This window comes from Pseudarthrobacter sp. AL07 (assembly GCF_029960665.1).
Classification (GTDB): Bacteria; Actinomycetota; Actinomycetes; order Actinomycetales; family Micrococcaceae; genus Arthrobacter.
In genome coordinates, this window is sequence record NZ_JASBRB010000005.1 from 169,344 (window position 1) to 220,644 (window position 51,301).

34 protein-coding genes, 1 tRNA gene and 1 pseudogene are annotated in these 51,301 nt (G+C 63.3%); 20 read left to right on the forward strand and 16 right to left on the reverse strand.

What is annotated here, in order from left to right; genetic code table 11:
• Positions 1-114 precede the first annotated feature (114 nt).
• The 4 genes and pseudogenes from QK290_RS07305 to QK290_RS07320 all read left to right on the forward strand — a co-directional run.
• Positions 115-912 carry a hypothetical protein gene (locus QK290_RS07305; RefSeq protein WP_282330013.1) on the forward strand — a complete coding sequence of 266 codons (798 nt, stop codon included), beginning with the start codon at positions 115-117 and terminating at the stop codon, positions 910-912.
• Positions 913-1,451: 539 nt separating this feature from the next.
• Positions 1,452-3,617 carry an ATP-binding domain-containing protein gene (locus tag QK290_RS07310; protein ID WP_282330014.1) on the forward strand — a complete coding sequence of 722 codons (2,166 nt, stop codon included), beginning with the start codon at positions 1,452-1,454 and terminating at the stop codon, positions 3,615-3,617.
• The gene (locus QK290_RS07315) at positions 3,610-4,296 is read left to right on the forward strand and encodes a DUF2290 domain-containing protein (protein WP_282330015.1); all 687 of its coding nucleotides are present in this window, start codon (positions 3,610-3,612) and stop codon (positions 4,294-4,296) included. The genes QK290_RS07310 and QK290_RS07315 overlap by 8 nt, the downstream gene beginning before the upstream one ends.
• Positions 4,297-4,832: 536 nt before the next feature.
• Positions 4,833-5,813 (forward strand): annotated as a pseudogene (locus QK290_RS07320) (DUF4113 domain-containing protein); the annotation flags it as partial.
• 256 nt (positions 5,814-6,069) lie between these two features.
• Here QK290_RS07320 and QK290_RS07325 read toward each other — a convergent pair.
• The 12 genes from QK290_RS07325 to tmk all read right to left on the reverse strand — a co-directional run bounded on the left by QK290_RS07325 (position 6,070) and on the right by tmk (position 25,632).
• Positions 6,070-6,498: a hypothetical protein gene (locus QK290_RS07325; RefSeq protein ID WP_282330016.1), complete on the reverse strand. Its 429-nt coding sequence runs from the start codon at positions 6,496-6,498 to the stop codon at positions 6,070-6,072.
• On the reverse strand, positions 6,491-7,030 hold the full coding sequence (locus QK290_RS07330) for an ImmA/IrrE family metallo-endopeptidase (protein ID WP_282330017.1): 540 nt from the start codon (positions 7,028-7,030) through the stop codon (positions 6,491-6,493). The genes QK290_RS07325 and QK290_RS07330 overlap by 8 nt, the downstream gene beginning before the upstream one ends.
• Positions 7,031-7,106: 76 nt before the next feature.
• Positions 7,107-7,817 (reverse strand): DISARM system phospholipase D-like protein DrmC, encoded by a 711-nt coding sequence (drmC, locus tag QK290_RS07335; RefSeq protein WP_282330018.1) that lies wholly within the window; start codon positions 7,815-7,817, stop codon positions 7,107-7,109.
• The gene (locus QK290_RS07340) at positions 7,807-9,885 is read right to left on the reverse strand and encodes a DUF1998 domain-containing protein (protein ID WP_282330019.1); all 2,079 of its coding nucleotides are present in this window, start codon (positions 9,883-9,885) and stop codon (positions 7,807-7,809) included. The genes drmC and QK290_RS07340 overlap by 11 nt, the downstream gene beginning before the upstream one ends.
• Positions 9,885-13,601, reverse strand: coding sequence for a DISARM system helicase DrmA (gene drmA, locus QK290_RS07345; RefSeq protein ID WP_282330020.1), 3,717 nt, complete (start codon positions 13,599-13,601; stop codon positions 9,885-9,887). Before drmA ends, QK290_RS07340 begins: the two co-directional genes overlap by 1 nt.
• Entirely contained in the window at positions 13,598-17,692 is a 4,095-nt protein-coding gene (locus QK290_RS07350) for a DNA methyltransferase (protein WP_282330021.1), read from the reverse strand. The genes drmA and QK290_RS07350 overlap by 4 nt, the downstream gene beginning before the upstream one ends.
• Positions 17,680-20,826 (reverse strand): DISARM system SNF2-like helicase DrmD, encoded by a 3,147-nt coding sequence (drmD, locus tag QK290_RS07355; RefSeq protein ID WP_282330022.1) that lies wholly within the window; start codon positions 20,824-20,826, stop codon positions 17,680-17,682. The genes QK290_RS07350 and drmD overlap by 13 nt, the downstream gene beginning before the upstream one ends.
• Before the next feature lie 399 nt (positions 20,827-21,225).
• Positions 21,226-21,732 (reverse strand): hypothetical protein, encoded by a 507-nt coding sequence (locus tag QK290_RS07360; protein WP_282330023.1) that lies wholly within the window; start codon positions 21,730-21,732, stop codon positions 21,226-21,228.
• Positions 21,733-22,081: 349 nt separating this feature from the next.
• Positions 22,082-22,154: transfer RNA gene (locus tag QK290_RS07365), tRNA-Thr, on the reverse strand.
• A 95-nt stretch (positions 22,155-22,249) separates the two neighbouring features.
• On the reverse strand, positions 22,250-23,815 hold the full coding sequence (locus QK290_RS07370) for an alpha/beta hydrolase (protein ID WP_282330024.1): 1,566 nt from the start codon (positions 23,813-23,815) through the stop codon (positions 22,250-22,252).
• A 21-nt stretch (positions 23,816-23,836) separates the two neighbouring features.
• A complete protein-coding gene (locus QK290_RS07375; protein WP_282330025.1) occupies positions 23,837-24,979 on the reverse strand; it encodes a DNA polymerase III subunit delta' in 1,143 nt (380 codons plus the stop codon).
• Positions 24,976-25,632: a dTMP kinase gene (gene tmk, locus QK290_RS07380; protein ID WP_282330026.1), complete on the reverse strand. Its 657-nt coding sequence runs from the start codon at positions 25,630-25,632 to the stop codon at positions 24,976-24,978. The genes QK290_RS07375 and tmk overlap by 4 nt, the downstream gene beginning before the upstream one ends.
• Positions 25,633-25,685: 53 nt before the next feature.
• Here tmk and QK290_RS07385 point away from each other — a divergent pair, with 53 nt between their 5' ends.
• Positions 25,686-26,876: an aminotransferase class I/II-fold pyridoxal phosphate-dependent enzyme gene (locus QK290_RS07385; RefSeq protein ID WP_282330027.1), complete on the forward strand. Its 1,191-nt coding sequence runs from the start codon at positions 25,686-25,688 to the stop codon at positions 26,874-26,876.
• A gap of 9 nt (positions 26,877-26,885) precedes the next feature.
• Complete coding sequence (locus QK290_RS07390; RefSeq protein ID WP_282330028.1) at positions 26,886-27,236, forward strand: DUF2516 family protein; 351 nt, start codon at positions 26,886-26,888, stop codon at positions 27,234-27,236.
• A gap of 74 nt (positions 27,237-27,310) precedes the next feature.
• Here QK290_RS07390 and QK290_RS07395 read toward each other — a convergent pair whose 3' ends face one another.
• Positions 27,311-28,171 carry a class I SAM-dependent methyltransferase gene (locus QK290_RS07395; protein ID WP_282330029.1) on the reverse strand — a complete coding sequence of 287 codons (861 nt, stop codon included), beginning with the start codon at positions 28,169-28,171 and terminating at the stop codon, positions 27,311-27,313.
• A 130-nt stretch (positions 28,172-28,301) separates the two neighbouring features.
• Between QK290_RS07395 and QK290_RS07400 the strand changes: the two genes are divergently transcribed.
• Positions 28,302-29,048 (forward strand): phosphoglyceromutase, encoded by a 747-nt coding sequence (locus QK290_RS07400; protein ID WP_282330030.1) that lies wholly within the window; start codon positions 28,302-28,304, stop codon positions 29,046-29,048.
• Between the two features lie 78 nt (positions 29,049-29,126).
• On the opposite strand, the gene phoU is transcribed toward QK290_RS07400, so the two are convergent.
• Positions 29,127-29,780, reverse strand: coding sequence for a phosphate signaling complex protein PhoU (phoU, locus tag QK290_RS07405; RefSeq protein WP_282330031.1), 654 nt, complete (start codon positions 29,778-29,780; stop codon positions 29,127-29,129).
• Positions 29,781-29,981: 201 nt separating this feature from the next.
• Here phoU and QK290_RS07410 point away from each other — a divergent pair, with 201 nt between their 5' ends.
• Both QK290_RS07410 and QK290_RS07415 read left to right on the forward strand, forming a co-directional pair.
• The gene (locus QK290_RS07410; RefSeq protein ID WP_282330057.1) at positions 29,982-31,190 is read left to right on the forward strand and encodes an ATP-binding protein; all 1,209 of its coding nucleotides are present in this window, start codon (positions 29,982-29,984) and stop codon (positions 31,188-31,190) included.
• Entirely contained in the window at positions 31,187-31,867 is a 681-nt protein-coding gene (locus QK290_RS07415; protein WP_185262586.1) for a response regulator transcription factor, read from the forward strand. The genes QK290_RS07410 and QK290_RS07415 overlap by 4 nt, the downstream gene beginning before the upstream one ends.
• Positions 31,868-31,956: 89 nt before the next feature.
• On the opposite strand, the gene QK290_RS07420 is transcribed toward QK290_RS07415, so the two are convergent.
• Positions 31,957-32,502 (reverse strand): hypothetical protein, encoded by a 546-nt coding sequence (locus QK290_RS07420; RefSeq protein WP_282330058.1) that lies wholly within the window; start codon positions 32,500-32,502, stop codon positions 31,957-31,959.
• Between the two features lie 270 nt (positions 32,503-32,772).
• On the opposite strand from QK290_RS07420, the gene QK290_RS07425 reads away from it, so the two are divergent.
• The 8 genes from QK290_RS07425 to QK290_RS07460 all read left to right on the forward strand — a co-directional run bounded on the left by QK290_RS07425 (position 32,773) and on the right by QK290_RS07460 (position 40,578).
• Positions 32,773-33,255 (forward strand): CarD family transcriptional regulator, encoded by a 483-nt coding sequence (locus QK290_RS07425; RefSeq protein ID WP_026266570.1) that lies wholly within the window; start codon positions 32,773-32,775, stop codon positions 33,253-33,255.
• 145 nt (positions 33,256-33,400) lie between these two features.
• Positions 33,401-34,207, forward strand: coding sequence for a 2-C-methyl-D-erythritol 4-phosphate cytidylyltransferase (gene ispD, locus QK290_RS07430; RefSeq protein ID WP_282330033.1), 807 nt, complete (start codon positions 33,401-33,403; stop codon positions 34,205-34,207).
• Positions 34,208-34,224: 17 nt separating this feature from the next.
• Positions 34,225-34,707, forward strand: coding sequence for a 2-C-methyl-D-erythritol 2,4-cyclodiphosphate synthase (ispF, locus tag QK290_RS07435; RefSeq protein WP_282330059.1), 483 nt, complete (start codon positions 34,225-34,227; stop codon positions 34,705-34,707).
• Positions 34,708-34,778: 71 nt separating this feature from the next.
• Positions 34,779-36,236 (forward strand): cysteine--tRNA ligase, encoded by a 1,458-nt coding sequence (cysS, locus tag QK290_RS07440; RefSeq protein ID WP_282330034.1) that lies wholly within the window; start codon positions 34,779-34,781, stop codon positions 36,234-36,236.
• Positions 36,237-36,304: 68 nt separating this feature from the next.
• Positions 36,305-37,294 (forward strand): 23S rRNA (guanosine(2251)-2'-O)-methyltransferase RlmB, encoded by a 990-nt coding sequence (rlmB, locus tag QK290_RS07445; protein ID WP_282330035.1) that lies wholly within the window; start codon positions 36,305-36,307, stop codon positions 37,292-37,294.
• A 303-nt stretch (positions 37,295-37,597) separates the two neighbouring features.
• Complete coding sequence (glgX, locus tag QK290_RS07450) at positions 37,598-39,709, forward strand: glycogen debranching protein GlgX (RefSeq protein ID WP_282330036.1); 2,112 nt, start codon at positions 37,598-37,600, stop codon at positions 39,707-39,709.
• Between the two features lie 18 nt (positions 39,710-39,727).
• On the forward strand, positions 39,728-40,213 hold the full coding sequence (locus QK290_RS07455) for a ribonuclease domain-containing protein (protein WP_282330037.1): 486 nt from the start codon (positions 39,728-39,730) through the stop codon (positions 40,211-40,213).
• 8 nt (positions 40,214-40,221) lie between these two features.
• Positions 40,222-40,578: a barstar family protein gene (locus tag QK290_RS07460; protein ID WP_282330038.1), complete on the forward strand. Its 357-nt coding sequence runs from the start codon at positions 40,222-40,224 to the stop codon at positions 40,576-40,578.
• 31 nt (positions 40,579-40,609) lie between these two features.
• Here the strand turns inward: QK290_RS07460 and glgP are convergent, their stop codons facing one another.
• Positions 40,610-43,228, reverse strand: coding sequence for an alpha-glucan family phosphorylase (gene glgP, locus QK290_RS07465; protein WP_282330039.1), 2,619 nt, complete (start codon positions 43,226-43,228; stop codon positions 40,610-40,612).
• Between the two features lie 152 nt (positions 43,229-43,380).
• Between glgP and QK290_RS07470 the strand changes: the two genes are divergently transcribed.
• The 3 genes from QK290_RS07470 to QK290_RS07480 are packed head-to-tail and all read left to right on the forward strand — an operon-like array spanning position 43,381 to position 50,937.
• On the forward strand, positions 43,381-45,462 hold the full coding sequence (locus QK290_RS07470) for an alpha-1,4-glucan--maltose-1-phosphate maltosyltransferase (RefSeq protein ID WP_282330041.1): 2,082 nt from the start codon (positions 43,381-43,383) through the stop codon (positions 45,460-45,462).
• Positions 45,459-47,255 (forward strand): maltose alpha-D-glucosyltransferase, encoded by a 1,797-nt coding sequence (gene treS / locus QK290_RS07475; RefSeq protein WP_282330042.1) that lies wholly within the window; start codon positions 45,459-45,461, stop codon positions 47,253-47,255. The genes QK290_RS07470 and treS overlap by 4 nt, the downstream gene beginning before the upstream one ends.
• Before the next feature lies 1 nt (position 47,256).
• A complete protein-coding gene (locus tag QK290_RS07480; protein WP_282330043.1) occupies positions 47,257-50,937 on the forward strand; it encodes a 1,4-alpha-glucan branching enzyme in 3,681 nt (1,226 codons plus the stop codon).
• The last annotated feature ends 364 nt before the right edge of the window (positions 50,938-51,301 follow it).

A 51,301-nucleotide genomic window follows, 5' to 3' on the forward strand; every position in this document is an offset into this window, starting at 1 on the left:
ATAGTCAGATGGAGAACGTCAAAGGACAGCGCACGCATTCGGGGCACCGACCCGAATGCAGAGTGGACGCGGTCGACGTAACCGCCATACCCACGCTCAGGTTGGGAGCAATCAATGCCTAGAATTCCTGGATATTTTGAGTACGACGAGGGGCTGACTCCCGGGCGATCAAAGGATGGCGGAATCCATCACAATCTTTATGACCAAGGCCATCTCAAGGGTCACGCGAAGTTTTTCGCCAGCGACGAGGAAGATTCCTCGAGAGGCGCCCCGGCGTACGTCTACGTCAACAATGACGTACATTCCAAGGCGATGGGAAATGAACGCTCTGAGAGAGAGAAGGAGCTCATCGAGCTGGTTCAACTTCTCCTCAATGTGGCTGCGAAAAAAGCAGAGCCAATAGTCAAGGAGTGGTGGAGCGAACAGGGGCGGCCGGCCCTGAAGTCGACATGGAAAAAAATTGCAGGAAGCCGTGGAGCCAGCAAGCAAGCCCCGGCTTCCGAGTTGTCTACTGTAATCGAGCCTGATCTAGAAAGCCCGCCACAGGAAGCTGTGGCCCGGGACAAACCGTGGCGGGCCACACTGACCAGCGCCGAAGCCCGGGACCTCTTGGTTGGGGCTCTAAGGGCCAGACATTTCAGCGAAAAGACGCTGGAGTTCCTTCGCAATGCCCGCTTTACGGACGGCGATCGGAGTCTCGAACTAGTGAACGTGATGGAGCACCTCAGCCCTCAGCAAATCGAAGACGCCATCCATCTAGTGCTAGAAATGAGCCCTTCACCACTCCATGACGACACTATGGCTGGACTCCGGAGGATCCTTGAGCGCTCCCCGTCCTATGGCTGGCGTGCTCATTCTGATAACGAAGGGGTCAAAAAAAATACTTTGCACCTGACCGAGGGCGAAAACTAGACGAGGGCAGCAGGCATCGAAGTGGCCGACACGCCTAAGTTGGTTCCATTGGTAGTTAGCCCTTACGTGGCTTGCCAAAGGCGGACTGTCACCTAATCCTTCACAGTTCGGCCAGTCCAAGCTTGAGCCAGGCTCACACTACGTGGCGTCGAGGTCACGTGTATGAAGGTCCAGGCGCACCCTAGCCAGCAGCATTTACGACCAACCCCGACGGCGAGCAAGGTGTCCCGCTCGACTGCGCCCGTAGACTCCGGTGGCAAATTCTTTATGATTCTTAGAATAGGAGCAGCGGGAATCCTCAAGTGCCGAGATCACGACCCGGACGCAAAACCCGTACCGCCACGCCCGAGCTCGCGCCTGATGGCTTGGGCGGCACAGCGAGAGGTGAGCCTATTGTCGTCCTGCATGGTCAGGCTCAACCATAGCCCTGACCCAATGGCCTTGCCGTCACAAAGGGATAGCGGACAGTGAAGGTCATGCAGGCGTCGCTTCTGTATGGGCTGACAACCGGCCGGTCACCAGCAAGGTAATCTCAAACCATGTCTGTGGATTCCCTACCTAACGTCGTCAGTCGCGGCAGCAACAAGAAGCCCGTATCCAGCGAGGCACTGGCTACATTCTTTGAGTCGACCGCGGCTCCTCAAGGAGGCCACCTCACCATTGGGTACCCCGTAACTACTGTCTCCGAAGAGCGAGGCCCCCTTGATGCCGTCTATGTGTCTCCCGGCACAGGTGTAGTCGCCTTCGACATCGTCGAGGGAAACTCTCTGGGCGATTACCAGACTCGCCAGGACGACGTTTTCACCCGGCTCGAGGTTCGACTGAAGTCGCATTCGGCGCTTGTTGAGCGGCGAAATCTCAAAGTAGATCTCCATACCATCACGTTCGCGCCGGCAGTTGCCCACGTGCCTGAGGATAGCGCCTACCCTGTGGCCAATACGGCCACCATCAGCGAAGTGCTTTCCCGCATGGTCAAGGCCAGCCCTTTGCCTGAGGTACATGAACGCGCATTGTCAGCGCTCCAAAGTATGTCCAGCATCCGGCGCACGGGCACCGCCAGGCCTGTGCGACGGGATGATTCTCGAGGTGCCATACTCAAGAGACTTGAAGACTCGATCGCCACTTTGGACGCCGACCAAAGTCACGCAGTCATCGAAACGGCAGACGACGTTCAGCGAATTCGTGGGCTGGCAGGTTCGGGCAAGACCGTCGTGCTGGCGCTCAAAGCCGCCTACCTGCACGCTCAGCACCCGGACTGGCGAATCGCTGTGACCTTCAACACGAGATCCCTTCGAGACCAGTTTCGGAGGTTCATCAATAACTTTACGATCGACCAAACAGGCGATGAACCGGACTGGTCCATGGTGGACATCGTCCAGGCTTGGGGGGCGTCCGGAGGGGGCAACCGTGAGGGGATGTACCACAGGTACTGCGTAGAAAACGGGGCCACGTACTACGACTTCACCGCAGGCAAGGCCATGTTCGGTGCACACGACGCCCTGGGTGGCGTCTGCGAGCTCGCACTCGGCGAGGCTCAAGCGTCCAAGCCAATGTACGACGCCATCCTTGTGGACGAAGCCCAGGATCTCCCGCCCGCATTTCTTCGCATGTGTTACGACATGCTCCGTGACAAGAAGCGCTTGGTCTACGCCTACGACGAACTGCAAACACTCAATGGCAAGGGCCTCCCCCCAGCCGAAGAGATCTTTGGGGTGACGAGCGCAGGGCAACCCAGTGTCGATTTCAGCGGCAAGGAAGGCCGCCGCCGGGACATCATCCTTGAGAAGTGCTATCGCAATTCCCGGCCCGTCCTGGTCACTGCGCATGCCCTGGGGTTCGGTATCTATAAGAAGCCTTCGCCGCCTGCGTCCACGGGAATCGTTCAGATCTTTGAACAAAAAGATCTCTGGACAGACGTTGGCTACCGAGTTAGTCAGGGCGAGCTCTCGGACGGCCGGCATGTCCGACTTGAGCGTGACGCCGACTCGAGTCCAAAATTCTTGGAGGAACATTCCCCGACGAGTGATCTGCTGACATTTGAAGTCTTTGATTCGGTGGGCGAACAGAACGAATGGATTGCGAATGAGATTCAGCGCAACTTGATCGAAGACGAGCTGGTCGCCAATGACATTATCGTGATCAACCCGAACCCGTTTACAACCCGCACGAATCTCGGCCCTGTGCGAAAGGCATTGATGAGCCGTGATATTCAGAGCCATATCGCCGGGGTGGATGTTGGTGCCGATATCTTCTTCAAACCAGATGAACGAAGTGTGACCTTTACCGGAATATACCGGGCCAAGGGCAATGAGGCAGCGATGATCTATGTCGCAAATGCCCACGAGGATTTTACTTCCAAACAGAACCAAGCCCGAACCCGCAACCGCCTTTTCACCGCCATAACGCGAAGCAAGGGGTGGGTGCGAGTGACGGGCGTCGGCCCCGAAATGCGTGAACTTGTGGAGGAGTTCAACACAATCAAAGCGTCCGCCTTTGCGTTGGATTTCGTCTACCCAACAGCGGAGGAGCGAACCACAATGCAGATCCTCCATAGGGAAGTACCACCCGAGGTACAGAAGAAGGTTCGGGGCCACGACACTTCGCTTGATCGCCTCGTCAGGGACCTGGAATCCGGCTCCTTTTACAGGGAAGACCTCGATCCTGCCACGCTGGCTCGCCTTGAGGCACTCCTGCGTCATGAATAAGAGAAAGTCCGCCGTCGAGCTTCTCAAAAGGGAAATCGAAGACGTGACCGCGTTCTTGGTCGGCAAGGGGCTCGTTGACGACCAAAACGCAGTTGCGCGCCGTTCAGGAGTAAACGGATTCGTTCTTTTGGAAGCAGGCTACTGGGCTGATGCCCCTCGAATGCAAGAGAAGATCCCGTACGGTGAACTCTACGATCGGCTGAAGGGGTCACGTGCCTACGACATGAAATTCCTCGACGGTGCGCTCGTACAGTTTAGGTTCATGTTTAAAGACGCGGACACGCTTGCCAAGAGCGAACTGCGTTTCCTCCCCTCGCCGATACTCACAACATTCCAAGAGGATCCCGAACTTTACCTGCACGACGAACTCTACGGCGACGTAATCGACGCTCGCGCCGTGACTGTGCCTCTGAGATTCGACTACGACGACTCGGCTGACGTCGTCAAGGACGTACTGCACCCTGTCAGTCACCTGACGTTGGGCCAGTACCCTCATTGCCGCATTGCCGCTACATCTGCTGTCACACCGTACCAATTCGTTGAATTCTTGCTCCGCAGCTTTTACAGAGGGAAAGCAACACTGCCCACAGATGGCATGCCCAGCGCCAGGACCCTTATGCCTCAAACCATCACCGAAGGCGAGCGAGCCCTCCTCCACATCTCATTACCCTGCACCTAGGAGCTTATCGCCGGCAGGTTCCGCCAATGGCCGGGAGACTCGTTCCCATCACACTTGTCATATTGGTGCGACGCTACGTCCCCAGATACCTCGTGTTGCGACTCGACATGAAGCAAATGCGCGTCACTCCCACCGATTGAATTGCCTGAGCGCTTCGGTGAGCTGGGTCAACTTATCTTTGATACGGCAAGACTGATCCGAGGGCGAATACGGCGGGACCGTTAAGAAGTCACTACGATCAGAGTACTTGGCGACCGGACGCAGGTTACCGGGTACGTGAGCTCGGAACACACCAAATACGCCAGGGCTCAGTAATTCTCCGAGACGTAGGCGTATGCCCGGTCAAAGAGCTCAGGAAACACATGCTAATTCCCTGCTGGCGGAGGCTACCAGTTTACGATTACCAGTTGCCTAGGACGCTTTGGCCAGCCCTTCGCAACATGCGTCGGACCCAACGACCCTGGATTCTGGATGGCGTCGCGCAGGCCTCCGCATACGGCGCTCGATAGTGCACCATCGAATACTCATCCATACCAGTAGAACTGCTGGGCCGCTACTCGGCCTGGCTGGAGGTCTACAGCATCGACGAGGCCTTCCTCGGCGTCAAGGGCGCCCCGGACGAACTCCTGGCCCTCGGCCGGTCCATGAAAGCCGCTGTCCGTCGGAACGTCGGCGTCCCGGTCTGCGTCGGGATCGCAGCCACCAAGACCCTTGCGAAACTGGCCAACAAATGGGCGAAGAACAACCCCGGCTTCGGCGGGGTCTGCCACTGGGACTCCATCCCGGCCCAGGAACGCGAAGGGCTCCTGGGCCGGCTCTCGGTCATCGAGATCTGGGGCGTCGCCACACGGTTGACGAAACGGCTGAACGTGATGGGTATTTTTTCGATCCTTGACCTGTCCCGGGCGGATCCGGTGATGATTCGGGACCGGTTCTCCGTGGTCATGATGCGCACCGTCCTGGAACTGCAGGGCACCCCCTGCATCCCGATGGAAGAAGAACGGATCGGCCGGGACCAGCTGATCTTCTCCCGCTCCTTCGCCACCCCCATCACCACCACCGCCGGGATCCGCCAGGTCATGAGCGTGTACGGGCAGCAGGCCTCCGCCCGGCTGGCCAAAGTCCTCACCGCGTTCGCCGGCACCTCCCACTTCAAACCCAACGACACCTCCTACCCCTCCGTCTGCGTCCCCCTGCCGATGCCCACCGCGGACCCCGTGATCCTGACCAAGGCCGCCCACGCGCTCCTGCCCCGTGTCTACGCGCGGGCCGGGATCATGGTCACCGACCTGCGGCCCACAGGCAACCAAGCACCCCTGTCCATGTTCGAGAACCCGCACGAGGAACGCCGCGTCGGAACCCTCCTCGAAGGCGTCACCAAAAAGTACGGCCGCGGCTCCATCGGACTCGGACACGCCGGGATCCGCGGCGGGCCGGACTGGACCATGCAACGGGACATGCTCTCCCCCCGCTACACCACCCACTGGGACGAACTCCCCCTCGTCAAAGCCGCCTAACCGCACCCCGCACGACCGCACTCGCACGTGAGCACCACGAAAGAACGAAATCATGACCATCATCCACGAAGCCCCCACACAGACCAACGACGTCCAGGTCCGGCTCGGCCCGTCAGGTACTCCCTTGGTCATCCGTCACGACGGCCGGATCTGGCTGGTCGACCCCGACACGGACAAGATGTACAGGCAAAGGGCTCACCACCGCCAAAATCGCCGGCATGGCGAGCGAAGGATCGTAAGGCAAAGCAGAAGTCGCTCACAGTCCGAGCGTTGTCTTCACACCGTTATAAACGACCACTGCCGGCCCTACTAGGACAGCAACGATTAAGCACAGCTGGAGAACAAAGTCTAATAAACCAAAAAAGCCGAACAAGAAGCGGTGCTCCTCCGCATATTTTGCTAAACGCCGGGGCTCTGACTTCAAGGAGGGGTAAAGCACGTTGGCATAGGACTGTGCAAAGCCCAAGAACGGAGTGACATGGCGTACCCCATTCAAGGCACCGACGCCTGGCACGCTGCCAGCCAGCGCATGAAGTTGCTCCTCGCGGCCTCCACCCTCGGAATCAGAATCGACAGGCTGACGAGGAACGCGGCTTCGGAGTTGCTTTACTGCCTTGACATCGTCAACACCCTCCCCGCCCGCCTTATCACTGGGATCAACTGAATGCAATGGTGCGCTAGCCACGGCAGCGGATCCCCAAAGTAGCGAGTCGATTGCTCATCGCGTCCGTGGACACGCGAAACTTCTTGGCCAGCCCATACAAATCGAGCTCCTCAGCAAGCCACTCAATCTCATCACTTGGCATGAGCAGTGTTGCAGCAAAAGCATTAGCGAAAACTTCTCGTGGATCAGTGCCCGCGCTGGAAAGAGAGTCCCGATGATCCATAAACCCGTGCTCGGTGTTTTTATCGATTCGAGGGTCGAGGATGTGTCCGATCTCGTGCGCACACGTGAAGCGCCGACGATGTATGTGCTCTGAGGAGTTGATCGTTATCTCTGGTCGTTCCTTGCCTGGCGGGATGTAGACAAAGCCAGATAGTTCATCATGGCCCGAAAGGTCGGCGGCGAAGACTCGAGCACCGATGCGTTCCGCAATTACAGTTGCATCAACAGGAAGGTCGATTTCGCCGAATTCGTCAGCCCAGTGTTCGTTGAGGACCTGAGCAGCTGCCTGCGTGGCACGCTTCCGGATTGTCGCCAAAGATTCTGTCTGCATGCGACTCACCTCCATCTTGATCGCTTCGGAAGTATATGCGATCGAGCCGACACATCCCTCCGGCCGGGAATGCTGGTCACTCCTGCACCAGTTCGTAAAGACTGCCGTGCTTGCTTGTCATCGTGGATTCAACAGACTTAGCGAGGGCGGAGTCTTGCACGAGAAGCCCGAACTCGATATTGCGATTCTCGGCGCTGAATGAGAAGTTGGCGCTGGTCAGCAGAACCATCTGTTGGTCGATGATGACGAACTTCGCATGGCTGACCACGGGCTTGCCGGTCGGCAACACGGCCGATCGGTAGACTGTCGCACCCCGAAGGTGGGCTTTGATGTTCACAGCATCAGCCTTGTCCCCGTCAACGTAAACGGTAACGGCGACGCCAGGCTGTTCCGCACTTTCCCGGAGAACGGCCCACATTTTCGAGGTCTTCTCGAAGTTATATGTCGCGCAGGTCACGGACTGCCTGGCGGAGCTGACGAGTCTGTGAAACTCACCCGTAAGGTGCCCGATTTTGGCTTCGTTGCCGGGCATGGTCCAGACAGGCGTGAGATCCCGATGGACGGTCTTGGCCCCTGCGACAGCCCGCAAGACGGCAACTGACCGCTCAACCTCAGTGTGCCCCAGGCCGGCGGCAGCGAGGAGTCCACGGGCTCTTTCACGACGGGATGCACCCACCGCTCCGAGCGCCTTGGTAACGTGCTGACCGGTGGCGAGTTGTACGGCCAGGCCTTCGGCTTCGGAACCGGTGAGAAACTCTCCGAGTGCCCCAAAAGGGTCAGAAGGCATCAACGCTCCCGAAGAACCCGGGCACGGCAGGACCCATGATGGTCGGCAGATCCAGGAGAAAGCGCCTATCCAGGAACCGGTTCGACTTCTCGCACGAGGTCTCCGAGGCGAACGTACAGCAGTGGCAGGCCGCACCATGGAGGAAGTCCTCCGGGTCGCTGGGGGTGCGCACCGCACAAACGGGGTCCGAGGAACACCGCGACGCCCTGCGCAAAGCCGAGATAACAAGGCCCTCCAGGCGCGCGGGCTCGGACAGTGCGACGAGCCCGCCCAGAGTTCCCTCGCTGTCGGAGGCGGTAGTGCAGATGAGCAGTCCGGCTGCCGCCTCGCGCTGCGGCCCCGAAGGCCATCCGTAGATGCGTTCGGTGAGGCTGGCCGCGCCGTAGCCGCAGGACATCGCCATTTCCCGAATGAGCGTGTGGGCGAAGGTGTGCAGCAGCCAGTACCGCGGGCCGGGCAGGCGGGTGTCGGGATCGACTGACGCGGCGGTCTCCGAAAAGCGGCGGGAGAAGTTCAGTCGGTGTGCCTGCTTGTGAGCTGCCCATAGCGGGGAGTCGAGGATCTTCATTTCCCACTCGTCCACAGCTTTCAGGTCGAGCTGAAGAAAGATTCCCTCGCCTCGGTCTTCGGTCGCCGGCACCCAGGCTGGTCTGCCCTTGCGCGTTAGTTTGACGAGGCGGCTGGCAAGGTCGTTCACCCGGTCCATCTCGTCGAGCCTGGTAAACCCGAGAACGGCGTTAGTCTTTTTCATGCGGTTGACGGCGACGACTCGAGCAATGCGCGCGTGCAGGTTCTGCCCTCGTTGCATCTCGGTGACCATTAGGCCGCTGGAGTTTTGCTGCTGCGGGAACAGAGCCGGCTTTTGCAGGTACCGCCATTCCGGCACGAGCAGCTCCACCGGGTCCCAAGTGGCGAGCTTCTCCTGGCGGACCTCCTCGGGATCGACGGGCGCGAGCACGTCCGCGACGGCGGCCGCAAGGCTCTGGTCAGAGACATCCTTGAGGTCGATCTTTCCGTCTGCCACGTCCCTGAGGGTGTCCAGATCGGAGGCGTACTTGGCGATCTTCTCGATTCCCACCGCAGCGCGCAATTGGTCAGCGAGGGCTTCGGCCTCTTCAGCGTCGGTGCGGGGCATGACAATGACCGACTGGGTGGAGGAGAACCAGAGGTTGGATGCCCCCATCATGATCAGGGTGGGACGGGCGCCGCATTCGGCGTCGAAGGCGTTCAGGTGCGGGTGTCGTCCACGGCATTTCTGCGGGAGTTTGTCGCGCCCGGCCGCACCCTGGGCCTCGGCCATGCCACGGGATGCGCCGCAGGAGGCGCAGCTGATGACGGAGCCGATGCTCTGGCCGATGTTTGCGTCCCGCATCTTCAGGTCGGGTACCTCGGCTTTCGGACATACTCCGCCGCGGTGCACCCATAGAGTGTAGGGGAACTCGTCGAGGTGGCCGTTGGTGCACGTCAGCAGGTGCGGGGCGGGAACGGCCGGGCTCTGGCGCTTCCGTCCGGCTGCCCCGGGCATTTTCCTGCCGCGGCCCGGACAGCTCTTGTGGGTGAACTGGGCCAAGTCCGGGCGGAAGGGATGGGTATTCGTGTAGCTGAAGCGCGGCAGAGGTCCGAGGTAGTCGCAACCTGTGCAGCGGAACCACTGCGGGAAGGCGCGCGCCGGAACGCCGAGGTCGGATCCTTCCTTGGACATCGCTCCCTTCTTCGGCTGCCACGGGAACGGGCGAAGCGAGTCAACCTGAGGCCCGAGGTGAAGCCGTACGACATTCAGCAGCCGCGGTTCTACGATGGTCGGGATGAATTCCCGGCGCTTCCAGATGGGTTCCCAGTCGTCGAGCCCGGCAGGCATGACAGCAAACCCTGGGAGGTCCATGATCGCGCCTGGACCATAGGTGTAGAGCAGCGAAGAGGGGCGCGCGGAGCCAACCTTTGCACGGTTCTTAACCGCGCCATCCTCGGCATCGGTCAGCGGGTCGAGCGTCTGCCCGGGATCGTGGAGCATGGCGAGGCTGTTTATCGGCTCCGCATTGTCCTTATCGGTGGTGGTGGTTTCGGCCATCAATCGTCCTCTCCCATCGGCAGGGTCCACTTCGGGGCTCCTTCGGGAGCCCGCGAGAACAGCCGCTCAGACACCGGGCTGACCAGCACATTGATTTCCGGCTGCACTTCCCGCATCGAATTGGCAATAACAAACGGCGCCTCGGACGACCCTCCTACCGATGCTCTGGCATTCTCGGGGCTGATGATCAACGGCAGGTACTTGTCGCCTTCTCCGGTGCGTTCGTACACCAGGGTCTTGCTCATCTCCGTGGCCCGCTTCGCACGCTGATTCCAGCGGTCGATGCGGTTCACAAGAAGGTCACTTGCCTTCTTGGCGATGTCCTCGTTTTGAGCAGCGGCCGCGATGCGTGTTTTCAGCCGGTCCGCCAGCGCTTCGAGCGCCTCTGGCTGCTCCTTGATCCGCCAGGCGCTGCGTTCCGGGGAGAGCCCATCAGCGACGGGAGCTTGGAGCACCCGGGCAACGCTGACCAGCAGCCCGTCGATACCGCGCTCCAGCGAGGTCGGCGAATACGGGGTCACCGAAAGCGCCTCGACCTGGGCGTAGAACGTGTTGTGGTAGTTCCGGAACTGCTCGAAATGAGCTAGGTCACGTGGGCGGGCCCAGTTCCCGAGGGCGACCACGAGACCGGGCCGGTCAGAGGAGTCCCGGCCGACGCGCGAGGATGCCTGAATGTACTCTGCGGTGTTCTTCGGCTGCCCGACCACGAGCATGAGCCCCAGTCGCTGAACGTCCACTCCGACTTGGAGCATGGAGGTTGCCAGGACGACGTCGAACGGCGCCTCCTTCCTGCCGGGAGCCTTCTTGTTGTCGCGGATGGCGGCTATGCGGCCCTGAACAGCTGTGGACGTGTCGAAGTTGGAGTCGAACTCCAACCCAAGCCGGTCCAGAGTCCTGCCGATCTCGGCCGAAGCGATGCGGGAGGTCAGCTCGGCAGTGTGCAGGTTGCCGAAAGCTGCGCCGTATCGCTTGGGGAAGCCCGAGTCTTTTCGCGGGTTACCGACCCTGTTTGCTACATCGTCGGCGATGTACCGAGCCATGCCGGCCAGCTCACGGGTTGCATTGAAGTAACCGACCAGCGTCATGTACGGGTCCGCAGCGCTCCCGGCTCTGTCGAAAAGGAGCTGGCCCGCTAGCAGCAGCACTTCGGCGAGCCGGATTTCCGCGCTGGAGAGGCGCACGCCCTGGGCACTGACACCAAGGTACCGCCGCCCTGGGTTCTCCCGGCTGATCGGAACTTCCTGGGAGAAGTAGGTATCGGCGACGTCGAGCACCTGCGGAGGGAAGATCTCGACCTGTCGCCCGTAGAGTCCCCGCACCTGATCCTGGGCGTTGCGCACGGTCGCTGTCGAGGCCACGATCAGAGGTCTCACTGGTTTTCCATCCGGTGTTTCCCATGAGGACAGGGTCTCCATGGCGGCTTCGAAGAGGCCGACAGCTGTGCCGAGGGCCCCGGTGATCAGATGTAGCTCGTCTTGGATGATCAGGTCCGGCGGCCGCAGCCGGTTCACGGTCTGTACGGTCGCTGCCGGGTGCCCGTACTTGCTCGCCGGGTGCGTTGTCGTGATGTCGCAGTTGCCGTAGTCCGGATGCACGTACCCATGTCGGCCGCACCTGCGGCTAACGTATCCGAACAGTGAGCCGGCCTCGCCCTCGCGGGCGAGTCGGGCGAACTTGTCCACGGTCGCGATCACAAAAGCCGGGGTGAGGCGGTAAATCTCCTCATCGACGGTGAGTACCGGCAGTCCTTCGTCGACAAGGCCGCCCTTGGAGAAGGGGCAGCGGGCGAGGTCGTCGCCGCAGTAGACGAATACGCGGCGGACTGTGGCGTCGGTCTTGACCTGGGCGGCGGCGATGGGCGTGCCACACCAGGGGCACCGCTGAATCTGGAGGACCGTCAGCCGGTGGGAACCGTACTCGTTTGCCTTGGTGAGCTGCTCATCCGCTTCCTCGAACCGTTTCGGGCTCACGTCGGTGCCGACCCACAGTCCAATGCGGAAAGGCTCTGCGCCCCACATCTCCTCATTTTCGCGGCGTGCGAGTTCAGCGGCGCACATCAGTGTCGTCGCCCGCTGGAACTGCTGGGCGGTCAGCAGTCGCAAGGTGTACCGCATAAGGACAGCGACGCCGTCACGCCCATCGAGCTGGCCGTCAGTCGAACTGACCAGGCCCTGGCGCCGGCGGATCGCGAACGTGTAGGCCGCGAGGCCGAGATAGGCCTCGGTCTTGCCACCACCGGTGGGGAAGAACAGCAGTTCAACCCGCGCCAGATGATCGGCACTACGAAATGCCGCCGTCGGGTCCGTCAATGCGCCAAGCTGCATGAGGATGAACGCAAGCTGGAACGGACGCCAAGAGGCTGCGCCCGGGCCCTTTGAGGCAACTGCTGCCTGTGCTTGCTCGATCGTCACTGTTGGATCAGATGCCCGCAGGGCTGCTACCTGGGAGGCGATGCGCTGATCGCGCATCACGCGGTTCGTGAATTGGAAGCAACGCAGCGCTTCAGGATCGCTGGCGATGTGTTCGAGCCCGTCGGCAAGCCGTTGGCGCGCCTGGGCCGCATCCCACAGGACCGCCTCGGCGGTCTCCTGAAGATGCGCCGGAAGTCCCTTCGCAGTTGCCCCCTGCTCGTCAAGCCACGCACCGTAACCGGAGACCAGGGGGGCCAGGCCGGCCTTCAGCCCCTCTGGTGTCACTGTCGATAGCGCATCCATCGACAGCAGCGCGTCCTTCACCGAGCGTGCACGTGTCTGCGGCGTCTCGGCGACAGGAAGCCACGTCGTAGAAACCTCAGCTGCCCGCCGTGAACCAGTGCGTGCCACCCAATCCACCGAGCAGGTGCGACCGATCGCGAACTCCAGGCGGTTGCGGTACTGGAGGTTCAACCGCTTGACCTCGTCGTCATGCTCCGGCCAGTCCTGCTCCAGCGCATCCCGCACCGGGAGTAACACCTCCGCCCCGCCGGCGTTCACGCGGAGCTGGGTCTGGAACAGCCACATGTTCACCGGGATCGGCATCGGCGTCTCCCGGTCATTGCACAGTGCAATCTCCACGAGCACCCGGCCGAACTGCGGGTCGTCGTACCGGTCCACCCTCAGGCAAATCGATTCCCGCAGGGTAATCGTGGCAGTTTTCCCCGGGGACAGGTCGGCGAGTGAGATCGTGCGTGGTTCTTCGACCGGAGTGCGCTGGTAGTAGCGGATGGGGCGGCCGGCTTTGGTGACTTGGTCGGTCTCGACCGTCGAGTAAGTACCCCATGATGCGGTAACTGTGAACGAGGCCAGGTTCGCCGGTACCTGGAACCGTAGGCCCATTGACGCGGGGATCATCAGTCCTTGTTTCGGGGTGCGGTCCTCCGTGTCATCGTCTTCCGCGTCCGCAGTTGTCTCGTCGGCGGCGAACGCGGGCACGCCGCGCTGCTCACGGGCGGCGTCATCGTCCATGCGGGCCTCGACGATGTGCCCGCGCTCCGGGGCGCTTTCGGATGCGCCATCTTTCAAGGCCTTGCCTGTGAGCTTCACCGGGGCGATGTGCCCCACCAGGTACTGGGAGCGGGGGCTAAACGGCAGAACCTCTTCGGGTCCGTGGATCGGCCCGAGCAGTTCCCGCTCCAGGATGTCGGCCAGGTTCTCGCGCACCATGAATGACGAACCATCCAGCTCATGGTTGAGCTCGTAGGGCTCCTGTGGTGATCGTGTGGTCGTGGTCTCGCTCATGAGAACAGTGTCTCCATTCCCTCCGACATTGACTTCGCTTTTCGGCCCTTCGCCGCTTTCTTCGGAAGCGCAGCGGCCTCAGCAGCGGCCCGGCGATGATTCTCCTCAAGCAGGCGGTCGAGGATCTCGACCCGTGCGGCAGGACTCACTGTCCAGCGCTCCATCTGGCGGTACGTGTGGAAGCCATGATCGAGCGGAATGTCAGACCAGCCGTAGGCGTCCATCACTGCTTTATCCAGCTCGACGTGGATCGCCCGAAGACGGGCGACATCGGTATCAGCTGCATCTGTGGTGGCCGGGCCGTTCACAAGGTTGTAGAGGCTCGTCAGCCCGAGGTCGCGGCGCAGCATGATCTGGCATCGCTCGTCATCGAGCCTCCGGCCAACGCGCTCCGACCAGTCGGTTCGCTCCGGCCGTGGGAACGTCCCGAAGACGTCGGATGGCGCGTACCGCGGATCGTTGCGCATTCCCGATCCGTAGGTGATTGCCCAGAGTTGATGTGCTGAGGACGACAACACAGCTTGTTCTGAATAGGAATCTGTAGCGAAGACTGTGAGTGAATCGCTGGGGACCTGCTCTGCACTTACTCGTGCAGGCATGACCGTCTTACTCACGCGAGTGATTACGAGCATTTGGTCCAGCCCGGCGATAGCCTTCCGCATCGTCAATTGCTTCTCGCCAAATTGCCACCACCGCTCCCGATACACCTTGCGTGGATTTCTGTCGCGGTCAGGCTTCACAGCTTCGAGGAGACGCCGGTATGGGATCTCATACTGCTCGGCCCGTTCCTGGGACCAATCAAAAAAATCAACGACCCAACGCGATGCCGACGTATCCGGGCGCTGATTAACGTCCTGTCCGATGAGATACGGAAAGAGAACTTGACGGTTACGGTCGTCGGATCGGATCCAATCCCGGGCCACTTCCGGTTCGATAACAAAGCCCAACCCAAGCACGAGGCTTCCGATGTGCGCGATGCCATCGTTCTGCTGAAGGCGCAGTGGCTTCCCATCCACTCGGTTTCCCGCTTCCAGCAGAGTTGATATCCGCCCAACCGCCTGGTCGTCGCTGACTCTCTGGACTGAGTCAGAAACAGAGCCAGTACCACCCCAGACAGCTGCGTACTCCAGGTTTGCGCTCTCAGAGGGCCATGACCGAGAACGGATCGCACGCGTGATGGTGAGCCCTCCGTCAACCATCCGGTCAAGCCCCACCTCACGTGTGTCGCCTTGAGCAATCGTGTTTGTGGCTATGAGACCGAGCGTTCCCGAGGGGGCGAGAAGAGCTTGAGCGCGCAGAAAGAAGTACGCCACTAGATCCGCGCTTCCTTTGACGCCAGTTGCCAATACGTTGACGAACCACTCGCGTGCGGCGCCACCGACCGCTCCAGATACCTTCTTGCCGCCAAGGAACGGGGGGTTTCCGATGATCGCGTCAAAGCCACCGTGTCCTACTACGACGTCGGGGGCCTCAAGCACCCAGTGGAGAGGTTGCCAACGCTCATAGTCTGTTTGCACAGTTGGTGTGAGGCCATGATCGATGATGCTGTCGAGCCACGTACGGTCCGTGTCCCCGTCGCGGGTTCCGAGGTGCGCCTTCTTTACGGCTGCCCGCAGATTCTCGTATGCGTCATCGAGCGCATTGCCGGGCTTTCCTCCATGGGGCAGGCCAGCAGCAATCACGCCGTCGGAGATCGCGCGGAGTGACCCAGTGACCTCGTGGAGCTCTCGCAGCTGGCGGTGCTTCGCGGTGCTACTACGGGCGGGGTCGTCTTCATCGATTTCGGTAGCGAGGCGTTCACGCAGGCTGACCGCTTTGCGGATAATGGCGTCGATGTCGACGTCGAAGATGTCGAACATCTGGCTGGACGAAACGCGCGTGGGGTCGATGTGGAGCTTGCGCAGCTGGTCGAGGGTGTTGAGACCGAGCAGGGAGTTGCCGAGGAAGACCTTGTCGTCGACGAAGGAGAACGGCAGGTCGCGGTCGAGGGAGACGAGCCAGAGGGAGAGCTTGCACATCTCAACGGCCATGTCGTTGATGTCAGCTCCGTAGAGGCAGTTCGCAACGACCTGGCGGATGGCACGCCCGTACAGGTCCTTGCGGTGGGAGCTGGCCGGGTCTTCCTCAGTCCATGCCTCCACCACGCGGTCGGCGAGGTACCGGGCAGCAGCCACGAGAAACGCCCCGGAGCCGCAGGCAATATCGGCGACCTTGAGTCCCAGCAGTTCGTCGGAAGACTTCAGCTCCCACTGCTCGCTGTCGGCGGTCTGATGCGGGCCGGGAGAGTAGCACAGGGGCTGGAGAGCATGGAGAACGACCTCTTCCGCCAGGGACTTCGGCGTGTAGTGCGCCCCGGCGTTCTTGCGTGACGGGGTCTCCTTCACCACCAGTCCTCCGGTCACGACCACGAACGGGTGGCCCCGCAGGTCAGGCCTGATGAGACCAAGCCAGGGCTTGATGCGGTCGCGCAGCGTGTTGTCGTCGCCAACTGTTTGGGTGAGGGCACTGATTGCACTCGGGTCGACCGCTGCGGTGACGGCTTTGGCGATCGCCGCAGCTGACGACGGGCTAGCAGAGGGCTGGTCTTTATCAACCCATTCGCGGACCGCTGCGGCGAGCTTCTTCGGATCGGTGTGGGTAGTCGCCAGGTCTTCGAGTATGGCCAGCGGGATCTCGGGTTCCGCGCCGGTGGTTCCGATAATGCCTAGGGAGGGCTCACTGACACGTATCGCTGTATAGCCGAGCAGGCCTTCATAGATGTAGCCGATCTGCTCGACGTCGATGTCGCGGAACGAGATCTGCCGGCTTTCCCCTTTCACGTAGGCGACCTGGATGGAGCGCAGCACGTGGAGCATTACCCGGTCGGAGACCGTGACGGCCAGAGCGCCCTGTTCATCTGTGCCCGTGAGGAAGGGGAACCGTGCCGGGTCGAACAATGATCCGCCGTAGGCGGGCATGCGCAGGTTCTCGAATGATGCTCCCTTGTAGAGAGCCTGGCTGGTTGCGAGCAGCCGGTGCCAGGTCAGCGAGGTGGCGTCGAGAGCTTCCTCGCTCTCGTCGTTCTGCCGGCCAGTGAGCCGGTCGAGTTCGCCGGCTATGCCGTAGCCCTGTTCAAACAGCTCCCCTGAAGGCAGGAGGCCGCGCTCTTCGGCGAACAGCAGGAACACCGCCCGCATCATCACGGTGACGGCAGCCTCGTAGGTGTCGTGGTTCCGATCCGGGAGCGGGTCGGGCAGGCCACGGCGTTTAGCCTCGGCCGCCGACTCTGAGAATGACTGGATGAGGAGTTCGACGGCCCGGCGGACCTGCGCGCCGAGCGCTTCAGTGATCTCCTCGGCTGCGGCGATGGATTCTTTGAAAAGCACAGGGAGGCGCTCGGCGGGGTCGCCACCGATGATGTGCTGTCTCCCGACGAGAGTTAGGAAGGCGTCCCGTGCCCGGGGTTCTTCGACCCAGGTGAGCGCGTCCACGATGCCGGAAGCGGCCATGCTGCCCTCGCGGGCGCAGACCAGGCCCCACCAGCGACCGTCGGTGACGATGCCGATCTCGACCCTGTTTTCGCGCAGGAGTGCCTCACAGCGGTCGATTGGAGTTGCGGCCCACAGGTCGCTGGGGGTCTGGCGCAGTGAGTCCGTCGGATCGACGACGAGCACGAGCGCGCCAATACCCTCCGCGTTGAGAAGGGCTCCCTGCGCGGTAACGGTGACCGCGCGGTTGGGTGACTGTGCCTCTACGCCAGGGACAATGCCCCAATCCAGTGACTCACCCCAGCCGACGACGTCCCGCAGAACAGTCTCGACCCACTTGTCGCGTTCTGTTCGGTAGCCGGCGAGCCGGATATCACTGTCCGGGTTGCGGTCGAGATCTTCCCAAGTGGCCTCGAATGCCCTGCGGGCTTCGACCAGGGCGTCGAAGCGGTCAGAGTGAGTGGCACGGAAGTCCGGGATGCCGTTAGGCCAGACCCTTTTGAGCGGCGGGATGGCGAGAAACGGTCCATCTGTGTCGACGAGCTGGAGCCACGCCCGGTGCAGTTCTGTAGCGTTGACATTCGGACCAGTGGCCTTCCTGGGTCGCGCCATCAGTTGGTCCATCCTTCTGCGTCGTCACGGGTGAGGGCGAATACGACTGCCGCGGCTGTGGTGTGCGGCTTGACGTCGGCATACCGCTCTCTGATCGCGTCGATCTCACGGGCTTCTTCGTCGTCGAGTTCGTCCAGGCGGCGTTCCATCGCTTCGATGTCCCGGCGGCGCTGGCGCTGCTGGTCATCGGGAAGGAGCATCGCCGCGGCCTCTTCGTCGGCGCGCCGCAGACGGGCGAGTGAGTCTCGGAGGTTAGTGCGGAACGCCGCGAAGATGTCCCGTGCCCGCTGGACGTCTGCTTCCTGGCGGCGCGTCAGCTGTTCCAGGACGAGCTCGTGGCGGCGGCCCGCGCGGGCCTGCATGGACTCTTCGAGCCTGAGGCGCAGGGGGGCGTCGGGCACGTTCCACAGGTCGCAGAGCTGGTCGCGGACGCGCTCGTCCGCCAGTGCAATTTTCTCGCCATCGAGTGCGTGGTCCAGGGCGGATTCCGCTTTTTCCTCTGCCATCGCGCGGCGCCCATGCAACCTCACGCCGGCCAGGAAGACTTCCTCGTGCAGGCGGATGCCGCCTCTCCCGACCAAGACCATGCGGGTGACTGCGGCGACAAATGATTCGGGCAGATCGTCGACCACGACGGCGGTCACGCGACTCAGGGGCGAGTCGACGCTCCATAGTGAGCGGCGCAAAAGACGCTGTGCCTTCTGCACGATTGGGTGTCCGAGGTGCACGTACACGAGTTCGTTGCGCCCGTCGGAGGCCTTCGGGTCGAAGGTGATGGGGCGTAAGAATTCGGGCTTCAGACGTGTCGGCAAGCCTTTGAGGGCTGCGCTCCATCCTGCCGAAAGGCTGGGCACATCGTACACTTCGGCGTCGGTGACCTGATCGAAGTTGTGATTCGGCGTGAGCGGTTGCTGGTGGTTGATCCGCAAGGCGGTGTCGACCACTCGGCGCAGGTTGGCCGGATCCAGGTGCATCTCCGTGCGTGAGGCCTCGTAACCCTGTTCAAGTTGTGTCAGCCTCGCGTTGAGCTCCATGCCGCCGGCGAGGGCTGTGTTGATGACGTCGTTCGTGTCCACTCCCTTTGCCTTGGAGCGCACAGGTGCACGCTTGCCGAAGTGGCGCTGGATCTCGTCACCAATCACTTGGTTGACCGAGCCGAGGTCCTGCTCGACGTTTGCGACCTTCCTCGCGATGCGGGCCATGAAGGAGGCATCAGCCGCGTAGACGGAGGATTCAGTGGCAGGGGCGAAGTGGAAGACTAGCGGTTCCTGTTTCTGACCGTACCGGTCGATACGGCCGATGCGCTGCTCCAGACGGGACGGGTTGAACGGGATGTCGAAATTAACCAGCCGGTGGCAGTGCGTCTGGAGATCGATGCCCTCGCCGGCGGCGTCCGTGGCGAGTAGGACCCGCACCGGTTCCTTGGATGGGTCCTCGGTGAACTGAGACCGGATGTACTCGCGGTCCTCCGGCGGGGTGGAGCCTTGGATGACGGCGAGCCTGTCCCCGTACCCGCGCTGGGTCAACACACGGGTGAGCCAGTCGACGGTGTGGGCGTACTCGGTGAATACGACGACGCGGTCGGTCGAAAAACTTGTGCCGTCCGGACGGCACACGGATTCGAGGAACTTCAGCAATTCATCGAGCCGGGAGTCTGCACGGGACTCGTAGCTCAGGCCCCATTCCATGAGGGCATTCAGCTGGTGGGGTTCGGCGGCGACGAGCGGGTCGGAGCCCTTCGACTCGCGCAACCGCTCGGCCTCGTCCTGCTCCCACAGGCCCTCTTCCTCATCCGCCTGCCCCTCGCCGAAGACGTCATCGTAATCGTCGGCTGTCAGGCCGCGTCCGGCTTTGGAACTGATGTAGCGCGAGAGCGTCTGTCCGAACGCGAACGGGCTGGACAGGAACCGCTTCTTCAGCAGCATGGTGACGATGTCGCCGCTGGGTTTGGTGCCGTTGGCCTTGGCACTCTTGACGACGATCTGGTCCAGGAGCGCGAACATCTCCTGCTCGTCTTCGCGTGGAGTGTAGTGCAGCGCGGTGACCTTGCGCTTCTTGAAGTCCTTGCCGGTCAGGTCACTCTTGAGGCGGCGGACGGTCACATCCTTGAGTGCCTTGGAATCCAGGAGCGCGCCGCGGGAGAAGCGCCGGGAGTCAATCATCTCCATCAGCGCAGTGAACGATTCGGGGTGCCCGTTGTGAGGGGTTGCCGAGAGGAAAAGCCGGTGTTCGCACCTTTCCGCGAGCTCCCTCACCGCGATGGTGCGCTGCGTGTCCACCGCGTACCCGCGGCCACCTGCAATCGCCGGGGGACTGGACGGGGCAACGTGGTGGGCCTCGTCGACAACGAGGATGTCGAATGCGAAGCGTTTCGCTGTCTTTGGGCTTTTCACTTGCGAATACACGTCGCGCAGCAGCCGCTGGGAGCGGACCTGCGGCAGCCACGCCATGCTCACAATGACACGCGGGAACATCAGGAACGGGTTGGCGTGCAGCCCGTGGGTGCGGCGCACCTGCGCCATCAGCTCAGAGTTGACGATTGTGAAGTCGAGCCCGAACTTGTCCCGCATCTCATCCTGCCATTTCAACGACAAGCTTGGAGGGCAAACAATCACCGCGGTCCGCGCACGGTGCCGCAGCAGCAATTCCTGGATCACCAGACCCGCCTCGATGGTCTTTCCCAAGCCCACGTCATCGGCCAGCAGCAGGTTGGTGCGAGGCGCGCCGAGGGCGCGCCGCAGGGGTTCGAGCTGGTATGCCTCGACGTTCGCGCCGGACCAGAACGGAGCCTGGTAGCGGTTTGGGTCGGCACTGGTGACCGCACCCCATCGCATCGCGTCCACAAAGCCCGCCAGAGTAGTTGGGTCATCAAACTGCTCGGCGTAGATCGTCTCCGGCAGCCCCTGAGCCGGGGTGACTGTCTGACCAACTTCCAGCTCCCACACCACCGAGAGCTGTTCTCCGAGACGGTCCTCATCAAGGGACTGCAAATCCACCACATGCGAAAGCTTCGCCACCGATTCGTCGGCCGGGCTCCGGGGCAATCCCTGCGCCTGGACGTTGGCCACAGCCCATGTTGACCCACGAACCTCGACGACCTGGCCGGCCTCCGGCAACGGCGGTGCGGCAACAGCTGATGTTAACAAGTGTGTGTGCTCCTAGCTTCGTTGCCCCACCCCATGCCAACCCGCACGATGCAACGGTGACGCACGAGGTGGATTCATCTAATCACTTGTCTGGAAATCTTCGTAAACACGCGAGCAAGAACTACTTGGCAGTCTGCCTCGTTACGAGTGAGTCGCGTCCGGGGCTCCCGATCAAGGATCCAGACCCACTGCGAGCGGAGAGGCAAGCCGATTTCGGACGTCCGGGTTTCAGTTCTAAGGTCTGAGACCGGTTCGCAGTCTGTCCGGTACACTCCCCAATCCCCGGTTATGTTCTGCACGAGGGACGCCCTTCCGCCAGATGAGCAGGCCCCTGCCGTGGTCCCCGCAGGGGCTCGAGCTCGTCCCCTTGGGAGTTGCCGGAGGCATCCATTGTGACTGCTAGAACAGCGGCTCCCGCCCCTTTGTGGCAAGCAACCAGTTACATTCGTCACGGACCCAATCGGGGACTTCCGCCGTCAGCATGAGGTACGTATCCCCCGAAGCGCCTAGCGTGCCTGAGCCAAGCTCCGTATAGTGGTCGCCGCACAAGAACGCACCACCCTTCGTCCCATTCATCTCAACGATGGCGTCGTATCGGGCGTCCCGGCTACACAAGTCGCACTTAGGAAGCTCTGAATCGACGTAGACGTCGCCGAGTTTGGGACTAGAAATGAGACGCTCTTCGTCAACAAGCTCGTAGATATGGGCCAGTTCGTGGAGCACATGTTCGGCGGGCGGCGCCGCAAGCTTCCCGTCCAGATCCCTGGCCGGCCAAGCCATGGCATGAAGGTTGACGTGATCGGAGACTGATACAAATGCCAGTTTCAGTCGCTCCTCGGTGTCTGAGCCTTCAGGTAGGTCGAGTGGCTCGTCAGGCAGCGGCAACAGTGGGTCCGGAAGGTTCATACGCCGAGTCTAGTTAAGTCACATCTGTATCGAGACACATAGGTGTCGAGAATCCGAGTCGTATTGGGAGGAGGGAGTCACAGGCTCGCAGGAGGATCACTCATGGGGCACAGCAGCATTTCCTCATTGCGGCGTTCCTGACCGTCCCCAGTCTGGCGCGCACCAGCTGGGACCGAGCACCGCGGTGCCGCCCTGAACTTGGACGGCTAGCGGAAGATGTCAGGTGACGAAAAAGTTACGAAGACCCCGGGAATCGATCTTAAAACGAGGGAATGCACAGGAACTCGTAAATGTCAACAAACCAGCGAAAAACCCCCTAAAAACCGTGGTTTCTAGGGGGTTTATCCCGAGCTTCCTATCAGAATCGAACTGATGACCTTTTCATTACGAGTGAAACGCTCTACCGACTGAGCTAAGGAAGCACCGCACAAATTCATCCGGCGTAACCGGGCGGTTCATGCAAGAGTCAACTGTAATAGAGTCCCTGCGCCCGGGTCAAAATGGGGTCCCAGAAACGTCAGCAGACCGTGTTGTCGGTGGGAACCGTTCCGTCCACGAGGTACTTGTTCACGGCGTCTTCGAGGCAGCTGTTGGCCCGGCCGTAGGCGGTGTGGCCCTCTCCCCGCCAAGTCAGCAGCGAGGCGTTGCCCAGCTGCTTGCGCAGGGACGCCGCCCATTCCACGGGGGTGGCAGGGTCTCCGGTGGTTCCGACAACTACAATCGGGGCTTCGCCGGCATACTCCACCGGGGCAGGAGTCCGCAGGTTTTTATACGGCCAGTCCAAACAGTTGGTGCCGCCGTAGGCGAAGAAGTAGCCCAGGGTGGGGGAGGCCTGCATAAGCCGTTGTTGTTCGGCGCGCATCCCGGCCGTGTCGGACACCATGGGGTAGTCCAGGCAGTTGATGGCGCCAAAGGCGAAGGTCGAGTTGGACGTGTACTTCCCGTCGGCGCCGCGGTCAGCGCCGAGGTCCGCCAGACGGAGCATCAGACTCACGTCGCCCGTAGTAGCGGCCTCCAAGGCCTGGGTCAGGGCAGGCCAGCTCTGGTCGTTATACAGCGGGGTGATGAGGCCACTGACGAACATCGTGGCGTTCACCAGGCGGCCGTCCTTGGCCAGCCTGGGTGTCGACTGGACGGCGTTGATGATGTCGCGGATCTGCTGGACGCCGCTGTCCACGTTCCCGGTGAGCGGACACGAGGATTCCTGCTGGCAGCTGGCCACATAGGCCCTGATGGCCTTTTCGAAGGCCACTGCCTGGCCGTTGGTCAGCTCCTCGTTGCTGATGGAAGGATCCAGGGCACCATCGAGGACCATCCGGCCCACATTGTCCGGGAACAGTGAGGCGTAGGTGGAACCGAGGAACGTGCCGTAGGAGTACCCCAGGTAATTGAGCTTCGCGTCGTTGACCACAGCCCGCAGGACGTCCAGGTCCTTGGCCGCGCTGACCGTGTCCACGTGGCCCAGTACAGGCCCGGTCTTTTCGGCGCACTGCTCCGCGATGGCCTTGTTGTCAGCCAACGCGGCGGCCAGTCCGGCGTCGGTGTCCAGGGCGTAGACCTTGGCCCGTGAAGCGTCCCGTTCGGCATCCGTCAGGCAGGTCACCGGGGCGGAGCGTTTGACGCCGCGCGGGTCGAATCCCACCAGATCGTAGCTGGCCCGGACGGACTGCGAGAAGTGCGTTCCTGCCGCATCCTTGACGAAGTCGTAGCCGGACCCGCCCGGACCGCCCGGATTGACCAGCAGGCTGCCGGTTTTCTTGCCCGTACTGGGAGCCCGCAGCGCAGCTATCTGGATCGTGTCGCCATCCGGCTTCGCGTAGTCCATGGGCACGGTGACCTTGGCGCACTGGAAGCCGTTTTCGCAAGGCTCCCACACGACCTCCTGGGCATAGAAAGCATCCAATCCGGCGGGCGCGGACGCCACGATGGACGGGTCTGCTTTGGCCCCGGGAGGGGCTGCGTCCGGGGTATCCCCGCCCAGGAGGCTGCACGAGGCCAGCGTCAGGGCCAGGATCAGGGCGCCGGCAGCCCGCAGCCCAATCACCAGGGATCGGGAGCATGCGGGCAGGGGGCGTGCAGTCATCGAGCGGTCTCCTAGTAGTTGCTAGATCAGGCTGGCTGCCATCGACTCAATGGTCAATAGCGGAGCAACGTTAGTGGTGGTAATTCGTTGGCGGGCTTTATTGATCGCGTCCATGCGGGCGAGGGTGGTCTCCGGGGCAGACCGGGCAGCGAATTCCTCCAGCTCACCCCTGAGCTCAACGTTCACCAGCTCCACGGCGTTCCCGAACTGGATGATCAGCACATCCCGGTAGAACGAGAGGAGGTCCGTCAGTGTCCGGTCCAGGGAGTCCGTGATGGATCGCTTGGCCCGCCGTTTCTGGTCGTCTTCCAGCTGCCTGACCTGGCTGCGCAGCGATGGCGGGAGCATTCCTGACTCCGGGGCGCCCAGGGTGGCCAGCAGCGCAGCCCTCTCGGCGGCGTCGCGCTCTTCATTGGAACTGCTGGCTTCCGCGGTGGCGATCTTCACCAGCTTGTCCGCCATCATCACCGCCGCGGTCACACCGCGCAGACCCAGCGGGAATCTCACGGTTTCCAGCCGGCGTTCCCTCGCCTCAGGGTCCCGCGCCAGCCGGCGGGCGATCCCCACATGGCTTTGCGCCGCGCGGGCCGCACGTTCGGCGAGGATCGGATCCACCCCGTCGCGCTTGACCAGCAAAGCGGCGACGTCGGCGGCCGGAGGAAGGCGCAGGGCCACAGCGCGGCAGCGCGAACGGATGGTCACCAGGACGTCAGCGGGCGACGGCGCACACAGCATCCAGATGGTCCGCGGAGTGGGTTCCTCGATGGCCTTCAGCAACACGTTGGTGGTCCGCTCGGCCATGCGGTCGGCGTCTTCCACCACAATGATGCGCCAGCGCCCGGAAGAGGGCCGGTTGCCCGCCTTGGAAACCAGGTCGCGGGCTTCATCGATGGTGATGGTGACCTTCTCGGTCCTGACGTACGTCACGTCCGAATGGGTTTCGCCGAGGATGGTCAGGCAGGCTGGACACTCGCCGCAGCCGCGCCTGGCGACGTCGTCCTGGTCGCAGTTGAGGGCCGCCGCGAAGGCCTTCGCTGCGTTGGAACGCCCGGAGCCGGGCGGGCCGGTGAACAGCCAGGCATGGGTCAGTCCCTCTCCCTGCGAGGCCTGCCGGAGCTGTTCGACGACGGTGGGCTGCCCCTGAAGGTCGTCCCAGACGGTCACGCGGCGCCCCGGCCTGCAGACGCGAGCAGGGCATCCACCCGGGCGATGATGCGCGCGGCCAGTTCGGTGACGGGCAGGTCAGCAGGCAGGATCAGGTACGTCGCCGGCCGGCCGGCGGCCAGTGCGAGGAACGCTCCGCGGATTGTTGAATGGAACTCGTCGGCCTCTGACTCAAGGCGGTCTTCGGCGGCGTCCCCGGCTGTGCGGCGGCGGCGGCCGTCGGCCGGATCCACGTCCAACAGCACGGTGAGATCGGGCTGCAGCCCCGACGTCGCCCATTCGTTGAGGGTGCGCACGGCGTCGGCACCCAGATCCCGGCCGGCACCCTGGTATGCCACGGACGAATCAATGTAGCGGTCTGTCAGGACCACCTCGCCGCGTTCCAGCGCCGGGCGGATGACCTGGCTGGCATGGGCTGCGCGGGAGGCGGCGAAGATGAGGGCCTCGGTGTGGGCGTCGATGTGACCGTGGCCGTGGTCCAGGACCAGGGAACGCAGTTTTTCGCCAATGGGCGTCCCGCCGGGTTCGCGGGTCCGCAGGACCGTCAGGCCACGTGTTTCCAGGGTTTCGGCAAGCCTGGCAGCCTGGGTGGACTTGCCGGCGCCGTCGCCGCCCTCGAAGGCGATGAAAAGTCCGGGGCTGTTGGTGGTCACTGCTCAAGACTACCGACTTCGGACGCCGCCGCACGTCCAAGTACGCTTTCTCCATGAGTCTCCCGGAACAGCACGCAGCCTCCCTGTCGGCCGAAACCGTGGTGGTTGCCGCCGGCCGGCCGCCCCGTGAGCGGGACGAGCCCGTCAACCCGCCCATTGTGCTGTCCTCGACATACTTCGGCACGGGAGCGCTCGGCGACGGGGACCGGGGCTACGGCCGCTATTCCAATCCCACCTGGGATCCCTTTGAGGAGGCCCTGGGCCAGCTTGAAGGATCTGAACTGCCCGGCCTGCTCTACGCGTCCGGACTTGCCGCCGTCAGTTCGGCACTGTCCCTGCTGCCCGCTGGCGGCGTCCTGGTGATGCCGTCACACAGCTACGCGGGCTCGCTGGTGATGGCCACGGAGCTGGCGCAGAAGGGCTTCCTGGAACTGCGGACTGTGGATATCGCGGACACGGACGCGGTCAAAGCACAGCTCGCCCCGCAGGGCCCGGACGCCAAGGCAGCCAGGATGCTGTGGCTTGAGAGCCCCACCAACCCCATGCTGGGCATCGCCGATATCCGCGAACTCACTGCGGCGGCCCATCAGGTGGGCGCCATTGTGGTGACAGACAATACGTTCTCGACGCCGTTGGTGCAGCAGCCGCTGAGCCTGGGTTCCGACGTCGTCCTTCACTCGGTGACCAAATACCTGGCCGGGCACTCCGACGTCGTCCTCGGCGCCCTGGTGACCTCCAACCCGGACATCCGGGCAGCGCTGCTGCACCACCGCATCATCCACGGCGGCATTGCCGGGCCGTTCGAGGCATGGCTTGCACTGCGCGGGCTCCGGACGCTGGCCCTGCGTGTGGAGAGGTCACAGGCGTCCGCCGCGGTCCTGGCCGAACGCCTCAGCGCGCACCCCCTGATCGACAGCATCCGGTTCCCGGGCCTGCCCACGGACCCCGGCCACGAACGGGCCAAGACGCAGATGACGGGGTTCGGTTCGATTGTGTGCGTGCAGATCGCGCCCGTTGCCGGCCTGAGCGGTGCGGACGCCGCGGACAAACTGGTCCGCGCGTTGCGGCTCTGGCTCCCGGCGACATCCCTGGGCGGGGTGGAATCGCTGATCGAACGGCGCCGCCGCCACGCCGCTGAGCCGCTGAGCGTCCCGGACAACCTGGTGCGCCTGAGCGTCGGCATTGAGAACATTGAGGACCTCTGGGCCGATTTGAAGCAGGCACTGGACTCGCTGGGCCGCTAGGCTTGGACGGTGGACGGTGAACTGATTATTCGGCCTGTAGAGCTGGCAGTGTTTTTTATCCTTGCCCTGGTGGCATTCGGACTTGAAGTGTGGGCTCTGCTGGACTGCGTCAGGCACAAGTCCGCCGCCTTTGAAGCGACGGGCAAACGAACCAAGACCTTCTGGCTGGCACTGACCGGCGGCGCCACCCTGATCGGCGCCATCTCACTCTTCAGTGGCGGCGGAATCTTCGGCACACTTGGCCTCTTTGGGCTCGCGGCCGTGGTTTCAGCCTCGGTGTACCTCGCCGACGTCCGGCCAGCGGTCAAGGACGCGGGCCGCGGCGGCAGCCGCAACACGGGGCCCCACGGGGGCTGGTAGTCCCCGCCGGCCCCCTCAGCTCGCAAGCTCGCTCAGGGAACCCTGCCGGCGTGGGCCCACCCGCCGGCTGCCAACTAACCCAGTGGCGCCAGAGCATCCCAGGCCACCGTCAGTTCGCCCAGGCGCCACCGCGACGGCCCGTCCTGAACCGGCCACCCGCCGTCGAGCAGTGCCTTGCACATGGCGTGCCAACGCTGCCGGTTGCCGAATGACGCCAGCGGCGCCGACTCCAGCCAGGCCCTGTCCATGGCTTGCATCAGCCGGTGAACAGGCTCACCGGGAACGTTGCGGTGGATCAGCACTTTCGGCAGCCGTTCGGCAATTTCAGAGGGCAGGTCAAAGCTGCCGAAGCGCACGGACATGCTCAGGGACAACGGCCGCTCGGCGTCGAGGGAAACCCACGTCACGCGCCGCCCGATCTCATCGCAGGTTCCGTCGATAAAGATCCCGCCGGGGGCAAGCCGGCCCTGGACCAGCCGCCAGATCCCCGCCACGTCAGCCTCTTCGTACTGCCGCAGGACGTTGAACGCGCGGACCAACACCGGGCGCCCGGGCAGCGGCAACTCGAATCCGCCCACCTGGAAGCTCAGGCCCGGCCTTTCGAGCATTTTGGCCACCCGGACGCGCTCCGGCTCGATTTCGATGCCACATACCCGCACGTCCGGCCGGACGGTGCGGAGGCGTTCAAAGAGTTCGACGGCGGTGGCCGGCGTTGCACCGTAGCCCAGGTCAATCACGAGTGGGTCTTCGGCGGCGCGCAGGCGCGAGGCCTGGGGGCCGGTGAGCCAGCGGTCCACCCGCCGCATCCGGTTGGGATTGGTGGTGCCCCGGGTGACGTTTCCAACAGGCTTGCCTGGCTTGGCGGGTTTGGCCGGCCCGCCGGCGGTTCTACCCGAGATCTGGGCGTTTGCCACCCGTTCAGCTTTTTGCACCACCGCCCCACTGTATCTTCCAACGCGGGGTCACTTACGGCCCATCCAACGCTCCGCCATGGGCCGTAAGTGACCCCGCGTTGCAGAACGTAACGCCCGGCGGTGTCTCGGCGGATCAATTAGGATAAAAATCATGACTTACAAGCTGATTCTGCTGCGCCACGGCCACAGCGAATGGAACGCCAAGAACCTGTTCACCGGCTGGGTGGACGTTGACCTGAACGACCAGGGCCGCGAGGAAGCAGCACGCGGCGGCGAGCTCCTGGTTGAGAACGATCTTCTCCCGGATGTCCTGTACACCTCGCTCCTGAAGCGGGCCATCAACACCGCCAATATCTCCCTGGACAAGGCCGACCGCGGCTGGATCCCCGTCAAGCGGGACTGGCGCCTGAACGAACGCCACTACGGTGCCCTGCAGGGCAAGGACAAGGCACAGACCCTGGCCGAATACGGCGAGGACCAGTTCATGGAATGGCGCCGGTCCTACGACACCCCGCCGCCGCCCCTGGCCGATGACTCCGAGTTTTCCCAGGTCCGCGACCCCCGTTACGCGGACCTCGGCGACTCACTGCCCCGCACCGAGTGCCTCAAAGATGTCCTGGTCCGCCTGCTTCCTTACTGGGAATCAGATATCAAGGAAGACCTCAAGGCCGGCAAAACGGTCCTGGTCACCGCCCACGGCAACTCGCTGCGCGCCCTGGTCAAGCACCTGGACGGCATCAGCGACGACGCCATCGCCGGCCTGAACATCCCGACGGGCATCCCGCTGGTCTACGACTTGGACGAGGACTTCCAGCCGGTCAAGCCGGGCGGCACCTACCTGGACCCGGACGCTGCTGCGGAAGCCATCCTGGCAGTGGCCAACCAGGGCAAGAAGTAGGACTCCGCAGGTTAATTGACGACGGCGGGTCGGTCACCTCAGGTGACCGACCCGCCGTCGTATGTGGTTCCGGAGCAGCTAGAAGCCCTGCGGCTGCCATTCGCCGGTGACCAGGTACGTGACCTTGCGGGCCACCGACACGCCGTGGTCGGCGAAGCGTTCGAAGTAGCGGCTCGCAAGGGCCACATCCACCGTGGTGGCGGGGGACTCGGCCCAGCCCGGCGCGGCGATCGCCTTGAAGACGCTCAGGTGAAGGTCGTCGATGACGCTGTTTGCCTTGAGGATGTCGCGGGCGACTTCGAGGTCCCGGGACTCCAGCAGCACGATGAGCTTGTCCGCGATCAGTTGGTCCTGCTCGGCCATTTTGTTAAACGTTTCCGTCATGGAGGCAGGAATCACAGTCGACGGGAAGCGCAGCCGGGCCAGCTGGGCGATGTGGCGGGCCAGGTCACCCATCCGCTCCAGGGAAGCGCTCATGCGCAGGGAACCCACGATCATCCGCAGATCGCTGGCCACCGGCCCCTGCAGGGCAAGGATATCGATGGCACGCTCATCGAGACTGGTCTGCAAAAAGTCGATACGGGCGTCCGCGGCAATGACATCCTCAGCCAGATCAACGTCGGCAACCTGGAAGGACGTAGCGGCCTTCCCCATCGCCTCGCTGACCAGCTTAGAAATCTCCACCAGCTGCTCACTCACCTGGGTCAGCTCTTCCTGAAAAACCTTACGCACGTGGGCGTCCTTTCTTTGGAACTCCGCCCTTAGGTGGCAGACGGAACTCATGTCGCCATTCGGCACTCCAACGTATAACTCTGTCAGCGTCCGGTAAACGATTAGTCGTTTGTAGATGAACGTTAGTTGAACCGTCCCCGCAATGGCCCATGACGCACCGTCCGGCCATGAACCACGGCCTAAGCTGGAGCTGTGGATCCTATGCTCATCGGTGTCATCGCCGGCCTGGTCGGCCTGTCACTCGGCACTTTTGGCGTGCTCGCCTTCAGGATCAGTGAAAAGCAGCGCAAGCTTGTCGACGTCGACATGGACGAACCTGCCTTGCCTGCCGGCGCCGCGGAGGTGCTGGCCGTCGTCGGACGGGCTTTTGTAGTGGTGGACGCCGTGGATGGTGTGGTGCGGGCCAGCCCCGCAGCTTATGCGTACGGCCTGGTACGCGGCCATACGGTGGTGCACAAGGAGCTGCTGGACATGACGGCAGGAGTGCGCCGCGACGGCGTGATCCTGGAGAAAAAGCTGGAACTGCCGCGTGGCCCGCTGGGCCAGGGAACCATCATCGTGCAGGTCCGGGCAGCCATGCTCGGCGAGGAATATATCGTCCTGCTGGCCGACGACCGCACCGAAATCACCCGCACTGAGGAAATCCGCAACGACTTTGTGGCCAACGTGTCCCACGAGCTGAAGACCCCGGTGGGCGCAATTTCCCTGCTGGCCGAGGCGCTGGAGTCCTCAGCCGACGACGAACAAGCGGTTCGCCGTTTCGCCAAGCGGATGCACAAAGAATCGGGCCGCCTTGCCGCGCTGGTCCAGGACATCATCGAACTGTCCCGCCTCCAGGGTGCCAGCGTCTCCCGGGAGGGCAAGGCCGTGGACATCAACACGGTCATCACTGAAGCAGTGGACCGCTCCCAACTCCCCGCCGAAAGCAAGAACATCCGGATCGTAGTGGGTGACCGGGTTGAAGCAACTGTTTTCGGCGACCGGGACCTGCTGGTGACCGCACTGCGTAACCTGATCGACAACGCCATCCGCTACTCCCCGGAAAACACCAGGGTGGGCGTGGGCGTCCGGTCCAAGGAGGGGCTGATTGCCGTTTCCGTCACGGACCAGGGCGAGGGCCTGACCCCGGAGGACCAGGAGCGCGTGTTTGAGCGTTTCTACCGGGTGGATGCGGCGCGTTCGCGCCACACGGGCGGAACGGGCCTGGGCCTGAGCATTGTCAAGCACGTTGCCTCCAACCACGGCGGTGAAGTGACTTTGTGGTCCCGGCCCGGCCAGGGTTCCACTTTCACCCTGCGGCTGCCTGAGATGGAAAGCCGGGACGAACCGGATACTGCAGGTGCCAAACAACGAGTCGTACCTGAGCGTGCTAAAGAACGCGGCGTACATGAGCAAGGAGCCAGCTCTTGAGCAGGATTTTGATTGTTGAAGACGAAGAATCTTTCAGTGATCCGTTGTCCTATTTGTTGGGCAAGGAGGGGTTCGAGGTTGAGGTTGTAGACAACGGCTTGGACGCCATCACCGAATTCGACCGGAATGGGGCTGATCTGGTGCTGCTGGATCTGCAGCTCCCCGGTCTGTCAGGCACTGAGGTCTGCCGCCAGCTGCGGCAGCGCTCCAGCGTTCCGGTCATCATGCTGACGGCCAAGGACTCCGAGATAGACAAGGTGGTTGGCCTGGAGCTGGGTGCCGACGACTACGTCACCAAGCCCTATTCCTCCCGCGAGCTTGTGGCTCGCGTGCGGGCCGTGCTCCGCCGGCAGGGTGAACCTGAGGAGCTCATCTCCGCCACGGTGCAGGCCGGACCTGTCCGGATGGATATCGAACGGCATGTGGTCAGCGTGGAGGGACAGCAGGTCCTCTTGCCACTGAAGGAATTCGAGCTGCTGGAAATGCTGCTGCGCAATTCCGGCCGCGTGCTGACCCGCGGGCAGTTGATCGACCGGGTCTGGGGTTCGGACTACGTGGGAGACACCAAAACCCTTGATGTGCACGTCAAGCGGCTGCGCGGCAAGATCGAGCCGGACCCATCCGTGCCCCGCTACCTGGTAACAGTCCGCGGTCTGGGCTACAAGTTCGAGCCGTAGGCTTTCCCGCCGGTAAGGCATACGAAGCTTCAAGTGCACAAAAGGAGGGTCTCCCCGCGGGAGACCCTCCTTTTGTGCTTTGTTGCTGTTTAGTGGGCCGCACCTGTGCCGGTGGCCGACGGCGACGGGCTGGGTGTGGCGGATTCTGTCGGTTCGCTGCCAGCCGGCAGGTACTCCTTGTATTCCGCCAGCGAATCATCCAGGACAGGGATCCGGACAGTCTTGCTCACGTTCGTGCCGTCTTCAGTGACCTTGACGTCCACCAGTGAACCGGCGATGCCGCCGCTGGTGCTGAGAATGGCTTCGTCCGTGGAGTCGTTGAGCAGGGTATAGGAGTTGGCTTTCACCGGCACCTGTGTCTGCGAACCCTCGGCACCGTTGACCGTGAGCTTGACGTCCTTCGAAGAGGAGTTGTAAACCGCGCCGAGCAGGCGGCCGGGCTTGTCTTCGCCGGCGGAGACAATCAGCATGTTGCGAAGCTGCAGCGGACCCAGGTCGGCGCGGATACCGTCCGACGCCGCGTACTGGTGAGAAGTCTGTTGGGGGTTAATGTAGCCGCAGCCGGTCATCGTCGCCAGGACGAGGGCCAGGGATCCTGCCGCCAGTGCCAGTTTGCCGCCCTGGGCCCGGTTCATCGCAGTGAAACGCACGTCACGTACTCCTCGAGAGTCTTGAAACATTATTCAGCCATAGCCTAACGGCAAACCAGGCTAAACGAGGATTCCGTGCGGTCACATGGCCCTTGGCAGCGGGCCGCGGATGCACTATTATCTGCATCCGTCAAGGGGTCCAAGGGGGTCTATTCTGCCCATTTTCCGCGTATTTCCGGGGTTCCGGGGCCTGTTCGAGGCCAGTCATATGCCTGAATCGTGATAAACTGGTCTGCGGGAAAGGGGAATGTACACATGGTATTTGAGGTCGGCGAGACAGTAGTTTACCCTCACCACGGTGCGGCAAAAATTGAAGAAATCAAGATGCGCACGGTCAAGGGCGAAGAGAAAATGTATCTCAAGCTCAAGGTGGCTCAGGGTGATCTGACCATTGAAGTTCCAGCAGAGAACGTTGACCTTGTTGGGGTTCGTGACGTAGTGGGCAAGGAAGGTCTGGAGCACGTATTCGATGTGTTGCGGGCCGAGTTCACGGAAGAACCCACCAACTGGTCGCGCAGATACAAGGCAAATCTGGAGAAGCTTGCTTCCGGTGACGTCATCAAGGTAGCAGAGGTTGTTCGCGACCTCTGGCGTCGTGATCACGATCGGGGCCTTTCCGCAGGTGAGAAGCGCATGCTGGCCAAGGCCCGTCAGATTCTGATTTCAGAACTTGCATTGGCTGAAAAGACTGATGAAGAGAAGGCTGCAAGCGTTCTCGACGAGGTCCTGGCTTCCTAAGAATTGAACCCCGGGGGCACGCAAGTGCCTCCGGGGCTTCTTTTTGCCCTTTTTCGGACCACGATCGGACCACGTCCGATGTGCCAGGCGCGTCGCGCGGTCGGGATTCGGCAGGCCGGGCAGGCAGGCACGTAGGCTGGACAGCATGAACAACGGACTTCCGCGCCCCGTCACCGCCGTCGTCATAGTGGCTGCCGGTTCCGGCGAACGGCTGGGTTATGGCATGCCCAAGGCGCGTGTGCCACTGGGTAGCTACACCATCCTCACCCATGCCCTCCGGGGCGCCGCAGCCGCCGGCGTTGCGCGCCAGATCTGTGTGGCCCTTCCGCCCGGCGATACCGTCCTGCAGGAATTGTGCGAGGACTTCGCCGAGGAACTCCGGGCAGCGCACGACGGAAACCCGGACAGCGCGCCTCCTGTTTTGACAACGGTCGACGGCGGCGCCACCCGTGCCGCGTCCGTCCGGTCAGCGTTGGCCGCCTTGCTGGACGGCACCGAAGCCGTGCTGGTCCACGATGCCGCCAGGGCGCTGACGCCCGAGTACGTCTTCCACCGGGTTGTTGATTCCCTGGCTGCTGGTGCCGTTGCGGTGATTCCGACGGTACCGGTGGTGGATACGGTGAAGATGGTTACCCCCACCTCTGGTGAAGACACCAGCATCGCCCCGGAACTCGTGACGGGTACTGCCCCGCGGGAAGAGCTCCGCGCGGTCCAGACACCCCAAGGGTTCCGCCTGTCCACGCTGATCCAGGCCCATCAGGCGGCGTCGGGCTTTGATGAGAAACAAGCGGCCGCAGTCACCGACGACGCGATGCTGGTGGAACTGCTGGGCGTTCCGGTGCACGCGGTCCATGGCTCCACGCAGTCACTGAAAATCACCACGCCGCTGGACCTGATTATTGCCGAGGGCCTGCTGGAAGGTCCGCTGGGTATCCGCTGGGTGGAAGGTTAGTCGTGAGTGAAACCAAGATGATCCTGCCCCGCACCGGAATCGGCCTTGATGTCCATGCCTACGCCTCCGGTGACCTTCCCCGTCCGCTCTGGCTGGGCGGTCTGTTCTGGGAAGGCGAGCGTGGCCTGGCCGGGCATTCGGACGGAGACCCGGTGGCTCATGCCGCCGCCGACGCACTGTTCTCGGCTGCCGGCATCGGGGACCTCGGTACACACTTCGGCACCGACCGCCCGGAGTTCGCCGGCGCCTCCGGCGTAACGCTGCTGGCCGAGGCGGCCAGGATTGTCCGTGCCGCGGGATTTGAGATCGGCAACGTGGCTGTGCAGTTCGTGGCTACCCGGCCCAAATTCGGCCCACGGCGGGAAGAGTCCCAACGCGTGCTGAGCGAGGCGGCGGGAGCTCCGATCGGTGTCACGGCCACCACCAGCGACGGACTGGGTTTCACCGGCAGGGGCGAGGGCATCTCCGCCATCGCCACCGCGTTGGTCTATCCGCGCTGATTCACCCGGGCGGTTCAGCCCGGATAGGGCGTGGGGGCCGGCGCGCAGGCCTTTTCCGCTAATCTGGAGCGGTGACTCTCCGCTTCCATGACACCGCTGCCGCCGAAGTCCGTGACTTCGTTCCCCTCGTCCCGGGAAAAGCGAGCCTGTACTACTGCGGAGCCACCGTGCAGGGCATGCCGCACGTGGGCCACATCCGCTCGGCGATCGCCTTTGACCAGCTCACGCGCTGGCTCGAGTACCGGGGGCTGCGGGTCACCGTGGTCCGCAACGTCACGGACATCGATGACAAGATCCTGGCCAAGTCTGCAGAGTCGTTCGCCCCGGACTTCGAAGCGGGCCCGGACACCGTCCGCGAGGAGGAATGGTGGGCACTGGCCTACCGCTACGAGCAGGCGTTCCTGCAGGCCTACGACACGCTCGGTGTTGCCCGGCCCACCTATGAGCCCCGGGCAACCGGGCATATCCCCGAAATGCATGAGCTGATCCAGCAGCTGATCGTCCGGGGTCACGCCTACCCGGCGCTGGACGACTCCGGGGATGTTTATTTCGACGTGCGCTCCTGGGATAAGTACGGGTCACTGACGCGCCAGAACATTGACGACATGCAGGGTGCTCCGGACGCCGATCCCCGGGGCAAAAAAGACCCCCGCGACTTTGCGCTGTGGAAGGGCTCCAAAGACGGAGAGCCGACGACGGCGAGCTGGGCCTCGCCCTGGGGCTCCGGCCGCCCGGGATGGCACCTGGAATGCTCCGCAATGGTCACAAAGTACCTCGGCACCGAGTTTGATATCCACGGCGGCGGACTGGACCTGCGCTTCCCGCACCACGAAAACGAGATGGCACAGTCCCAGGCCGCCGGGCACGGGTTCGCCAACTTCTGGATGCACAACGGCATGGTCACCTACCAGGGCGAAAAGATGTCCAAGTCCATCGGCAACACCATTAGCCCTGCGGAGATGCTGGACCTCGCGTCACCGCGGGTGGTCCGCTACTACCTTGGGCAGGCGCAGTACCGCTCGGTCCTGGACTACCAACCCACGTCCCTGCAGGACGCCGCAGCCGCCGTCGAACGGATTGACGGGTTCATCAGTCGTGCGCTTCGGAGCACTATGACTCATGACGGCGCTGCCGGCTTTTTCAGCTACGGCACCGTCCCGGAGGCTTTTGCCGCGGCCATGGACGATGACCTGAATGTCCCGGCGGCCCTTGCGGTCCTGCACGAGACCGTCCGGGCCGGGAACACCGCGCTCACCGCGGGGGAACTCGACGACGCCCGGCAGGCGCTCGCATTCGTGACCGACATGCTCCGTGTCCTTGGTCTCAGCGCCACCGCGGCACCCGTCGCCAATGGCCAGGCGGACACGGCCCTCGAGGTGCTCGTCGAAGCCCAGCTCGCCGCGCGTGCCCAGGCCCGGGCCAGCAAGGACTGGGCGGCCTCCGACGCCATCCGGGACACGCTGAAGGCAGCCGGCGTCGTCGTCGAAGATGGCCCGGAAGGCGCTACCTGGAGCCTGCAACGGAACTGAACCGGCGATTTTACTTGATTCAGTAGACTGGTAAGCAGACTCAGTCAAACAATCAAGGGTGGAAAATCATGGCCAACAACGGTCGCCGGTCGGTCAAAGCAAAGAAGGGGCCAACCATCGGAACCGGTGGTCATGGCCGCAAGGCTCTGGAAGGCAAGGGCCCCACGCCCAAGGCGGAAGACCGCCCGTACCACAAGGCGCATAAGAGCAAGCAGCTGTCCGAACGTTCGGCCGCCAAGCGCGGCACGGGCGCGCGCAGCGCCGGCGCCTCTCGCTCGGGCCCCAAGGGCCGTGCCACCGAGGAAGTCGTCACCGGCCGTAACTCGGTTGTCGAGGCCCTCCGCGCCGGGATCCCCGCGAAGGCCCTGCACATCGCCATCCGGATTGAGATGGATGACCGTGTCAAGGAGTCGCTGAAGATCGCCGCCGAACGCGGCATCCCGCTGCTCGAGACCGGCAAGATCGAGTTGGACCGCATGACGGAAGACGCCGTGCACCAGGGCCTGGTCCTGCAGATCCCGCCCTACGAGTACCAGGACGCGTACGAGCTGGCCGAGGAAACTGTGGACCGCTGGAAGAAGGGCCACGTAGCCAACGCGCCGCTGTTTGTTGCCCTCGACGGCATCACGGACCCGCGCAACCTCGGCGCCATCATCCGCTCCGTCTCGGCCTTCAGCGGCCACGGCGTCATCGTCCCGGAACGCCGCTCCGTCGGCGTCACGGCATCGGCCTGGAAGACCAGCGCGGGCGCGGCCGTGCGCGTTCCAGTGGCACGTGCCGGCAACCTGAACAGCGCGCTGAAGCAGTTCAAGAACATGGGCATCTTTGTCCTGGGGCTCGACGGCGACGGCGACGTTTCGCTGCCTGCCCTCACCCTGGCCACGGAGCCCGTGTGCATTGTGGTCGGGTCCGAGGGCAAGGGCCTGAGCCGCCTGGTCCGCGAAAACTGCGACCAGATCGTCTCCATCCCGATCAACTCCGCCATGGAATCGCTCAACGCATCCATGGCCGTTGGCATCTCGCTGTACGAAATCTCCAGGCAGCGCGCAGTCAAGTAGTCCTCCGGCGTGGTGCGGCTTGTGGGGCGGCGAAGGCCGGACTTTCGCCGGCTGCTGCGCTCGTTCCTCACGCAACAACGCAGCCTACGCGAAAGCCCCGCCGTCGCCGCGAACGCTCTCTCACGTTTGGTGGGTTTAACAGCAACGCTCTCTCACCTTTCGGCGGGGGAGCGTTGCCGTTTTCTTTAGAACTCGCGGCGGTCCGCCAGGACCGTGAGCTTCTGCCCGGCCCGGAACCCCACGAAGTGTCGTCATAAAAGCGCCAGTGCAGTCCAACAGCCGCTGGCCGCTACCATTGACCTGATGGTTATGCCGCTATTCGACACCGCCTCCACCAAGGATGCCTCTTCGGCGCATCCGCTCGGTGTCAGCGTTCCGCGTCCGGGTTCGGGGGCGGATCACGCCGCGCATTCCAGTGCGAATGTGGCCGTGTACGCTCCGGCGGTGGAGAACCTTGAGATCGCCTACAAGGCCGCCGGGGGTGATTGGCATCTGCAAGCCTTGCCCAACGTCACCCACGGCGTGCATCACGGAATTGTTGAGGATTTCCCGTACGGATCGCTGTACGGGTTCCGCGCCACCTCCAAGGCCGAAACGCTGCCGCTGGCAGTTCCCGTTATTGATCTGGACGACGACGGCGGACAGCCTCTCCTGCTAGATCCCTACGGCCGGGCGGTGGACCAGGGGGAAGGCTTCCTGACGAGCGTCCGCATGGCCGGCGATTTTGACTGGGGCAACGACGAACGGCCCCGGACGCAGTGGCGAAACACCATCATTTATGAGGCGCACGTCCGCGGCCAGAGCATGCTCCACCCCGATGTCCCGGAGGAACTGCGCGGCACGTACGCAGGTATGGCCCATCCGGCCATCATCGAGCATTTCAAAAGCTTGGGTATCACCGCTGTCCAGTTGCTCCCGGTACACTTCCATCTCGATGAGCTGCACCTGCAGAACCTCGGCCTGACCAACTACTGGGGCTACAACACGGCAGCGTTTTTCGCACCGCACGCGGCCTATGCAACGCAGGCTGCGCAGGATACCGGACCGCACGCCGTGCAGGACGAGTTCAAGGGAATGGTCAAGCTGCTCCACGCCGCCGGGCTTGAAGTGATTCTCGACGTTGTCTACAACCACACTGCAGAGGGTGGCCCCGACGGCCAGGCCATCAGCTTCCGCGGACTCGGCGATGACACGTACTACCGCACGGACGGCCACGGTAAGTACATCGACACCACGGGCTGCGGCAACACACTGAATTTCGGCCAGCCCCGAGTGGTCCAGCTCGTGCTGGATTCACTCCGGTATTGGGTGGACGAATTCCACATCGACGGCTTCCGTTTCGACCTGGCCGTGACGCTCTGCCGGAACGCGGACAACGAGTTTGATCCCCGGCACCCGTTCCTGGTGGCTGTGGCCGCCGATCCCGTGCTGTCCGACGTGAAACTGATCGCCGAGCCCTGGGACGTCGGCTATGGCGGCTGGCAGACGGGACGATTCCCCGGCGGCTGGGTGGACTGGAACGACCACTTCCGGGACGGCGTCCGCTCCTTCTGGCTGGCCGACCGTGCGGCCATCGAAGCCGGCGGCCAGGGCGGCTCCGTGGCGCGGCTGGCTGATGCCCTGTCGGGATCGGCCGCGCTGTTTGAGGCGTCGGGCCGGTCCAGGCTGGCGTCGGTCAACCTCATCACGGCACACGACGGCTTCACGCTCAACGACCTAGTGTCCTACGACCGCAAACACAACGAGGCCAACGGCGAACAGAACCGGGACGGTCACGGGGACAACCGCAGCTACAACCACGGTTTCGAAGGCCGGAGCGAGGACGAGAGCATCCTGGCGCAGCGGGCGCAGTCCCGGCGGAACCTGATGGCCTCCCTGATGATCTCCCTCGGCGTGCCGATGATCACCGCCGGTGACGAACTGGCACGCACGCAGCAGGGCAACAACAACGCCTACTGCCAGGACAACCCCTTGGCCTGGGTCGACTGGACGCGGACCCCGGAATCCGCAGAGATGCTCCGCAGCACCAAACGCTACGTCCGGCTGCGCAAGGAGTTCCTGGCAAGCCAACCCCATGATTTTCCCGCTCGGGATGAGCAGTCCTATCTCTACTGGTTTGATCACGCCGGGCAGCCCATGTCCATGGATCAATGGAATGATCCCCGGCACCGTGTCATGCAGCTCCTGCTTGGCTCGGACGACGGCACGCTGGCAGGCCTCGTGGTGGTCAACGGCAGCACCTCCGATGTGAAGATCACCCTTCCGGAACTCAAGAACGACGACGGCACGCCCCGCAGGATCTTTGAACTCCGGCTGACGACCTCGCCACTGCACGAGCTTCGCCAGGGCGTCCGCGTGACGTCCGGCGAGACGGACAGCATCGAGGCAAATTCGATCAGCATCTACCGCACATAACTGCGGAGGGGACCACGATTGCGCAACCGCTCCTTTGCCCTGCTGCTGACCGTTCTATTGGCCATAGCGGTGATCGCTTTTGGCGGCAGCGGGCTCCTCGATGCACTGACGGGAGGTTCGACGCCGGCGGCCAGTTCCAGCGCCGCCCCGCATCCAAGCGCTCTCGTGCCCGGTCCCGTGGAGGTTCCAGCCCCGGCGGTAATACCCGCCAACCCATCCGGCCTGCCCCCGGTCAAGGAGTCCCAGCTTCCGGCCGAAGCCCGGACGATCCTCGCCGCGATCCGTGCCGGCGGCCCCTACCGCTACAGCCAGGACAACAAGACGTTCGGCAACTTCGAGCGTATTCTTCCACGGCAGGACTCCGGCTATTACCGTGAGTACACGGTGCCCACACCGGGTGAATCGGACAGGGGAGCCCGCCGCATCGTCACGGGCTCCGGGGGCGAGAAGTACTACACCCAGGACCACTACGACTCGTTCAAATTCATTGCAGAAGGCAGCTGAACACCCTCATGAAAATTTACTCCGCCGATACCTGGACCATCGAAGAACTCCGGGAACAGGTCGCCGACGCCGGCCGCCGCAGCCTGATGGTCCCCGCTGCCGACAGCAAGAGGGCTGTCCTGGAAACGTTCGGCGAAGTGCTCGCATTCCCTGAGCACTATGGCGTGAACATGGACGCCCTGAACGATTCCCTGCACGATTTCGCGGACAGCATTGGCGAGGACGGGGGCACCCCGGTCACCGTCATCTGGGAGGTGGCCGCAGCGTTCCGCGGTGACCGGTCCTTCGGGATCATCTGCGAGGTCCTCCAGGACGCCGAGAGCTACGCCGGCCGTGACCTGGCGGTCACGGCCGTGCTCCTCTAAATGTGACGCTGCTAGATGTGACGCCCGGCGGTCAGGCGTTGACGATCAGCCCCAGCTCGGCTTTGGAAGCCAGTGCCTCGTGCCGGGGCAGGACGCGGACGGTGTAGCCGAACGGACCGGACCGGTCGATCAGCAGGGAGCCGCTGAACAGGTGGCGTCCGTCGCCCAGGTCCTCTTTCGAGCTCAGTTCCATCAAGGTGACGTCCGCCAGGGTGTCGCTTTCCTCGGCACGGCCATAAGCCACCTCCACGGAAACGTCCTCGGGTGAGAGGGTGTGCAGCGCGATGTAGGCGTTCACCTGCAGGGTGTCCCCGATCTGGGGATCCTCGGAAACTCCCACGGAGTCCACATGTTCAACGTGCAGCAGCGGCCACGCGGAACGCACCTTGGCCGTCCATGCCGCGAGGACACGGGCCTGGGCATAGGAGTCGGCAACTGCCCTGCGTCCGGCCTCGGCTGCCGGACGGTAGAGCAGATTGACGTAGTCGTGAAGCATACGCTCGGCGGAAACGGCCGGGCCCAAATGCGACAGCGTGTGCTTGATCATTGACACCCAGTGCGTGGGGACTTTCTCCGTACCCGTGGTGGACGGTCCTGCAGCACCTGCACTGTCAGAGACCGTATTCCCGTAGAAGCGCGGCGCCACCTGCGTTTCCAGGAGTTCGTACAGCGCTGCCGCCTCGATGTCGTCCCGCTCCTCGGGGGACGCATCATTGTTGGCGGTGGGGATCGCCCAGCCGTTCTCGCCGTCGTACATTTCGTCCCACCAGCCGTCCATCACAGAGAGGTTCAGCGAACCGTTGATGGCGGCCTTCATGCCCGACGTGCCGCACGCCTCCAGGGGGCGGAGCGGGTTGTTGAGCCACACGTCGCAGCCCGGGAAGAGCGTCCTGGCCATCGCAATGTCGTAGTTCGGCAGGAATGCGATGCGGTGGCGGACCTCGGGGTCGTCGGTGAAGCGGACCAGATCCTGGATCATCTTCTTGCCGGCGTCATCTGCAGGGTGGGACTTTCCGGCGATCACGAGTTGGATCGGGTGCTCGGGGTGCAGCAGCAGCGCCTTGAGCCGGTCCGGCTCGCGGAGCATCAGCGTCAGGCGCTTATATGTCGGGACACGGCGGGCGAAGCCGATGGTCAGCACATCGGGGTCCAGGACGCTGTCGGTCCAGCCAAGCTCGGCGTCGGCGGCGCCGCGCTTCTTCCACGCGGCGCGGAGCCGGCGGCGCACGTCCTCCACGAGTGCTGTGCGCATTTCACGGCGCAGACCCCAGACGTCGGCGTCGCTGACGTTGTAGGCAAGGTCCCAGCGGCCCATGGCTTCGGCCTCGGAACCGAACTGTTCCCGCGCGAGCCGGGAGATGCGACTGTCCACCCAGGTGGGCACGTGCACGCCGTTGGTCACGGACGTGATGGGCACCTCGGAGTGCTCGAACCCGGGCCACAGTGCCGAGAACATCCCGCGGGATACCTCGCCGTGCAGCTTGGCGACTCCGTTGGCCCGCTGTGCCAGCCGGAGCCCCATCACGGCCATGTTGAAAACTGACGGATTGCCATCGGCGTAGTTTTCCCGGCCCAGTTCCAGGATGCGGTCCACCGGTAGCGCGGGCGCGAGCCCGGCCTGGAAGAAGTGGTGGATCTGGGAAATTTCGAAACGGTCGATTCCGGCGGGAACGGGCGTGTGGGTGGTGAAAACCGTTGATGCCCGGCCAGCGGCGAGGGCTTCATCGAAGCTGAGGGCGGCGTCGCCGGCCATCAGTTCCTGGATGCGCTCAATCCCCAGGAATCCGGCATGGCCCTCATTGGTGTGGAACACTTCGGGCGCCGCGGTTCCCGTGAGCTGCTGGTAGGCGCGCAGGGCCTTGACTCCGCCCATGCCGAGCAGGAGCTCCTGCTGCAGGCGGTGGTCGCCGCCGCCGCCATAGAGGCGGTCCGTGATGCCGCGGGCGGCGTCGTCGTTGCCGGGAACGTTGGAGTCCAGCAGTAGCAGGGGAACGCGTCCGACGTCGGCACGCCAGATGTGTGCCAGGAGCCGGCGCCCGTTGGGGAGCGGGAGCGAGATCTGCAGGGCCCGGCCGTTGCCGTCGGCGGACGGCTCACGGAGGAGCGTGAGCGGGAGCCCATCAGGGTCGAGGACCGGATAGGTCTCCTGCTGCCAGGCGTCCCGGGAGAGCGATTGCTTGAAGTAGCCGGCCTGGTACAGCAGGCCCACGCCGATCAGGGGCACGCCGAGGTCCGAGGCGGCCTTAAGGTGGTCGCCGGCCAGGATGCCCAGGCCGCCGGAGTACTGCGGCAGGACTTCGGTGATGCCAAATTCGGGGGAGAAGTAAGCGATGGCGGCCGGGGCATCCCCGCCCAGGCTCTGGTACCAGCGGGGCTGCTCAAGGTACCGGTCAAGGTCCGCGGCGGCGGCGCGGACCTGGTCGACGACGGACTGGTCGGCGGCGAGGCGCTGGAACTCCTCGCGGCTGACCCGGCCCAGGAAAATGATGGGATCCTGGCCGGATTCTTCCCAGATGCGGGGGTTCAGTGCCGCGAAAAGTTCCCTGGTGGGCCGGTGCCAGGACCAGCGCAGGTTGGTGGCCAATCGGGCCAGCGGCCTGATGGGCTCCGGGAGGACTGTTCTGACGGTAAATCTGCGGATTGCCTTCACCTGCGCCACACTAACCGACAACATGAACGTCTGGAACCGCTTCGGCATTCTTTGAGGTAAATGACAGTTGGCGTGGCGGATAAGTCGAATCGCGGCGACAAAAAGCAGCGCAGGCTTAGCAATCTTGACCATTTCTCGCTAACGTCGAGCCTGTGACGACTAACTCAGCAACCCCTGCCGCCTCAAAGAAAAAGCCGAAAGGCAAAATTACCGACGGGCTAAGATTTGGCCGCTTTCCTATCACCGCCGTGCAGCCTGCGGTGGAGGGTGGAAAATATCCTGCCAAGGCCTTGCCGGGGGAGGGGATTGTGGTGGGCGCCACCGCATTCCGGGAGGGTCATGACCAGCTGGGTGTCAGCGCGGTCCTCCTGGATCCCCGGGGGAAGGAACGCCAGCGCGTCAGGCTGGCACCGCCCAAAGGCGATCGCGGCCTCGGCACGGACCGCTGGGAGGGCATCCTCACGCCGTCGGCCGTTGGAAACTGGACCTTCCTCATTGAGGCGTGGCACGACCGCTACGGAACCTGGCACCACAACGCCGAGGTCAAGGTGGCCGCAGGCATCGACGTGGAGCTGATGCTCGCGGAGGGTTCGGCGCTGCTCTCAGAAGCGGCCACCGAGGCCTCCCGTAATGCGTCGGACCGGCGCACACTGCGCATGGCCGCTTCCATCCTGGGTAACGGAGCCCTCACCGATGAGGAACGCTTGGCAGCCGGCTTCGGCGCCGACGTCGCCGACGTAGTGGAACGCCAGCCGATCCGGGAGCTGGTCACCGTTTCCGAACAGTTCCCGTTGCTGGTGGAGCGCGATCTCGCAGGCCGCGGTGCCTGGTACGAGTTCTTTCCCCGGTCCGAGGGCGCCGTCAGGGACGCCGCTACGGGGGCCTGGACGTCCGGGAATTTCAGGACTGCGGCGAAGCGGCTGGACGCGGTGGCGGAAATGGGCTTCGACGTGCTCTATATGCCGCCCATCCACCCCATCGGCATCCAGCACCGCAAGGGCCCCAACAACACCCTGATCGCCGGCCCGCACGATCCCGGCTCGCCGTGGGCGATCGGCGCCAAGGAGGGTGGCCACGACGCCATCCACCCGGAGTTGGGCTCGTTCGAGGACTTTGACGCCTTTGTTGCCCGCGCTAAGGAACTGGGCCTGGAAGTTGCGCTTGATCTGGCGCTGCAGGCAGCGCCCGACCACCCCTGGGTAGAGTCCAACCCGGAATGGTTTACCACCCGGGTTGACGGGAGCATCGCTTATGCCGAAAACCCGCCCAAGAAGTACCAGGATATTTTCCCGCTTAATTTCGACAACGATCCGGAAGGGCTTGCGAAGGAAATCCTGCGGGTCGTGTTGCTGTGGGTCAGCCATGGCGTGAAGATCTTCCGGGTGGATAATCCGCACACCAAACCGGTGTGGTTCTGGGAATGGCTCATTGGCCAGGTCAACAAAAAGACTCCCGGCGTGGTGTTCCTCGCGGAAGCGTTTACACGACCTGCGATGATGCACGCCCTGGGCCGTGCGGGCTTCCAGCAGTCATACACCTACTTCACGTGGCGGAACACCAAGAAGGAATTGGAAACCTATTTCGCAGAGGTCAGCCACGACTCGCCGGCGTACTTCCGGCCCAACTTCTTTGTCAACACGCCGGACATCCTCACGGAATACCTGCAGTTCGGCGGTCCGGCGGCGTTCAAGATCCGCGCCGCATTGGCCGCCACCGCCAGCCCGCTGTGGGGCGTTTACGCCGGCTACGAGCTCTATGAGCACGTTGCCCGCCCCGGTGCCGAAGAGTATATCGACAACGAGAAATTTGAATACAAGGCCCGTGACTGGGACGCGGCCGCAGCCTCAGGCCGGACCCTGGCGCCGTATCTGACCAGGCTCAACGCCATCAGGCACAGCCACCCGGCGCTGTTGGACCTGCAGAATCTCACGGTCCACCAAAGCACCGACGACGCCACGGTGGTGTATTCCAAACACAAGACCCTGCCGGACGGCACCAAGGACACCATCATTGTGGTGGTCAACGTCGATCCGCACGGCACCAGGGAGAGCACCATTTCCTTGGACCTGGCTGCCCTTGAACTTGGCCCCGAGGACCTGTCGCCAAACGGCGGGTTCCGGGTGGAGGACCTCATTTCCGGAGAATCCTGGGAATGGGGCGAATACAACTACGTCCGCCTGGATGCGCACGTTGAACCGGCACACATCCTGAGCGTGAGGAGAATTCATCAGTGAGCTTTAACCCGCAGAGTTCCAGCCAGCATTTCACCCCAAAGAGCACGTTTGAGCTCCATGCGCCGGGCCTGGCCCACGATCCGCTCTGGTATCGGAAGGCCGTCTTCTATGAAGTGCTGGTACGGGCCTTCGCGGATGCGAACGGCGACGGTTCGGGCGACTTCACCGGCCTGATCGACCGGCTGGACTACCTGCAGTGGCTCGGCATCGATTGCCTGTGGCTTCCACCGTTCTTCCAGTCGCCGCTGCGTGACGGCGGCTATGACATCTCGGACTACAATTCCGTCCTGGATGAATTCGGCACCATCAGCGACTTCAAGCGGCTGGTGGCGGAGTCCCATGCCCGCGGCGTCCGGGTCATCATTGACCTGCCGCTGAACCACACCTCGGACCAGCACCCCTGGTTCCAGGAATCGCGCAAGGACCCGGACGGCCCCTTCGGCGACTTTTACGTGTGGAGCGATACGGACGAGAAATACCAGGATGCCCGCATCATCTTCGTGGACACGGAGGAGTCCAACTGGACTTTCGACCCTATCCGCCGGCAGTTCTTCTGGCACCGCTTCTTCGGCCACCAGCCGGACCTGAATTTTGAAAACCCCAAGGTCATCGAAGCGCTCTTCGACGTGGTTCGTTTCTGGCTGGACCAGGGCATCGACGGTTTCCGGGCGGACGCCATCCCGTACCTCTTCGAGGAGGAGGGGACAAACTGCGAAAACCTGCCAGCCACCCATGACTTCCTGCGCAAACTTCGGGCCATGGTGGACGAAGGTTACCCGGGCCGCGTCATCATCGCCGAGGCAAACCAGCCGCCCAACGAGGTGGTGGAGTACTTCGGAACAGCAGAAGAGCCCGAATGCCACATGGCGTTCCACTTCCCCATCATGCCGCGCCTCTACTACGCCCTGCGCGACCAGAAGGCCGCTCCGATCATTGAGACCATGCATGACACCCCGGAGATCCCCGAAGGGGCGCAGTGGGGAACTTTCCTGCGCAACCACGATGAACTGACGCTGGAGATGGTCACTCCCGACGAGCGCGCAGCGATGCTGGGCTGGTACGCGCCGGACCCCCGCATGCGCGCCAACATCGGGATCCGGCGTCGCCTTGCACCGCTGCTGGATAATTCCCGGGCCGAGATCGAATTAATCAACGCGCTGTTGCTCTCACTTCCTGGCAGCCCGTTCCTGTACTACGGGGACGAGATCGGCATGGGGGACAACATCTGGCTCGATGACCGCGATGCCGTACGCACTCCCATGCAGTGGAACCCTGACCGGAACGCAGGATTCTCCAACGCTGATCCCGGCAAGCTCTACCTGCCGGTCATCCAGTCACTGGTGTACAACTACAACATGGCCAATGTGGAAGCCGAGGCCGCCCACTCCGGTTCTCTGCTCCGCTGGACCCGGCAGATCCTCAGCGTCCGCAAGAACCACCCTGTGTTCGGGCTGGGTGCGTTCAAACATGTCGAAGCGGACCACGACGCCGTGGTGGCGTATCTCCGGGAACTTTCGGATGACAACACTGCGGGGCTGCCGGGCGAAACCATTCTGTGCGCCTTCAACCTTTCGCAGCACCCGGTCGCGGCAAAACTGCGGATTCCGCAGTTTGCCGGCCGCGGACTGCGCGATGTGTTCGGGGGGCAGCCGTTCCCCGGGATCGACGACGACGGATCGCTGACGCTGACACTGGGGAGCCATGATTTCTTTTGGCTGCGGATCCGCTCTGCGACGTCCAACCCGGCCTCCCCGTACACGCAGGCACTGCCCATCCTGTCCATTGAGAACTGACATGGCCCAGCCCACCCTCACGGCCACACTCAGCGCCATCCTTCGGGACTGGCTCCCACGCCAGCGCTGGTTCCCCGTAAAGACAGCCGATTTTTCGCTGGAGCAGGCCGGCAGCCTGAGCCTCGAGGATGCCGCGGGGCAGGCTCGGCTGGAGATATTCCTGCTGGCTGTCACGTCCAGGACGGCCGACGGCGGACGTCGGACTGACGTGGTCCAGGTCCCGCTGAGCTACCGGGCAAGTCCGCTTGCCGGAGCGGAGCGGGCACTGGTGGGCCACGCTCCCGAGGCCGGCATGGCCTGGATCTACGACGCCGTGCACGATCCTTCCTTTGTCTCCTCGTGGCTGGAGCTGATCCGGTCCGAAGCCGGCTCGAGCACGGGTGCGGCGACGGGCCACCGCACCCGGTCCGAGCACCGGTTGCCTACCGCCCACGGAATGGTCAAAGTCCTGTCCGGCGAGCAGTCCAACAGCTCAGTCATCGTTGACGACGGCGAGTCTGCAGCCATTGTGAAATTCTTCCGGGTGCTCTCTGAAGGGATGAACCCTGAAGTTGAGGTGGGGGCGGCCCTGACGTCCCAGGGCATCTTCGAGGTTCCGGCAACGCTGGGATGGGTCCGCGGGGAATGGCAGGCGCCGGCGCCACAGGGGCTCCCGTCACAGCCACTTTCGCAGGGCGAGCTTGCCGTGGCCCACGAATTCCTCGCTGGCGGCCGCGATGCGTGGCGCCTTGCCGTGGATGCCGCGCGCACCGGCGCCGACTTCACGGCCGAAGCTTATGCCCTGGGTTCGGCCACGGCCACGGTCCACCGCCGCCTGGCGGAAGCCCTCGGCACAGCGGTTGAGCCGGCCCCGGGTCAGGTTATTGCGCCCGGAGTAGCCCAGCGGGTCCGGCAGGCATGGGCGGAAGCCGGTGCCGCCGTCGGGCCTTACGACGATGCCTTGGACGCGCTTCTTGGCGGGCTCGACGGCGTGCCGGCGGGGCCGTTGCAACGGATCCACGGGGATCTTCACCTCGGCCAGATCCTGCAGGTCCCCGGCCAAGGCGGCGGGCCGGGCCGTTGGGCCATTCTTGATTTTGAAGGTGAGCCACTGCGGCCTATCGCCGAACGCAACCTTCCCGACGTTCCGCTCCGCGACGTGGTGGGCATGCTCCGCTCATTCGACTACGCGGCAGGCGCAGCAGAACGCGAATATCAGGGTGCCCGCGTTCCGGAATCCTGGGTCGATGATTGCGCGCACGCGTTCCTTGCCGGCTATGCCGCAGTCACCCCCGGCATCATCGACCGAAGTTCACCGCTCTTTGTGGCATTGTGGCTGGACAAGGCCCTTTACGAAGTCGTTTATGAATTGCGGAACAGACCTGACTGGCTGGCCATTCCAACGAATGCCTCCAGGCGGCTCCTCAGCATTAAAGGCTCCGGCGATCAGGCCCGGGCAGCATCGGAAGGTATCAAAATGACAGGCTCAGCACCTACAGACCGGCCCCGTGTGCCCCTACACGTGGACCCGGAAACCTTGGTCCGTGTGGCGAACGGCGAACATCACGCCCCGCACTCGGTGCTGGGTGCCCATCTGGACGACCATGGCCATGTGACTGTCCGGACCGTCAAGCACCTCGCCGAGGCAGTAAGCGTGGTGACTGCCGTGGGTGCGGTGCCCATGACCCACGAGGATAGCGGCGTTTGGGTGGCGGTCCTGGAGCCGCTGCAGGCCGGCCACGTGCCCGACTACCGGCTGGAGGTCACCTACCCTGGTGCCGCGCCGCTAACAGTGGATGAGCCGTACCGCTACCTGCCCACAGTGGGTGAAGTGGACCTGCACCTGATCGGCGAGGGCCGGCACGAGAAGCTCTGGGAAGTCCTGGGCGCGCACGTTCAGCACTATAAGTCCTCACTGGGCGATGTTGACGGCGTCTCCTTTGCCGTATGGGCGCCGAACGCGCAGGCGGTCCGCGTCATGGGCGACTTCAACGCCTGGGACGGCCGGCAGAACTCACTCCGCTCACTGGGATCCTCCGGCGTGTGGGAAGTCTTCCTGCCGGGTGTTTTAGCAGGGGCGTGCTACAAGTTCGAGATCAAGACCAAGGCCGGCTACTGGGTCGAAAAGGCCGATCCCCTGGCCTTCGGTACCGAGGTCCCGCCGCTGACAGCCTCCAGAGTGGTGGAGCAGTCGTACGCGTTCAAGGATGCAGAATGGATGGAGGCACGCGCGCAGCGTGACCCGCACAATTCGCCGATGAGCGCCTACGAAGTCCACCTCGGATCCTGGCGCCTTGGCCTGGGCTACCGTGAGCTCGCCAAGGAGTTGGTGGACTACGTCAAATGGCTGGGCTTTACGCACGTTGAGTTCATGCCCGTGGCCGAGCATCCCTTCGGCGGCTCCTGGGGCTACCAGGTGACGTCCTACTTTGCGCCGACCTCGCGCTTTGGCCATCCGGATGAATTCCGGTTCCTGGTGGATTCCCTGCACCAGGCCGGAATCGGCGTGCTGCTCGACTGGGTCCCGGCGCACTTCCCCAAGGATGCCTGGGCGCTGGCCCAGTTCGACGGCGAACCCTTGTACGAGCACGGCGACCCGAACTTGGGCGAGCACCCAGACTGGGGAACGCTGATTTTCGACTTTGGCCGCACCGAGGTGCGGAACTTCCTGGTGTCCAACGCGCTGTACTGGCTTGATGAGTTCCATATCGACGGACTCCGGGTGGATGCTGTGGCCTCGATGCTGTACCTCGACTACTCACGCGAAGAGGGGCAGTGGTCGCCCAACCGCTTTGGCGGACGCGAAAACCTGGAGGCCATTTCGTTCCTCCAGGAGGTCAACGCCACTGTGTACAAGACGCACCCCGGCGCGGTGATGATCGCCGAAGAGTCCACCGCTTTCCCCGGCGTCACCGCCCCGACAAGCCAAGGTGGCCTGGGGTTCGGGCTCAAGTGGAACATGGGCTGGATGCACGACTCGCTCAAGTACGCCTCCGAGGACCCCGTCAACCGGAAGTGGCACCACGGCACGGTGACGTTCTCCCTGGTCTACGCGTTCACCGAGAACTTTCTGCTTCCCATCAGCCACGACGAAGTAGTGCATGGCAAGGGCTCCATGCTCCGGAAGATGCCGGGGGACCGGTGGCAGCAGTTGGCTAACCTGCGCGCCTTCTTTGCATACCAGTGGGCTCACCCGGGCAAGCAGCTCATTTTTATGGGCACCGAGTTCGGTCAGGAGGCTGAATGGTCCGAGCAGCATGGGCTGGACTGGTACCTGGCAGAGATTCCGGCGCACCGCGGAATGCAGCTCCTCACCAAGGATCTCAACGAGATCTACAGCTCGACGCCGGCCCTCTACGCCCGTGACAATGAGCCGGGCGGTTTCCAGTGGATCAACGGTGGGGATGCCGACCGCAATGTCCTGACGTTTATCCGCTGGGACAAGGAGGGCAATCCGTTGGTGTGCGCCATCAACTTCTCCGGCGGTCCGCATGTGGGCTATGCCCTCGGCGTTCCCGCTGCCGGGGCCTGGACTGAAGTACTGAACACCGATGCTGCGGCCTATGGCGGTTCCGGTGTCCTCAATGGCGGTGAGCTGATTGCCCTGGACAAAGGGCTCGATGGCCAGCCCGCAACGCTTGCCGTGACGCTGCCGCCCCTGGGGGCCGCGTACTTCAAGCCCGTTCCTTTGGCGGCGGGCTGACCGATTGGTGTGAGCCCGCTCTCCTAAGTGCGGAGCGAAAGGCCCGGAAATCCTTGAGATTCCGGGCTTTTTGCTGCCTTCGGGGTGGTGCCACAGGAACACCGTCGGGGCCTGGTTGGTCATCAGGGCAAAGTGGTGGTAGAGTTTATTTCCGCGCTGCTCCACAGAGTCAGACCGAAAAAACCGACACGAAAGCCTCAGGCTGACGAAGTCGCGGACGCCGGTTTGACAAGTTGGAGAGCAGCCGGTAAGTTTGAAAAGTTGCTCCGGAGCGATCCACGGCTGATAAATGGTTGTGGTGGTGCCGGGTGTGTCTGTTGTTTGAGAACTCAATAGTGTGCCAAGTTTGTTGATACCAATTGTT

Bases quoted from the DNA above. Each gene is read 5' to 3' on its own strand.
- QK290_RS07305 (WP_282330013.1), top strand. From the start codon at position 115: ATGCCTAGAATTCCTGGATATTTTGAGTACGACGAGGGGCTGACTCCC.
- QK290_RS07310 (WP_282330014.1), top strand. From the start codon at position 1,452: ATGTCTGTGGATTCCCTACCTAACGTCGTCAGTCGCGGCAGCAACAAG.
- QK290_RS07315 (WP_282330015.1), top strand. From the start codon at position 3,610: ATGAATAAGAGAAAGTCCGCCGTCGAGCTTCTCAAAAGGGAAATCGAA.
- QK290_RS07330 (WP_282330017.1), bottom strand. From the start codon at position 7,030: ATGCAGACAGAATCTTTGGCGACAATCCGGAAGCGTGCCACGCAGGCA.
- drmC (WP_282330018.1), bottom strand. From the start codon at position 7,817: ATGCCTTCTGACCCTTTTGGGGCACTCGGAGAGTTTCTCACCGGTTCC.
- QK290_RS07340 (WP_282330019.1), bottom strand. From the start codon at position 9,885: ATGGCCGAAACCACCACCACCGATAAGGACAATGCGGAGCCGATAAAC.
- drmA (WP_282330020.1), bottom strand. From the start codon at position 13,601: ATGAGCGAGACCACGACCACACGATCACCACAGGAGCCCTACGAGCTC.
- QK290_RS07350 (WP_282330021.1), bottom strand. From the start codon at position 17,692: ATGGACCAACTGATGGCGCGACCCAGGAAGGCCACTGGTCCGAATGTC.
- QK290_RS07360 (WP_282330023.1), bottom strand. From the start codon at position 21,732: ATGAACCTTCCGGACCCACTGTTGCCGCTGCCTGACGAGCCACTCGAC.
- QK290_RS07370 (WP_282330024.1), bottom strand. From the start codon at position 23,815: ATGACTGCACGCCCCCTGCCCGCATGCTCCCGATCCCTGGTGATTGGG.
- QK290_RS07385 (WP_282330027.1), top strand. From the start codon at position 25,686: ATGAGTCTCCCGGAACAGCACGCAGCCTCCCTGTCGGCCGAAACCGTG.
- QK290_RS07400 (WP_282330030.1), top strand. From the start codon at position 28,302: ATGACTTACAAGCTGATTCTGCTGCGCCACGGCCACAGCGAATGGAAC.
- QK290_RS07410 (WP_282330057.1), top strand. From the start codon at position 29,982: ATGCTCATCGGTGTCATCGCCGGCCTGGTCGGCCTGTCACTCGGCACT.
- QK290_RS07420 (WP_282330058.1), bottom strand. From the start codon at position 32,502: ATGAACCGGGCCCAGGGCGGCAAACTGGCACTGGCGGCAGGATCCCTG.
- QK290_RS07425 (WP_026266570.1), top strand. From the start codon at position 32,773: ATGGTATTTGAGGTCGGCGAGACAGTAGTTTACCCTCACCACGGTGCG.
- ispD (WP_282330033.1), top strand. From the start codon at position 33,401: ATGAACAACGGACTTCCGCGCCCCGTCACCGCCGTCGTCATAGTGGCT.
- ispF (WP_282330059.1), top strand. From the start codon at position 34,225: ATGATCCTGCCCCGCACCGGAATCGGCCTTGATGTCCATGCCTACGCC.
- rlmB (WP_282330035.1), top strand. From the start codon at position 36,305: ATGGCCAACAACGGTCGCCGGTCGGTCAAAGCAAAGAAGGGGCCAACC.
- glgX (WP_282330036.1), top strand. From the start codon at position 37,598: ATGGTTATGCCGCTATTCGACACCGCCTCCACCAAGGATGCCTCTTCG.
- QK290_RS07460 (WP_282330038.1), top strand. From the start codon at position 40,222: ATGAAAATTTACTCCGCCGATACCTGGACCATCGAAGAACTCCGGGAA.
- QK290_RS07480 (WP_282330043.1), top strand. From the start codon at position 47,257: ATGGCCCAGCCCACCCTCACGGCCACACTCAGCGCCATCCTTCGGGAC.